At 40.3% G+C, this 57,671-nt stretch carries 49 protein-coding genes and 1 tRNA gene (2 of these 50 cut by a window edge); 22 read left to right on the forward strand and 28 right to left on the reverse strand.

Going from position 1 to position 57,671, the window contains the following annotated elements; translation table 11 throughout:
* Positions 1-835, reverse strand: the 5' portion of a protein-coding gene (gene tsaD, locus WH223_RS19215; RefSeq protein ID WP_340049490.1) for a tRNA (adenosine(37)-N6)-threonylcarbamoyltransferase complex transferase subunit TsaD. 167 nt of this gene lie to the left of the window's left edge; 835 of the gene's 1,002 nt are visible here — the first part of the coding sequence; it begins with the start codon at positions 833-835; its stop codon lies beyond the left edge, outside the window.
* Between the two features lie 41 nt (positions 836-876).
* Between tsaD and WH223_RS19220 the strand changes: the two genes are divergently transcribed.
* Positions 877-5,289 (forward strand): translocation/assembly module TamB domain-containing protein, encoded by a 4,413-nt coding sequence (locus WH223_RS19220; RefSeq protein WP_445265630.1) that lies wholly within the window; start codon positions 877-879, stop codon positions 5,287-5,289.
* 55 nt (positions 5,290-5,344) lie between these two features.
* Here WH223_RS19220 and WH223_RS19225 read toward each other — a convergent pair whose 3' ends face one another.
* Both WH223_RS19225 and WH223_RS19230 read right to left on the reverse strand, forming a co-directional pair.
* The gene (locus WH223_RS19225) at positions 5,345-7,564 is read right to left on the reverse strand and encodes a Tex family protein (RefSeq protein ID WP_340049492.1); all 2,220 of its coding nucleotides are present in this window, start codon (positions 7,562-7,564) and stop codon (positions 5,345-5,347) included.
* A 187-nt stretch (positions 7,565-7,751) separates the two neighbouring features.
* Entirely contained in the window at positions 7,752-8,252 is a 501-nt protein-coding gene (locus tag WH223_RS19230) for a Sec-independent protein translocase subunit TatA/TatB (RefSeq protein ID WP_340049493.1), read from the reverse strand.
* 192 nt (positions 8,253-8,444) lie between these two features.
* Between WH223_RS19230 and WH223_RS19235 the strand changes: the two genes are divergently transcribed.
* The gene (locus WH223_RS19235; protein ID WP_340049494.1) at positions 8,445-9,815 is read left to right on the forward strand and encodes an MATE family efflux transporter; all 1,371 of its coding nucleotides are present in this window, start codon (positions 8,445-8,447) and stop codon (positions 9,813-9,815) included.
* Between the two features lie 27 nt (positions 9,816-9,842).
* Here WH223_RS19235 and WH223_RS19240 read toward each other — a convergent pair whose 3' ends face one another.
* The 3 genes from WH223_RS19240 to WH223_RS19250 form a co-directional block, all read right to left on the reverse strand.
* The gene (locus tag WH223_RS19240) at positions 9,843-11,210 is read right to left on the reverse strand and encodes a dihydrolipoamide acetyltransferase family protein (RefSeq protein WP_340049495.1); all 1,368 of its coding nucleotides are present in this window, start codon (positions 11,208-11,210) and stop codon (positions 9,843-9,845) included.
* A gap of 99 nt (positions 11,211-11,309) precedes the next feature.
* Positions 11,310-12,575 (reverse strand): competence/damage-inducible protein A, encoded by a 1,266-nt coding sequence (locus WH223_RS19245; RefSeq protein ID WP_340049496.1) that lies wholly within the window; start codon positions 12,573-12,575, stop codon positions 11,310-11,312.
* A gap of 17 nt (positions 12,576-12,592) precedes the next feature.
* Positions 12,593-15,202 carry a putative LPS assembly protein LptD gene (locus WH223_RS19250; RefSeq protein ID WP_340049497.1) on the reverse strand — a complete coding sequence of 870 codons (2,610 nt, stop codon included), beginning with the start codon at positions 15,200-15,202 and terminating at the stop codon, positions 12,593-12,595.
* 205 nt (positions 15,203-15,407) lie between these two features.
* On the opposite strand from WH223_RS19250, the gene WH223_RS19255 reads away from it, so the two are divergent.
* Together WH223_RS19255 and WH223_RS19260 are read left to right on the forward strand one after the other, a co-directional pair.
* Positions 15,408-16,268, forward strand: coding sequence for an N-acetylmuramoyl-L-alanine amidase family protein (locus WH223_RS19255; protein WP_340049498.1), 861 nt, complete (start codon positions 15,408-15,410; stop codon positions 16,266-16,268).
* 60 nt (positions 16,269-16,328) lie between these two features.
* Positions 16,329-17,276 carry an MlaD family protein gene (locus WH223_RS19260; RefSeq protein WP_340049499.1) on the forward strand — a complete coding sequence of 316 codons (948 nt, stop codon included), beginning with the start codon at positions 16,329-16,331 and terminating at the stop codon, positions 17,274-17,276.
* Between the two features lie 311 nt (positions 17,277-17,587).
* On the opposite strand, the gene WH223_RS19265 is transcribed toward WH223_RS19260, so the two are convergent.
* Together WH223_RS19265 and WH223_RS19270 are read right to left on the reverse strand one after the other, a co-directional pair.
* The gene (locus WH223_RS19265; RefSeq protein ID WP_340049500.1) at positions 17,588-19,312 is read right to left on the reverse strand and encodes a M56 family metallopeptidase; all 1,725 of its coding nucleotides are present in this window, start codon (positions 19,310-19,312) and stop codon (positions 17,588-17,590) included.
* 4 nt (positions 19,313-19,316) lie between these two features.
* Positions 19,317-19,679 carry a BlaI/MecI/CopY family transcriptional regulator gene (locus tag WH223_RS19270; protein ID WP_340049501.1) on the reverse strand — a complete coding sequence of 121 codons (363 nt, stop codon included), beginning with the start codon at positions 19,677-19,679 and terminating at the stop codon, positions 19,317-19,319.
* Between the two features lie 284 nt (positions 19,680-19,963).
* On the opposite strand from WH223_RS19270, the gene WH223_RS19275 reads away from it, so the two are divergent.
* The 5 genes from WH223_RS19275 (at position 19,964) to WH223_RS19295 (ending at position 26,940) form a co-directional block, all read left to right on the forward strand.
* Entirely contained in the window at positions 19,964-21,250 is a 1,287-nt protein-coding gene (locus WH223_RS19275; protein ID WP_340049502.1) for a citrate synthase, read from the forward strand.
* A 157-nt stretch (positions 21,251-21,407) separates the two neighbouring features.
* On the forward strand, positions 21,408-22,991 hold the full coding sequence (locus WH223_RS19280; protein WP_340049503.1) for a hypothetical protein: 1,584 nt from the start codon (positions 21,408-21,410) through the stop codon (positions 22,989-22,991).
* A 409-nt stretch (positions 22,992-23,400) separates the two neighbouring features.
* Positions 23,401-25,278: a mechanosensitive ion channel family protein gene (locus WH223_RS19285; protein WP_340049504.1), complete on the forward strand. Its 1,878-nt coding sequence runs from the start codon at positions 23,401-23,403 to the stop codon at positions 25,276-25,278.
* 169 nt (positions 25,279-25,447) lie between these two features.
* Entirely contained in the window at positions 25,448-25,885 is a 438-nt protein-coding gene (locus WH223_RS19290; protein WP_340049505.1) for a MepB family protein, read from the forward strand.
* Between the two features lie 5 nt (positions 25,886-25,890).
* Entirely contained in the window at positions 25,891-26,940 is a 1,050-nt protein-coding gene (locus tag WH223_RS19295) for a linear amide C-N hydrolase (RefSeq protein WP_340049506.1), read from the forward strand.
* Between the two features lie 126 nt (positions 26,941-27,066).
* Here WH223_RS19295 and trxB read toward each other — a convergent pair whose 3' ends face one another.
* The 4 genes from trxB to pyrE form a co-directional block, all read right to left on the reverse strand.
* Entirely contained in the window at positions 27,067-28,029 is a 963-nt protein-coding gene (gene trxB, locus WH223_RS19300) for a thioredoxin-disulfide reductase (RefSeq protein WP_340049507.1), read from the reverse strand.
* Between the two features lie 13 nt (positions 28,030-28,042).
* Positions 28,043-28,975, reverse strand: coding sequence for an exonuclease domain-containing protein (locus tag WH223_RS19305; protein WP_340049508.1), 933 nt, complete (start codon positions 28,973-28,975; stop codon positions 28,043-28,045).
* Between the two features lie 238 nt (positions 28,976-29,213).
* Positions 29,214-29,612, reverse strand: coding sequence for an SRPBCC family protein (locus WH223_RS19310; RefSeq protein ID WP_340049509.1), 399 nt, complete (start codon positions 29,610-29,612; stop codon positions 29,214-29,216).
* 19 nt (positions 29,613-29,631) lie between these two features.
* Positions 29,632-30,276, reverse strand: a complete 645-nt coding sequence (gene pyrE, locus WH223_RS19315) for an orotate phosphoribosyltransferase (protein ID WP_340049510.1) — start codon at positions 30,274-30,276, stop codon at positions 29,632-29,634.
* Between the two features lie 22 nt (positions 30,277-30,298).
* On the opposite strand from pyrE, the gene WH223_RS19320 reads away from it, so the two are divergent.
* Complete coding sequence (locus WH223_RS19320; RefSeq protein ID WP_340049511.1) at positions 30,299-30,886, forward strand: NUDIX domain-containing protein; 588 nt, start codon at positions 30,299-30,301, stop codon at positions 30,884-30,886.
* A 49-nt stretch (positions 30,887-30,935) separates the two neighbouring features.
* On the opposite strand, the gene dctA is transcribed toward WH223_RS19320, so the two are convergent.
* The 3 genes from dctA to WH223_RS19335 all read right to left on the reverse strand — a co-directional run bounded on the left by dctA (position 30,936) and on the right by WH223_RS19335 (position 35,542).
* Positions 30,936-32,213 (reverse strand): C4-dicarboxylate transporter DctA, encoded by a 1,278-nt coding sequence (dctA, locus tag WH223_RS19325; RefSeq protein WP_340049512.1) that lies wholly within the window; start codon positions 32,211-32,213, stop codon positions 30,936-30,938.
* 91 nt (positions 32,214-32,304) lie between these two features.
* Positions 32,305-34,146 (reverse strand): carbon starvation CstA family protein, encoded by a 1,842-nt coding sequence (locus WH223_RS19330; protein WP_340049513.1) that lies wholly within the window; start codon positions 34,144-34,146, stop codon positions 32,305-32,307.
* Positions 34,147-34,567: 421 nt separating this feature from the next.
* The gene (locus WH223_RS19335; protein WP_340049514.1) at positions 34,568-35,542 is read right to left on the reverse strand and encodes a hypothetical protein; all 975 of its coding nucleotides are present in this window, start codon (positions 35,540-35,542) and stop codon (positions 34,568-34,570) included.
* Between the two features lie 171 nt (positions 35,543-35,713).
* On the opposite strand from WH223_RS19335, the gene WH223_RS19340 reads away from it, so the two are divergent.
* From WH223_RS19340 to aqpZ, 7 genes are all read left to right on the forward strand, one after another.
* A complete protein-coding gene (locus WH223_RS19340; protein WP_340049515.1) occupies positions 35,714-36,190 on the forward strand; it encodes a hypothetical protein in 477 nt (158 codons plus the stop codon).
* 215 nt (positions 36,191-36,405) lie between these two features.
* Positions 36,406-36,783, forward strand: coding sequence for a hypothetical protein (locus tag WH223_RS19345; protein WP_340049516.1), 378 nt, complete (start codon positions 36,406-36,408; stop codon positions 36,781-36,783).
* A 91-nt stretch (positions 36,784-36,874) separates the two neighbouring features.
* Complete coding sequence (locus WH223_RS19350) at positions 36,875-37,528, forward strand: SCO family protein (RefSeq protein WP_340049517.1); 654 nt, start codon at positions 36,875-36,877, stop codon at positions 37,526-37,528.
* Between the two features lie 88 nt (positions 37,529-37,616).
* Positions 37,617-38,444: a FixH family protein gene (locus WH223_RS19355; RefSeq protein WP_340049518.1), complete on the forward strand. Its 828-nt coding sequence runs from the start codon at positions 37,617-37,619 to the stop codon at positions 38,442-38,444.
* A 62-nt stretch (positions 38,445-38,506) separates the two neighbouring features.
* Entirely contained in the window at positions 38,507-39,028 is a 522-nt protein-coding gene (locus WH223_RS19360) for a c-type cytochrome (protein ID WP_340049519.1), read from the forward strand.
* 27 nt (positions 39,029-39,055) lie between these two features.
* On the forward strand, positions 39,056-39,772 hold the full coding sequence (locus WH223_RS19365; protein WP_340049520.1) for a superoxide dismutase: 717 nt from the start codon (positions 39,056-39,058) through the stop codon (positions 39,770-39,772).
* Positions 39,773-40,162: 390 nt separating this feature from the next.
* On the forward strand, positions 40,163-40,873 hold the full coding sequence (gene aqpZ, locus WH223_RS19370; protein WP_340049521.1) for an aquaporin Z: 711 nt from the start codon (positions 40,163-40,165) through the stop codon (positions 40,871-40,873).
* 237 nt (positions 40,874-41,110) lie between these two features.
* Here aqpZ and WH223_RS19375 read toward each other — a convergent pair.
* Positions 41,111-41,184, reverse strand: a tRNA-Met gene (locus tag WH223_RS19375).
* A 232-nt stretch (positions 41,185-41,416) separates the two neighbouring features.
* Here WH223_RS19375 and WH223_RS19380 point away from each other — a divergent pair.
* The 3 genes from WH223_RS19380 (at position 41,417) to WH223_RS19390 (ending at position 44,674) form a co-directional block, all read left to right on the forward strand.
* On the forward strand, positions 41,417-41,794 hold the full coding sequence (locus WH223_RS19380) for an START-like domain-containing protein (protein ID WP_340049667.1): 378 nt from the start codon (positions 41,417-41,419) through the stop codon (positions 41,792-41,794).
* Positions 41,795-41,918: 124 nt separating this feature from the next.
* Entirely contained in the window at positions 41,919-43,379 is a 1,461-nt protein-coding gene (locus WH223_RS19385) for an LptF/LptG family permease (protein WP_340049522.1), read from the forward strand.
* Between the two features lie 80 nt (positions 43,380-43,459).
* The gene (locus WH223_RS19390) at positions 43,460-44,674 is read left to right on the forward strand and encodes a bifunctional 3,4-dihydroxy-2-butanone-4-phosphate synthase/GTP cyclohydrolase II (RefSeq protein WP_340049523.1); all 1,215 of its coding nucleotides are present in this window, start codon (positions 43,460-43,462) and stop codon (positions 44,672-44,674) included.
* A 65-nt stretch (positions 44,675-44,739) separates the two neighbouring features.
* Here WH223_RS19390 and WH223_RS19395 read toward each other — a convergent pair whose 3' ends face one another.
* The 6 genes from WH223_RS19395 to WH223_RS19420 are packed head-to-tail and all read right to left on the reverse strand — an operon-like array spanning position 44,740 to position 49,030.
* Positions 44,740-45,276 (reverse strand): hypothetical protein, encoded by a 537-nt coding sequence (locus WH223_RS19395; protein ID WP_340049524.1) that lies wholly within the window; start codon positions 45,274-45,276, stop codon positions 44,740-44,742.
* Between the two features lie 10 nt (positions 45,277-45,286).
* Positions 45,287-45,838 carry a CopD family protein gene (locus WH223_RS19400; RefSeq protein ID WP_340049525.1) on the reverse strand — a complete coding sequence of 184 codons (552 nt, stop codon included), beginning with the start codon at positions 45,836-45,838 and terminating at the stop codon, positions 45,287-45,289.
* A 51-nt stretch (positions 45,839-45,889) separates the two neighbouring features.
* Positions 45,890-46,924 (reverse strand): uroporphyrinogen decarboxylase, encoded by a 1,035-nt coding sequence (gene hemE / locus WH223_RS19405; protein ID WP_340049526.1) that lies wholly within the window; start codon positions 46,922-46,924, stop codon positions 45,890-45,892.
* Positions 46,925-47,440: a hypothetical protein gene (locus WH223_RS19410; RefSeq protein ID WP_340049527.1), complete on the reverse strand. Its 516-nt coding sequence runs from the start codon at positions 47,438-47,440 to the stop codon at positions 46,925-46,927.
* Between the two features lie 8 nt (positions 47,441-47,448).
* Positions 47,449-48,162 carry a response regulator transcription factor gene (locus WH223_RS19415; protein ID WP_340049528.1) on the reverse strand — a complete coding sequence of 238 codons (714 nt, stop codon included), beginning with the start codon at positions 48,160-48,162 and terminating at the stop codon, positions 47,449-47,451.
* Complete coding sequence (locus tag WH223_RS19420; RefSeq protein ID WP_340049529.1) at positions 48,149-49,030, reverse strand: sensor histidine kinase; 882 nt, start codon at positions 49,028-49,030, stop codon at positions 48,149-48,151. Before WH223_RS19420 ends, WH223_RS19415 begins: the two co-directional genes overlap by 14 nt.
* A gap of 103 nt (positions 49,031-49,133) precedes the next feature.
* Between WH223_RS19420 and WH223_RS19425 the strand changes: the two genes are divergently transcribed.
* Positions 49,134-49,835: a YjjG family noncanonical pyrimidine nucleotidase gene (locus WH223_RS19425; protein ID WP_340049530.1), complete on the forward strand. Its 702-nt coding sequence runs from the start codon at positions 49,134-49,136 to the stop codon at positions 49,833-49,835.
* Between the two features lie 48 nt (positions 49,836-49,883).
* Here the strand turns inward: WH223_RS19425 and WH223_RS19430 are convergent, their stop codons facing one another.
* The 3 genes from WH223_RS19430 to WH223_RS19440 all read right to left on the reverse strand — a co-directional run bounded on the left by WH223_RS19430 (position 49,884) and on the right by WH223_RS19440 (position 53,564).
* The gene (locus WH223_RS19430) at positions 49,884-50,702 is read right to left on the reverse strand and encodes a 3-keto-disaccharide hydrolase (protein WP_340049531.1); all 819 of its coding nucleotides are present in this window, start codon (positions 50,700-50,702) and stop codon (positions 49,884-49,886) included.
* A 48-nt stretch (positions 50,703-50,750) separates the two neighbouring features.
* Entirely contained in the window at positions 50,751-53,201 is a 2,451-nt protein-coding gene (locus tag WH223_RS19435; RefSeq protein WP_340049532.1) for a TonB-dependent receptor domain-containing protein, read from the reverse strand.
* 81 nt (positions 53,202-53,282) lie between these two features.
* Complete coding sequence (locus tag WH223_RS19440; RefSeq protein ID WP_340049533.1) at positions 53,283-53,564, reverse strand: ATP-dependent Clp protease adaptor ClpS; 282 nt, start codon at positions 53,562-53,564, stop codon at positions 53,283-53,285.
* Between the two features lie 66 nt (positions 53,565-53,630).
* Between WH223_RS19440 and WH223_RS19445 the strand changes: the two genes are divergently transcribed.
* Positions 53,631-54,677, forward strand: a complete 1,047-nt coding sequence (locus WH223_RS19445; protein WP_340049534.1) for a 3-oxoacyl-ACP synthase III family protein — start codon at positions 53,631-53,633, stop codon at positions 54,675-54,677.
* A gap of 56 nt (positions 54,678-54,733) precedes the next feature.
* Here WH223_RS19445 and WH223_RS19450 read toward each other — a convergent pair whose 3' ends face one another.
* The 3 genes from WH223_RS19450 to WH223_RS19460 form a co-directional block, all read right to left on the reverse strand.
* Positions 54,734-55,360 (reverse strand): sterol desaturase family protein, encoded by a 627-nt coding sequence (locus WH223_RS19450; RefSeq protein ID WP_340049535.1) that lies wholly within the window; start codon positions 55,358-55,360, stop codon positions 54,734-54,736.
* Positions 55,361-55,463: 103 nt separating this feature from the next.
* Positions 55,464-57,362, reverse strand: coding sequence for a RecQ family ATP-dependent DNA helicase (locus tag WH223_RS19455; protein WP_340049536.1), 1,899 nt, complete (start codon positions 57,360-57,362; stop codon positions 55,464-55,466).
* A gap of 1 nt (position 57,363) precedes the next feature.
* Positions 57,364-57,671 carry the end of a ComEC/Rec2 family competence protein gene (locus WH223_RS19460; RefSeq protein ID WP_340049537.1) on the reverse strand. It continues 1,777 nt past the right edge of the window, so only the last 308 of its 2,085 coding nucleotides appear in the window; its start codon lies beyond the right edge, outside the window; it ends in the stop codon at positions 57,364-57,366.

Below are 57,671 nucleotides of genomic sequence, written 5' to 3' on the forward strand. Positions count from 1 at the left end.
TTCGCAAACCTGAATTTGCGGAAACACCACCAGCGATGGCAATATCTTTCACCCCTGTCAACTTCGCTGCTTTCTTAAGCTTATTCAATAATATAGAAACGATACGCTGCTGTACCGTGGCGCATACATCAGCCATACGCTCCTCTAAGAAATTAGGGTTCAATTTTTCTTCCCCTTGCACCATATAAAGAATCGCCGTTTTCAAACCCGAAAAACTAAAGTTTAAATCTGGTATCTGTGGTTCAGGAAGACGGAAAGCAAAAGGATTTCCCTCTTGAGCATACTTATCAACCAATGGGCCACCCGGATAAGGTAAGTTTAAAATTTTTGCTGTCTTATCAAAAGCCTCTCCGGCTGCATCGTCAAGCGTCTCCCCCAATACTTCCATTTCGAAGTAATCTGTTACCAAGACAATCTGCGTATGACCACCAGAAACTGTCAAACATAGAAAAGGAAATGCTGGTTTCGGTTCATCGATAAAGTGCGATAAAATATGCGCCTGCATGTGATTAACCTCAATTAATGGAATCCCTTTGGCTAAAGCGAATCCTTTAGCGAAGGATGTTCCCACCAAAAGAGAGCCTAAAAGACCAGGTCCACGCGTAAAAGCTACCGCATCTATATCATTTTTACTTATTTTTGCTTGCTGTATAGCTTGATCTACGGTCGGGATAATGTTTTGCTGATGCGCACGCGATGCTAGCTCAGGCACAACGCCTCCATATTTTGCATGGATTGCTTGTCCAGCAATAATATTTGACTTAATTTCACCGTCTATACAGATGGAAGCGGACGTATCATCACAGGATGACTCTATACCGAGTACAATTGCCATTTTTTAAGGGTTAAATAGAATACAAAAATATCAAAAAAATAATAAAAATAGCGCTACTATCCGTATTGAGCATCAGCTTACTGCTCTTTGCTATGGTATTATCGCTACAATATGCAGCTGTACAAACCTATGTGTCTAAGCGAGTAGCTAAATACCTGAGCACCGCCCTACAAACAGAAATCACCATAGATGCTGTCTATTTCAAGCCCTTCAACACGTTAGAATTAACAAATATCCAGATTAATGACCGTTCGGGAAAGAAGATGTTGTATGCCCACAGCATACAAGCGAATATCTCCTTCGTCAAGCTTTTTGACCAAAAAATTGAAGTCAAAGCACTACGCCTTCAAGCTCCCTATGTGAACTATGAGGTTTTCAAGGATAGCACCAATTTCACCTTCCTAATCGACTACTTTAAATCGGAACCTAAAAAGGATAAATCAAGCAATAAAGGTTTACAAATAGATCTTAGAAAATTGGAGGTGCAGCAGGCGCATCTAAAGTTCCTAGACCACCGTTACAAACGTCACCAACGCGGTATTGACTTTGGTGATATCGACCTTAGCGAGCTATCGGGTACTTTTGACGAAATTGAGTTTGAAGGGTCTGTATTTAAAAGTAAAATAAGCCAACTAACGTTTAAAGAGAAAACAGGCTTATATGTGCGTAATTTTAGTGCAAACACAAGCGTGTCAGGCAAAGAGATGGAGTTCTCCAATTTAATGCTCCAAACCAATCGTTCCTATTTGACCCATTATGTCGCCCTGCGGTATCCTAGCTTCGATGCCTTTGGGGATTTCATAAGTCGTGTAAAGGTCGAAGGACGATTAGAAAATAGTCTCATAGACTCTAAGGATATTGAATTCTTTGCTCCCGACATGAAGTTTGTACGCTTCAGCACAGAAGTGCTGAAAGCTGATTTAAATGGAACGGTAGAGCATATACGGGCTAAAAATGTACACCTCAAAACGGGGAATACCACCAGCCTACGTGCCGACTTCACTATCGATGGCCTTCCTGATATCCAGAAAACAATATTTAACTTTTCCGTTGATGAGCTGGCGACGAGTGCTAAGGACGTAGAGAAATTAGTGCCAGAGCTCGGCAATATGCAACAATTTTCGCTACCGGAGGAGTTACAATATTTCGAGCAGGTTCATTATGCGGGTAAACTAACGGGCTACTACTACGATTTCAAGGCTCTAGGAAACTTACAGACGGCGTTAGGCGCTATTAGTACAGAAAGTGCCATCAATATAGCCTCAAAAGTAACATTTTCGGGAACAGCGAATAGCGCACAGTTTGACCTCGGCAGCCTACTTAAATCTAAAGATTTGGGTACTACAGGCCTTACCGTTACCTTTAGTGGGAACACAAACAACACCAAATCTGTAGATCTCAAGGCTACAGGTGAGGCTAGCAATTTAAAATTTAAAGAATATACCTACGCGAAGATTGATTTTGATGGCGAAATATTAGAGAAAGTGCTACGCGCAAATGGCCAGTTTATAGACCCCAATGCACAGTTATTTTTCGATGGTGTTGCCGATTGGTCGACTACCGTCCCTCGTTATAAGCTATATGCTAATATCGAACAGCTATCGCTTAAAAAGACAAAATTATATCAGCAGGATAGTATCGTTATAAAAGAAACAGATGTAGAAGCCGATTTGAATGGAGAGTCGCTAAATAGCATCGCTGGGTATGTCAAAAGTGATAAGCTGACATTCAGCTCTAGCCGCGGTGAATTTACCGTTGGAAAACTAGCTTTTGAATCACGTGGCAGTGAGCAATACAAATCTTTACTATTAACATCTGATGTTGTACAGGCGAGCATGTCGGGACAGATACACCTCCAAACGATAGGTGCTTATTTCAAATCCTTAGCCATGCGTTATGCTCCGGCTATCAACATTCCGACGCAAGTATACGACCCACAAAACTTCGACTTGCAAGTCAAAGTCACTTCATTCGCACCCATCTCATCGCTATTCGACCCGAGCTTGAAGATGGATAATGGAGCGACCTTAAAGGCGCACTTCTCCTCACAGAACTATACGGCAAAGTTTGAGGCCTTCAGCCCTATCATGAGCTATAAAGGTATCACCGTAAAAAATTTAAGCCTTAAAGAAGATGCGGATAACAAAGCATTCGATTTACGCATATTAGCCGATCGTATTAGCTTATCCGACTCTGTATATATTGACCATATACGCATTAACAACACTTTAGCGAACGATAGTCTTCGATTTGCTATCCAGCTGTCGGATAGCAATCGCCCTAACCATCTGGCCTTAAGCGGAAATATCCACTTTGCCTATGAGCGACCTGCCTATATTAAATTTGACCAATCCAACTTGGTGCTCAATAACGAGCTGTGGACAATCAACCCTAATGCAGACCTCCGTGTTTCAAAAGGTAAATTCTATCTCAACAATCTCCTTTTTAAAAGGGATAAACAAGAGGTAGCCGTCAACGGTATCCTATCGGATGAAAATGACAAAGTAAACATTGCCTTTAAAGATTTTAATTTAGCCTCCTTTTCGGGGATTACCAAGCCTCTAGGCATCACCCTACAAGGACATTTAAATGGAGATATCATTGTGAACTCTCTCTTTAAAAACCCCAACCTATCGGCGCATATCAACACAAGCCCTATTGTCTACAACAATCTGCCTATTGGTACTTTAGTTGTCAATGCAGATTATGCACCACAAAAGGGAGTCGTCGAGTTGGTCGCAAAACTACTTAGCATCGATGGAAAAGGCGTAGAGATGTATGGTTACTACGACCTGAATGCGGAAGAGAACCCGCTTCTACTACAAGGTAAACTAAAAGATACCGACTTATTAATCGTACAGCCATTTTTAAAAGATCTGATAACGAACTTGTATGGTAAACTTAGTGGGGAAGTGGAGATTTCAGGCTCTTTAAATAAACCTATTTTCCACGGCCATGCAACAATTAGTGATGCTTCCTTCTTGGTAAACTACCTACAAACAAACTATAACATGCTGAATCAAGGCATCGTTATTGACAACAACAGACTTCTTTTAAACAATCTACGCTTTCAAGATAGCCGTAACGTCCCTGCTTTAGCCTCTGGCTTTGTCGATATGAATACCCTATCAGACCCTAACATCCAGTTGCAGGTAACGACAAACAATTTACATGTACTAAATACGACAAGAAAAGATAATGAGCTATTTTTTGGTACAGCCTTCGCTAGCGGGAAATTCAGCTTCAAGGGCCCCTCATCGGCTATAAACATCAGCATCGATGCGGAGTCGAAACCCAACACGTCTATCACTATTCCGTTCAACAGCTCTTTGACTGTGACGGAGAATGATTTCATCTACTTCACCACTGCTGACTCAAGCACAGCCGGAAATAAGAAAACAGAGCGCCTATTCAAGGGATTGACCATGAATATGGATTTGAATATATCACCAGAAACAGAGATTAACCTCGAAAACAACCTAGGCTCCCTTAAAGGGGCTGGCCGAGGCAACCTGAGCTTACGTATTTCGAGCTTAGGCGATTTCGAGATGTTTGGCGACTACCATGTTCTTTCGGGCAAATTCCACTTCACAGCGCAAGATTTCTTCAACAAATATTTCGACTTAAAAGAGGGAGGAACCATCCGCTGGGCGGGAAATCCTTCAGATGCATCCGTAAATCTTGGTGCTACTTACCAACAACGCACCTCCGTTGCTCCTTTGTATAATGCAGCAGGTAGGTCGGAAAATAACAGCCGGGTATTGGCTCAAGCCGACATGATATTGAAAGGAACGCTTTCACAGCCTGAGCTGTCCTTTGATTTAAACTTCCCGCAAGACCCCTACATCAAGGATGAGTTACAGAGTTATTTTATAGATGGTAATAATATCAATCAACAGGCTATAAGTTTAATTGTACGCCGAAGCTTCACGCCAGCATCTACACAGGAATTTGGTAAAGAGCTAAACAACACCTTGCTTTCGGCAGGTACAGAGATAGCCTTCAACCAATTGAATAGCATCATTTCACAATCGCTAAAAATGGATTTCTTCGATTTGAATATCCGTTCATTCAATGACGCCTCGGCCTCTTTAAAGTTTTTCGATGACCGACTAACCTTAACGGGGGGCGTAAGCGATCGTAGTAAAAATAGAGTAAACGATTTAACACCTTTCTCTGATCAAATAGCAACTGATGCAGAAGTTACCTTTAAGCTACGTAAGGATGGTAGTTTAGTCCTTAGGGCATACAACAGGTTAAACACGAAAAACTTCCTCTTTACGCCTTATAGCGATTATATATCCGCCGCAGGCTTAGTCTATAGACAAGAGTTTAATACGCTTCCAGAATTTTGGCGTAAGCTATGGTGGTGGTCCGACAAAAAGGATAAAAAAGATACGCTAAAGGTGGATAGCTTAACGATTCCAAATCCACCGCTCCTAAAAACGGACTAAAAAAAATAGGCTTCCCATTACGAGAAGCCTATTTTTATATAGGTTAGCCAGAAGCTTATTTAAACTTACTTGCAAGGTTAGCTAACTTAATAGCCATATCCGTTTCAGCATCTTTCGGTTTCGCTCCTTTATTTTTATGCTGTGCTGGGCGCTCTTCTGTTTTCATAGACAAACCAATACGATTTCTGCGCTCATCAATCTCCGTCACCGTAACCGTTACTTTTTGCTGTACCTTCACCACTTCGTGCGGATCAGCGACAAAACGGTTAGCTAGCTGGCTTAAATGCACGAGTCCATCCTGATGAACACCGATATCGACAAAGGCACCGAAATTCGTAATATTGGTAACGATACCTGGAAGCTTCATTCCTACTCTCAAATCAGCTACACTATTTACACCATCGGTAAACGAGAACTCCTCAAACTGCTCACGAGGGTCACGTCCTGGCTTAGCAAGCTCGGCAAGGATATCATTAAGCGTTGGTAAACCAACCTCATCTGTTACATACTTTTTAAGGTCTATCGCTTTACGCAAAGCATCGTTCGTTAATAAATCAGCAACTTGCGCTTGCACATCTTTAGCCATCTGCTCCACGAGCGCATAACGCTCCGGGTGAACAGCTGAGCCATCCAAAGGATGTTCTCCTTGGCGAATACGCAAGAATCCTGCTGCTTGTTCAAAAGCTTTATCGCCCAAACGAGGCACTTTCTTTAATTCTTTACGTGAACGAAATGGACCATTCGCCACGCGATAGTTAACAATCTGCTGTGCTAAAGAAGGACCTAACCCAGAGATATAAGACAAAATCTGCTTGGAAGCTGTATTCAACTCTACCCCTACTGCATTCACACAAGAAACAACCGTATCATCCAAGGATGTTTGTAATTTATTTTGATCTACATCATGTTGATATTGACCAACACCAATAGATTTAGGATCAAGCTTTACAAGCTCAGCTAAAGGATCCATTAATCGACGACCAATAGACACAGCACCTCTCACCGTTACGTCATACTCCGGAAATTCCTCACGTGCCACATCAGAAGCAGAATAGATAGAAGCACCAGACTCATTCACCATCACTAACGTCACCCCTTGTAATCCTAACTTACGTACAAAATCTTCTGTTTCACGACCTGCCGTTCCATTACCAACAGCTATAGCTTCTATTTTATGCTTTTCTACTAAATGCTCGATTGTTTTCTTAGCCTCTGCTAAGCCACCAGCCCCCGTGTGCGGGAAGATAGCCGTATTCTCAAGTAAGGTTCCTTGCGCATCAAGAACGACCGTCTTACAGCCTGTTCTGAAGCCTGGGTCGATGGCTAACAATCGCTTCTGTCCCAAAGGAGCAGCCAACAACAACTGTCTCACGTTATCCGCAAATACACGAATAGCTTCTTCATCTGCCTTTTGGCGGGTGATGACACGTACTTCTGTTTCCATGGAAGGCTTCAACAGGCGCTTATAGCTATCGCTCATCGCTAGGCGTACCTGCGCAGCAGCATCATTATGGCCTGTGATAAACTGTTTCTCCAACATCGGCAATACCGCCTGCTCTTCCACCTGAATATCTAAATAAAGCATCTCTTCCTTTTCGCCACGACGCATCGCTAATACACGGTGTGAAGGAGCATCTTTCAAAGACTCAGACCATTCATAATAATCTTTATATTTAATAGCGGCTTCCTCTTTACCTGCTACAACACGAGATACAAACTGTCCTTGATTTAAGAAAATTTTACGGGTATTGGAACGTACTTCTGCATCTTCAGCAATCTGCTCTGCAATAATATCGCGCGCGCCAGCCAATGCTTCGTCGACCGAAAGAACACCTTTCTCACTATCCACAAAGGTTTCCGCAAACTCAGCAACATCAAATCTATCTTGCTCCAAAATACGGTCGGCCAAACTCTGTAAACCTTTCTCGCGCGCCATCGACGCACGTGTTTTACGTTTAGGCTTATACGGCAAGTAGATATCTTCTAATGCCGCCATCGTGCTTACCTCTTTAATTTGTGTCTCTAAAGCTGGAGTAAGCTTCCCTTGTTCGCTAATCGATTTCAAGACTGCTTCGCGACGTTTATCCAAATCACGCAATTGCTGCACACGATCACGAATAGCCGTAATCTGCACCTCATCCAAACTTCCTGTCATCTCTTTCCGGTAGCGAGAGATAAAAGGTACTGTAGCGCCTTCATCCAACAAGCTTATTGTAGTTAATACTTGCTTGGTGGTGACACCTAACTCTTTCGAAATAATAATTTCGTATGCCATAAATAATAAAGTAAAAGAAGAGTTGCTAACATCTTATTCCTCTTACAGCGGAGCTACTTAACAAAAAATCAACAAATGCATCGATAAATACCGATGCATTTGTTGATTTTTTTTGTAACACGCAGATACGTTGCGTAAAAGGATTAAGACAACCTAACAGCCTCTTTGTATACGGTGTATAAAAATTTTAAGCGTGATTAATTGGATTGTCATTCGGGCCGTTTGTAACAGCCGTTTTGTTTTCTTCTGCATTATTTTGATCAGCAGCAGCAGTAGCTTCTTCTTGGTAACCATAGCTGTGCTCTTCTGTTCCAGGCTGTTGGCCAGGATTGTGCTGCACAAGGTTCTCAGGAGCTGAAAACTGAGGAAAAGGTTTCTTTTCTGTTGTCTCTTCAACTACAGCTGTTGTTTCTTCAATAGCTTCGGGCGTATGCTCCACATAGGATGGAGTTGTATTCGTTACCTCTGCAGGCTTATCCTCTACTGTTACGTCGAGGTCTTTTTCAAAATTGTTGATTTGATCAGAAATCTCACGTTTAATACCTTCAGAGGCATCTTTAAACTCACGGATACCTTTTCCTAACCCTCTTGCTAATTCAGGAAGCTTCTTACCACCAAACAATAACAGAATGATAATCACGATAAAAAACGTCTCTTGGGCGCCTATATTTAAAAAACCTAGTACCATTTTTCTCTTTTCTTATTATTAAAAATTACGAGGCTAAGGTAAGTGTAAATTTACTATTCATCAACCATTGACCTTAAAAAATTAGTAACATTTTTCAAGAAACACATTAGAATTTAGGTATGTTTTTCTAATCTCACGAAATTTCATAAAACGAATAACCCATAAATAATTGCCTACCTTTGGCAAATTACTATGCAAAATACATTTTATAAAAACAACAAACGCTTCTATTGGAGCACTTTTGCACTTGCTGGCCCTGTTATTATATCACAGCTAGGACAGACCCTTGTGCAAACCGCAGACACGGTTATCGTGGGTAAATTTGTGGGCACTATCCCTTTGGCGGCAGTTTCCTTAGTACACTCTGTATTTATTGTCGTTCTTGTACTCGGTTTAGGTATCGCTTACGGACTGACACCACTTATCGCGCAAGCTAACGGAAGAAGAGATAAAAAAGAAGCTGGCCGATTACTGTCCAATAGTCTTTGGCTTAATATTATTGCGGCAATTTTTCTATTCCTATTGGTAGATTATGGATCCATGTATGCCGTGGAACACCTAGACCAAGATCCTCGTGTGGTAGAAACAGCGAAACCGTATCTCTTTATATTGATGCTTTCCATTGTGCCATTGATGGTATTTAACACATTCAAGCAATTTGCGGAAGGCTTAGGCTTCACCAAGCAAGCGATGAACATCACCATTTGGGGAAATGTGCTTAACGTTATCTTAGCGATTATTTTTGTAAAGGGCTATTTTGGGATAGAGCCAATGGGCATCGTTGGTGTCGGTTACGCTACCTTAATAGATCGTATTTTGATGATGATTGCCATGTCGGCATATGTCCTTAAAGCGAAGCGCTTTAAAGAGTACATGCAATATTTCAAGATTTTCCATGTAGAATTAGCGACGGTAAAACGCATCTTCAAAATTGGGGCTCCAGTAGCGATGCAATATGTGTTTGAAGTTGGAGCTTTTGCTGTAGCCTCTATTATTGCCGGAAAAATCGGTGCTGTAGAACAAGCCAGCCATCAAGTGGCAATAACCCTGGCCTCCATGACATACATGATGGCGAGTGGTATTGCGTCGGCAGCGACAATAAAAACAGGCCATAGCTTCGGTAAAAATAATATGGAGCGGGTGCAAAAGTTTGCCAAAGTATCCTATCACCTGGTGCTTATCTTCATGGTGGTATGTGCACTTATATTCGCTATTTTCAACAAACAACTACCGCTATTCATCAGTGATGATACGGCAGTAATAGCCATCTCGGCACAGTTATTAATTATCGCTGGTTTATTTCAGCTATTTGATGGAACACAGGTGGTGGGCTTAGGCGTATTGAGAGGTATGGGTGATGTGAACACGCCGACCTTTATTACCTTCTTTGCATACTGGGTAGTAGGAATTCCTGTTGCTTATGTACTCGGCATTCACCTGAACATGGGCGTTCAAGGTATATGGTATGGTTTAACCTTAGGCTTACTTACCTCTTCGGTTCTATTATTCTTCCGTTATCGATACATCATTGGAAAGTATAACATAAAAAAAGGGAACGATTAGTTCCCTTTTTTTATGCTTTTATCTTTATTAAATGATGCGATTCACATCCCATTCTTCCAAATAATCCGCTACTCGTTTCAAGAACGTTCCGCCTAGAGCACCATCGATAATACGGTGATCATAAGAAAGCGATAGATACATCATCTGACGAATGGCAATAACATCACCATGTTCTGTTTCTAACACAGCAGGTTTTTTCTTTATTGCGCCTACGGCTAATATTGCCGCCTGCGGCTGATTGATAATCGGCACTCCCATAATGTTGCCAAAGGCACCAATATTAGTGAAGGTGAAAGTAGCTCCTTGAATATCGTCAGGCTTCAATTGGTTGGCACGTGCACGTCCTGCAAGGTCGTTCACCGATTTACTAATTCCTACCAAACTTAACTGATCAGCATTTTTAATAACAGGTACAATCAAATTGCCTGAAGGTAAAGCTGCTGCCATACCGATATTAATATGTTTCTTTTTAATGATGTTGTATCCATCTACGGAAACATTCACCATTGGAAAATCTTTTAATGCTTTACTAATTGCTTCGATAAAGATTGGTGTAAAGGTGATATTTTCGCCCTCACGTTTTTTGTACTCATCTTTAACTTTGTTTCTCCAGTTCACCAAATTGGTTACATCGGCTTCTACAAAAGATGAAACATGCGGTGATGTTTGCACACTATGCACCATGTGGTCAGCAATCAAACGACGCATTCGATCCATCTCTACAATCTCTTCTGCTGGTCCAGCGACAACTGTTTTTGCAGCTTCTTTGCTTGCCTGATTTGCTGTCGAATGTACACGAGATGGAGATGCTGTAGTATGGTTCCCATTAGCTGTTACGCTAATGTTGCCAGACTTACGGTCTTCGATATAAGCTAAAATATCCTGCTTTGTAACGCGACCGTCGGCTCCTGTGCCAGCAAGGCCATCAAGCTCCGTTTGACTTAACCCTTCCTCTTGTGCTATATTTTTCACTAAAGGAGAGTAAAATCTATTTGCTCCGTGAATAAACGTAGCTGCTTTGGTTTCTTCTTGCAACAGCTCTGTTCCAGGAATCGTCAATACCTCTTCGTCCAAAACGATAGGCGCTTCTACATCCGCGAGAGCGACCTTCTCTTCAATAACTGGAGTCGGCGTTTCGATTTCTACATCAGCACCATCTGTTGCAATATGTGCGATAACATCGCCAACTTGCACCACTTGGTTCTCTGTAAATAGTATTTCCACAATCTTCCCCTGTATCGGAGATGGCACATCAGAATCAACCTTATCGGTAGCAACCTCTACAATCGATTCATCTTCTGCAATCGTGTCTCCTACTTGTTTCAACCACTTCGTGATTGTTGCCTCCGAAACACTCTCTCCCATTTTAGGAAGTAGCAACTTATATATACCCATTTCTCTTAAGTTCGTTGAATGATTTACTAAGTTAGAAATTAATCTAACCAATACATAAAAACAAAATATAATATTTCAAATCACTGATAATGCAAAATATTACATCTTAACGTTTCCTTGCTCTTTTCGAAAGAGTTTCCACAGCATCGCTAAGGCCATAGCGCGTGATCTTTCAATATTAACGGCTCTATCACCGGCGAAATTAAAGGTTTTAACCAATTGTTCGTTCTTTCCCGCTACAGCAATACAAACCGTACCAACAGGCTTATCAGGCGTAGCACCACCGGGACCAGCAATACCACTTGTAGCAACGGCATAATCCGTGTTAAAGACACGCTGGGCACCAAAGGCCATCTCTAAAACCGTCTGCTCACTGACAGCACCAAAATCGACTAATGTCTGTGGTTGCACATCGAGCACCTGTATTTTACTTTCGTTAGCATAGCTTACCGCCCCACCATTAAACATGGCACTAGCTCCCGGAATGGCCGTAATAGAAGATGCAATAGCGCCTCCCGTACAGCTTTCTGCTGTAGCAAGAGTCTGCTTATGCTCCGTAAACTGGCGTACAATTACCTCTTCAAAAGAACCTTTATCTAAAGCTACCACATAATCACCTAAGCGCTCCACCAAGGCATCCACCAACTGCTGCGTTTCGGCAATCAATGCTTCTTCATCCTGCCCTAAAGCAGTAAGACGCAAGCGCACCAAACCGAAGCTGGGCAGATAAGCCAAATGAATATGTGCAGGCATTTGATCTTCGATATCGGCAATTTCACGCGCTAGATGCGACTCTCCAATACCTACAGTCAATAGGTAAGCATGGTGTACACGTTCTGTAGTCGGCAATGCTGCGAAGCGTGGTAACAGACGCTCCTTCACGATAAACTTCATCTCAAAAGGAACACCAGGCATAAACACATAGACGCACCCTTGATGGTTTACCCACATGCCTGGGGCTGTCCCGATATCGTTGAAAAGAACCTCAGCATTGGCCAATACATCAGCTTGCTGCTGATTGATAACCGGCATATCGGCAAAACCCCAACGTTTCTCAAAAAGATAACGTACATGCGCCAACACGGCCTCATCCCGTACTAGGGTCGTATCAAAATAAGAAGCAATGGTTTCTTTGGTTACATCATCTTTGGTAGGTCCTAAGCCTCCAGTTACCAACACAATGTTGGCCCGCTGCTGTGCATCGGCTAGGGCTTTTAAAATTGCTTCTCGCGTATCCGCGATAGAAGTAATTTGGACGACTTGAAAATGTAAAGGGATAAGTTGTTGCGCAATCCAAGGAGAATTGGTATCAACAACTTGTCCGTTTAAAAGCTCGTCGCCTATGGTTATGATTTCTACTTTCATAAGGCTGAAAGAATCTATTAGTATACGTAATGACTCTCGCGTTTGGTCAATTTCAAATCTTGTAAAATCGACGACTTCGCCCGAATCGTTATATTATAACTGCGGTACTGCCCGAAAGGCACCCAGCCCACCGACATGTCCCAACAGTGTAAATCGCGATAAATACTAAAGCGTGTTAAGGATAACGCTTGTTGTCTTAAATCGTATCCAGATGTAAATTGCACTTTCCACTGCGGCGTAAGGTTAACATCACCATTGACATTGACCGTTGCCGTTACGTCACTTCTCATGGTTTTTGAGTTGGCATCCCAACGCTTGCTGTAGTTCATACTGAAAGCCCCATTTAAGTTCCATGGAATATTAAAATCTACGAAAGCATTAGGGTCAGTACTAATACGTGCAAGAGCGTCTGCCTGTTCTTTAGTCATATTAGGCATTTGATTACGCAAAGAATCCACATTGTTATTACGAATCTTATTCGCACTTGGATTTAAGCTGTAGTCAAAAGATAAACCAAAGTTTGTCAAACGTGCTAACTTACCTTCTTTCAACGTGAATTTATCAATACGCACCCCTTCGCTATTCACGACATAAGGGTCAAACGTACCATTGAAGTTAATATTAATTTTTTGATTAAAGATAGAAGTACGTCCCGAGAAACTAATCGTCGACAACTTCAATGAGTCGGCCATAAAGTTATAGTTACCGCTAAACGTTAAACCTTGAATAATAGGAATCTTCTTGAATGCTTTTCCTGTAGTATCGTTACTGGTTTTCACTTTGGCTTCGATATTATTATCTACCGAGAAACCGATACCCATTGATTTACCTGCACTTGGTCCACCGAAAATACCGCCTTCAAAAACGGAATACTTCTGTAGGACACCTTTATCGTTTACAAACTCCTTATAGAATCCATAACGCGGATCAGAGAAATCAGGACGGTAGTTTAAGTTAATTGATGGTGTCACGACGTGTCGAATAGCTTCAATCTTACCTATCTTCGGGTATTGACCATAAATCTTTGTCGATAAACCCGTAGACATCGAGTAATCATAGGCACGGCGGAAACCTGGTACGGTATCTTTCACCTCTTTGAAACCGTTGATTTCATTCTCCAAGCCTTTGCGAATAGTTTGCAAGTACCATCTCTCGGTATAGTTCACCGATGTATTGAATTGGAAATATTTAAACGCATTTATGCTTAAACTAATCGGGATGTTGTGTTGAAATCCGTTGGTGAATTTAGATAGCGTTTCTTTCTTAAACAAAACGGAGTCTTTCGCGGAGATAGAGTTTCTTCCTTGCAAGCTATACCCTACCGTGATACGCTGATACCATTTTTGCTCGCCGACTCTATTTTTAGAATCAAAAGGATTGAAGGTCGCCACGTTCAAACTGAAAGAAGGCAATTCCAAATCTACCTGACCCGTTGTGATATCCTGACGGTGACTCATAGTGGTTGTTAAATTCACTTTACCATCACCAAAAACACGACCATAAGCAATGGAAGAAGACATGTTGTTACGAGCAACATCATTTACACTTTGGTGCTGGTTAAATCCGACACTTTTAGCGTAAGAGGAACTACCGAAGTTAACAGATGCCGAGAAAGAGGTACCTGGATTTGCCTCTTGGCGCTGGGTGTGATTCCAAGTCACATTAAACAACTTGTTCGTTCCATAGTTTTGCGTTCCTTCAACTCCACTTTTCAAAGCTGCATAACTAAGATTAAAGCCCCCGCTATATTTGTAGTTCACCATGTAATTGGTGCGTATATTCGTCTCCCAGGATCCTTTAGAATAAATACTAGCACGAATTTCGGAATCCCAATAATCGTTAAATGCTAAGTACCAACCAACATCACGAAGGGCGAATCCGCGTGTAGCATCTTCCCCAAAAGAAGGGAATAGGAATCCGGACGATCGTTTATTAGTCTTCGGGAAGAAGCCAAATGGAATGGCTAAGAATTTTATCGGAATATTTTCAACGACCAAGTATGATGGGCCAGCAATAATTTGATTCTTGGTCACAACTCCCTTAGAAATTTGAATACCAAAGTGTGTATGTGGATAAGGTAAATTACAGGTACTATACAAACCATGGTAAAGAGACATCTCATCGTATAAGTTTTTACGAATAATCTTCGCTTGTATAAAACCACCATCGACTTCCGTCATGATACCATAGGTGTTACCTTCCTTTTTCTTATAGTCATAGAGCAAGGAGTCTACCGACTTTGGGGTGTCATTTGGAAAAATAACAACCGGACGGCCTACATACTTGTTGTTATGATCATAAACACCAGAAGCAAAAAGTTCATTTGTATTTCTATCCAAGCGGATATAATCTGCAGCAAGCTCAAAGTCTTGATATTTTACTTTAGCTCCCTTATAGAGATGCAATACATTCTTACTTACCTGATTCCATGAGTAATCATTAGCAACAATCGTAACGACCGTCTCTAGTCCATCTTGACTTTTCATCACGACAGTATCACGTCCTTGTGTTTTCAACAAATGATTGTGCGTACTATCTGTGGCAGCCTTTGTGGTATCAGTCGCGGTGCGTGTTGGTGTATTTTTTTGCGGCGCTATAGCTTGTCCATAAGAAACTGCTACGTTCAAGAAAATGAACAAAAAACTACAGAAAAAACAAGTTAAAGCCTTCAAAGTGAATTATGAATGTTATTTTTGTGTGAATTTAAACTTCTTAGGGCAAAAATAGTCAAAAAACATATACAAAAGTGTTAAGAACGCACTTGATTAAATAATAATTTTGCACGGAAGGTTTTGTTATATTCAAACGAAAACATTTAAGATTCTATTACAAATGATTAAAAAAATTAATTTTTATAGCCTCAGCTTTATTTCCATTTTCATCCTTTCCATAAGCACCTCTGCTACAATACCCACTTCAAAATCACAGGCTTCTAGTGGTGTAAACCCAAAAGTAAGAACCATTGTTTTAGACCCTGGCCATGGTGGTAAAGACCACGGTGCTGTAGGTAGATCTGGAAGAGAAAAGGATGTGGTATTGGAAGTAGCGCTAAAACTAGGAAAGCGTATAGAAAAAGAAATGCCTGATGTTAAAGTGTTGTACACACGTAGCACAGATGTGTTTATCCCGCTATATGAGCGTCCTGCGCTAGCTAATAAAAATAACGCTGATTTATTTATATCTATCCATGCCAACTCGGCGGATGCGGATCAACGTGTTAAAGGTAGAAATGGCCGCTACACAACTTCAGTTGTTAGAAAGCCATCCGTAAGAGGAACAGAAACATTTGTTATGGGTTTTAACAAATTAGCCAATCAAGATGTAGCGATTCGTGAAAACGCGTCCATCTTAATGGAAGAAAACTACAAAGACAATTATGGTGGCTTCGACCCTAAAGACCCTTCATCGATGATTGTTTTCCAGCTACTAAAAAGTCAATTCCGAAGAGAGAGTATCCGCTTAGCATCCTATATGCAAGATGAGTATGTACGCGTCTCACGCCAGAATAGAGGGGTTCAAGAGCTGTCATTAGCAGTTTTACGCACGGCAGGTATGCCGGCTGTTTTAACAGAAATTGGCTTCATCAGTAACCCCGATGAGGAAGACTACATGATGTCGAATGCTGGGCAAGATGAGATCGTATCTAACCTATTCAATGCGATTAAAACTTACAAAACTGCTGCAGAACGCTAAACTTTTAGTACATTAGTGTGTTGAGTTAGTAAAGGATTATAGAATTTTAGATCACGTATTTTGAAGATATCGAACGAAACGAAAGTAGGCATTATTACTGTCCTTGCGCTAGCGCTATTGTTTATTGGTTACAACTTCCTAAAGGGTAACGATGTATTCACCAATGAAAATGAGTACTATACAGATTATGACAATGTAGATGGTTTGACGGTGTCCAAGCCTGTTGTTGTCAATGGCTACCAGATTGGAAGGGTATCCAAACTTACCTTACTCGATAATGGTAAGATCAGAACCAACTTCAAGATTAAAAAGGATTATAACATTCCTTCAAATACGGTAGCAACTATTGTTAGTGCCGATTTACTTGGCAGCAAGGCTATTGTTTTTGAGCTTGGTAATAGCAAGACAATGGCTAAAGATGGTGCTCCACTTCTTTCTGATGTTCAAGCGAACCTATTAGAGAAAGTAGAACCACTACAGAAGAAGATAGAAAACCTTGTTGTAAAGTTAGATTCGGTTCTATCTGCTGTAAACTCCGCTCTAGACACGGAATTTCAACGTGACTTCAAAAGCAGCTTACGTAGCATTTCCGTATCGCTGAAAAACATGGAGAAAATAACCACTGACGTGGAAGGCTTAATGGGTACGGAGAAAATCCGCTTAGCGCGTATTTTACAAAACTTAGAATCCATCACGCAAAACTTCAAAAACAACAATGAAAAGATCAACAGCATCTTAGCTAACTTAAATAATTTGTCATCCGATTTATCGTCTACAGAGATTAAAGCTACGATTGATAATGCCAATAAGGCGATGCAAGATGTTTTAGCTATTACCGATAAAATCAATAAAGGAGAGGGTTCTGTAGGATTACTTCTTCATGATGACAAACTGTACAACAACTTAAATAGTGCAACCTACGAATTTGATCAGTTAATCAAAGACGTAAAAGAAAGACCTGGTCGTTATATACGACTGAGCATCTTTGGTAAAAAGGATACAAAATAAAAAAAGAGCTTGTCATTAACGACAAGCTCTTTTTTTGGACAAAAACTAACACCGACAGCATAAACTTCCATAAGCATGATGCTCTCAATGACCTCGGATATCCCCCTGAGCGAAGCAATAGTGACTAAAGACAGCATGGTAAGTAGATGCCGCGAATTACACCTTACAGCAGCATTTAAATACCTAATAGAAAATATAGAAATACCCTATAAACGAAAGAAGAGCTTGTCAAGTTGACAAGCTCATTCTTTTTCTAAACAACAAACATTCTTTAGGCGTTGACGCTAGGCATTCCCGAGGGCAAACTCCCTTTAATTCGTTTTTCTACCCACAGCATTAATGATGATAACTTTATTATCATTATCAATAGCTTTAGCTTCAGAGCCATCCTGCTTACGCGCTTTTATTCTAATTTCTTGACCTTCAAACAAAGTCTTTTGTACTTGATCATCGGCATAATGAACCGTCACAACTTTTCCCGTAGCTTTCTCAACACCATGGGCTACAATAGAAACAACATCATCCTTTTGGGTTTGTGAAGACTGCTTTACACCTCTACCCGTAAAGAAAAGGAGATTACTTTCACGACCGGCAGGAACAGAGAAGCTTTCTAATGGTGCGCTTGCTCCTGTTTTTTCAAATTTTGGCTCTGTTTTTTCCTTATTATCCGATTCTGTCGTTGATTTATCTTTTTTCATTTTTATTTCTACAACCCCACTTATCCCTTCCTCACCATACTTCATTACCGCAGCAGCATCTTTAGAAACCTTAATGGATTCAATATCGTTTGGATTGATAGCGTTTAGCTCAAATCCGCCAACCATTTTCTTACCATCAACAAGAATCAAAGGCTCTTTTCCATTTATACTTTTTGTTATAAAACTTATTCTACCTACACTCGCCCCTGATGGGATAGCTGGGACGGCTCCGCTTCTACTTTTTAAGGAAGAATCCGAAGAAAGTACTATTACCCCCTCTCCTTTTTTCGTTGCCGAAATAACAATACCGCTTTGCTTTGCTAAACTATCGGTTACCACTGTCAGGCGATGTTGCGAAGTATCTTTAGTAGACTTCTCTTTCTTTAGTGTGTCAACGACAGGCGTTACCGGTTGAAAAGGAATCTCTGCTACGTAGGTGCGTTCCGTAAACTGTACAACTTCAGCAATCTTAGCATCAGCCTTTGTCACGGTGAAAGCCGCAGCGGAAAAAATAATGAGTGGTAGTAAAAATATATATTTACTAAGCTCAAAGGTTGAAGATCTTTTTTTGTTCATCATACTAATCCGTTTTTTTAACATTTTAAAATTAAACTGATTTGAAATCCCTATTTGCTCCCCCTGCTTCGTAACATGAATCAAAGAATATTGATAACTCTGCTTATCGGCCCCCGCATTTAATACTTCTTGATCCGTTAAAAACTCCAAATTCTGACGCATCGCTCTGCGCATTAACCAAACGCAAGGGTTATACCAGCAAAACATCATCAACAATTCATACAACAAAATATCAAAGCTGTGAAAACCTTTCACATGGGTGTATTCATGCTCAAAAATATCTTGCAATTCAACTTCTTGATGCTGCTTTCTGTTTATATATATCTTATTAAAAAAAGAAAAAGGCACAATGGGCAACCATACATTACGGTACAAATAGTTATGCCATGAATCGCGCTGTGAGTGTCGGTGAATACGTAACAAGCTTAACAGCTGAACACCAAACTTAACGACGAAAAACAAAGCTCCGACAGCAAAAATGGCTAGTACAATGCCTTGCAATGAAATGCTAGTACCTTTTGCTGTTTGCTCCTGCAACATTCCCGGTAGGTAGCTCACAAAATCCCCTACAGGCTCTATGGGCGTGCTAAATAAAGCAGGAACATTTACAAAAGGATAAACGAGCGAAAAAATTCCGCCCAACACAAAATAGTAACGGTTGAGCTGATAGAAGGTTAATCCGCGTAGCAGCACGTGGTATCCAAAATAGATAATTAACAACAATACGTTTACTTGGATACAATAGGTTAAGGTTGCTTCCATGAGGTTAAGATTTTTCGTTTTTAATCATATCCATAATCTCTGCCAATTCTTTTTTGGAGAGTTTTTCTTCCTTCACAAAAAAGGAAACCATCTCTTTATATGAATTCCGGAAATAATCGTCAACAAAGCCGTTCATAAACTTTGCCGTATACTCTTGTTCCGAAATAGTAGGCTCATAACGTTTCGCATTCGCATATTTAACGGACTTAACGAAGCCCTTACGTTCCAAATTTTTTATGGTAGACGCTAAGGTTGTATAGGGAGGCTTCTCTCCTTTAAGATTATCCAACACCTCTTTCACAAAACCACCTTGCAATTGCCATATGGATAACATAGCATCCTCTTCTTGTATCGTCAACTTTTCCATTATTAATGATTTAGTTTGTAACTCTTTACAATATTACGAATTTTTCGTAGACATCAAAAAACTTTTTACTTTTTTTAACTAAAAAAAAAGAAATACAATTTCTAGCGTGGTAAAAATCAAGCACTAAAGTTCCATTTACGAAAACGTTTTCCCTTTATTTTAGAGACAGACAAAGCACTAATTAACAATCCAATTATGACGATTTCATGTTTTTTTAATCTACTGAATACTGGCTTTTTATCGTGTTTTTTTATACATTTGTATAAATAAGTCAAGATTTAAGTATGTCGGATAAAGCAACAATAAACTTAGATGGTACTTCTTACGAATTTCCTGTCATTGTAGGAACCGAAAGTGAAAAAGCCATTGATATCTCTAAATTAAGAGATCAATCAGGATATATTACGTTGGACCCAGGTTTTAAAAACACGGGAGCCACGCAAAGTGCAATTACGTTTTTAGATGGTGAGCACGGTATTTTACACCACCGTGGTTATTCTATCGAAGAACTAGCTGAAAAGTCTACTTTTCTAGAAGTTGCCTATTTATTAATTTATGGTGACCTTCCTTCGAAAGACGTTTTAGAGAAATTCCGTACGGATATCAAGAAACAGATGATGATTCATGAGGATATGAAAAATTTCTTCACAGGTTTCCCATCTAAATCTCACCCTATGGGTCAACTTTCTTGTTTAGTAGGTGCATTATCTGCCTTCTATCCTGAGTCGTTAAACCCTAATCAAACAAAAGAAGAAGAAGACAAGACGATTACTAACATTTTAGGTAAAATGCCTACTATCGTTTCTTGGATTCAAAAGAAATCATTGGGTCACCCTATTGTTTATCCTAAAAACAACTTGGGTTACATCGAGAACTTCTTAACCATGATCTTCGGTGAAGTAACAGGCGAAACTACGCTTGATCCTGTGGTAGTTCGTGCTATGCACAAACTATTAATTCTTCACGCTGACCACGAACAAAACTGTTCTACTTCTACTGTTCGTATCGTAGGTTCATCAAATGCAAACTTATACGCTTCAATTTCAGCGGGTATCAACGCATTATGGGGTCCATTACATGGTGGTGCCAACCAAGCAGTTATCGAAATGTTAGAAGCCATCAAAAATGATGGTGGTGACGCGGAGAAATATTTAGCAAAAGCTAAAGACAAAAATGACCCTTTCCGTTTAATGGGATTTGGTCACCGTGTATACAAAAACTTCGATCCACGTGCTAAAATCATCAAAAAAGCATGTGATGACATCTTAGAAAGCTTAGGTGTTAATGATCCAGTTTTAGATATCGCTAAAAAATTAGAAGCAGCAGCTTTGAGTGATCAATATTTCATCGACCGTAAATTGTACCCTAACGTAGATTTTTACTCAGGTATCATCTACCGTGCATTAGGATTCGATTCGGATATGTTTACCGTTCTTTTCGCGTTAGGCCGTCTTCCAGGATGGATTGCGCAATGGAAAGAAATGCGTGATAACAAAGAGCCGATTGGTCGTCCAAGACAAGTATACATTGGCGCTCCAACGCGTCCATATGTAGACATCGACAAAAGATAATAAGCGGTACACGCTTAGCACATCCCCGAAGTGATTACTTCGGGGATTTTTTTTTGCTTACATTTTCACAAAATGACATCAATCATTTTTTTTCACCTACTCCCCTTACTTAATAATCACCTAATTATCACGTATTTCGTAACGTACAAACAACATTATGAAACACGCTTTCCACATCCCCGTTTTAGGACTCGCATTTTCCATCGACTCACCGCTTAAAGTAGCCCAATTTGGTATATCTTCTGTATTGTCGGTGGTGGATGATGAATTGATTGAACGTGTTCGCCATTACTATGCGCAAGCCCATCAAATTCCTTATTTAGCCATAGGGAAGCACGATGAAGATGCACGTGCTAATCGTATCACCGCCTATCTAAATCTTGTCCATGACCTTGTAGGTCAACAAATTCAACGATTAAAAAATGAAACGTTCAACCTAAGCACCGATTTAACGAAATATTTCGAACTGCTGGCGGATAAAAACCCTTTAAAGTTAGCTTATCAGCGGATGCTTCAAACGACCGACCAAAGCAACAAGCAGCAACTAGAACAGGAGCTACGCGAGGCTGTAGAAGCTGGATCTATCGACATTAATATCATGTCGAAAGTAGACAAGCTAAACGTAGATAAAGAAGGAAATATGCGCCCGGAGACATTCTCCGATGCCTTGGCTGCCTTACGTGGCTTTGCGCAATCAAAATTATCTTCTTCCCTGGTGCTATCGGCAGGAATGAACCCTCGTCTATATCAATACCTAAGCACCTTTGATTGTTTCTTTCCTGATGCTACGGGGAAAACACAAAAGAATATTATCCTTAAAGTTTCCGATTACCGATCAGCAGCTATCCAAGCAAAATACCTAGCAAAAAAAGGAATCTGGGTAACTGAGTTTCGCGTGGAATCGGGGTTAAACTGTGGAGGGCATGCTTTTGCAACCGAAGGGCTCTTGCTAGGACCGATACTTGAGGAGTTCAAGCACAAAAAGAACGATTTATACCAAGAGCTATTTAAGCTCTACCTTGACGCTTTACGTGAAGCGGGAAAAACGGTACCACAAGCGATGTCATTACGATTTACGGTCCAAGGAGGCATTGGCACTGCCGATGAACAAGAGTTTCTATGTGATCATTATGAATTTGATGGCACAGGCTGGGGCTCTCCTTTCTTGCTGGTACCTGAAGCAACAACGGTAGACACCGAAACATTAAAAGCACTTACAAACGCTAAGCAGGACGACTTCTACCTGAGTGGATCATCGCCGCTAGGCATACCTTTTAATAATTTCCTCCAGAGTAGCGCCGAACAAAAACGATTGGAGCGTATTGAGAAGGGACGTCCTGGCAGCCCATGCGACAAAAAATATTTAGTCTCCAATACTGAATTTGGGGAGGAACCCCTTTGTACCGCTTCGCGCGTTTATCAGCACCTTAAACTAAAAGAACTGGACGCTAAAAACCTACCCAAACATGAACATGCGCAGCAATATGCTAAAATAGTCGAAAAAACATGCTTATGCCAAGGTTTGGCGACATCTGCCTACTTGCAGTATGGTATCCAGAAAAGCCGAGAGAATCTTGCCGTATCCATATGCCCAGGTCCAAATCTAGCCTATTTTGATAAGGTATACTCTTTAAAGGAAATGGTAGACCATATCTATGGGCGCAAGCAGATTACGCTAAGAAATAACCGTGAAAATATATTTATCAACGAATTGAAACTTTACGTAGACTACTTAAAGTAATATATAGAAACGGCAGTAGATACAGCGAAGAGCCATAAATATATCAAACAATTTAAAACAGAACTCGGACAGGGCATCGGATATTACCGGTCTTTGGCAGATGCTTTAGCTAAGAATAGTAGTTTCAACAAGCAAAGCTTCCTTAGGGCATTATCGAGCGAAGAAATACGCTTAAAACAATTAGATTCCCCTGCTTAAAATTATTTAGGAGTGCTAACTTTAGCACTCCTAATTTATTATCCCTCTTAGGTTCCCCCTCGTTCCTCGGGAATAAATTAGCCCCATCATATTTTACGTATAGACTATTTCCATTCGACAACGACCGTTGTTACAGATAAAAAAACTAAGGGTACTAAATGAGTAAAAAAACAGGTATATTCAGCCATCTTTTAACCAGAAAATAAGCATTATGACAAAAGATCAATTTGCATTAAGAACAAAGAAATATAAATACGTAAAAGTCCTATTTATAGTTTCTTTTCTTTGCTTTTCATCTTTACTCTTTGCGCAAGAAAAGCCCGTAATCAGCGATACAGTACAGACAAAAAGTGATGAGCTAACGAACTTGTTGGAAAAAACTCAACAAAATAAGTTGTTAGATTCCCTAAAGAAAGCGGAGCTTGAAGAGCAGCTCAGCCAGGTTAAGGAAAATGAAAAAATAAAAAGAGACAAACTCCTTCAGCAACTAAAAGGCATTGAAGAAGCACAGCTTACCGCAAAAAATAAGTCTAGAGCAACCATCGAAAAGATGAAACTCACCGAAAAAGGCTATCCGGTGATATTATTGCAAGACACCCTCTTCACCATTTATACTAAAGTAGGTGCCCTAAAAGCAAAAGGCCGCGCTAATGCCATAGCAGAAAAGATAACGAAACTCTACGAAGACGATTTCTACAAACCCGATTCTATCAAAATTGTGAGCTGGGAGAACTCCTTAGATATCAGCTACGATGAAATGATTTTAATGAGTGTCAATGATATGGATGCTTTATGGTTTGATAAAAGTAAGGAAGAGCTTGCAGACAACTATGTTAAAATCATTAAGGACCGTATTGATTATCATCGACAAGAAAACAGCTTGAGCAAGCTTCTTGTCCGAATAGGTCTAGTCCTTTTGGTTGTTTCCATCATCTGTTTCCTCATTTGGTCGATCCACAAGCTATCGCAGAAAGCTAAACTAAAAGTAACACAGCAGCGAAACCGACTGAACAAGTTCATGTATCGCGAATACGTCATTCTGAGCAGCAAGCAGGTTTTAGGCTTAATTTATACGGCTATAAAAGGGCTTAAATGGCTCTTTATTTTAATTCTGCTGTACCTACTATTGCCTTTGGTATTTAGCATCTTCCCTTTTACACAAGACTGGGCTACCCGCTTATTTGAGCTTATTTGGTCACCCTTCAAGTCTATTTTCAAATCTATCTGGGACTTTCTACCGAACCTATTTACCCTTATCGTCATCTTCATTGTGATGCGCTACTTTATACGTTTCGTAAAATACATCTTTCGCGAGATTGAAATGGGTAAATTAGTTGTTACGGGATTCCATACCGATTGGTCTATTCCAACCTTCAATCTGGTCAAGCTGCTTCTTTACGCCTTTATGTTCATTTTGATGTTCCCCTATCTACCGGGTTCCGACTCTAGCGTATTTAAAGGAGTGTCAGTGTTCATTGGTTTGATATTCTCGTTTGGTTCTTCCAATGCGATTTCGAATATGGTATCTGGACTAGTTATCACCTATATGCGCCCATTCCAAATTGGTGACCAAATTAGAATTGGAGATTTAGTAGGTGTTGTAACGGAAAAGACAATGCTTGTGACACGCTTGAAAACCGTAAAAAATGAAGAAATAACAATCCCTAATTCTACTGTACTATCAGGAAATACGACAAACTATTCGCGCTATAGCCAAGAAGAAGGTCTTATTATCTATACCACTGCAGATGTGGGCTATGAAGTATCTTGGAAAGATGCAGAATCAGCACTACTAGAGGCTGCGCGACGCACAAAATTAGTCCTGAAGCAGCCGCAGCCATTTATCTTCCAACAAAATCTAGCAGATTTCTACGCCACATATGAAATCAATATCTACATCGCAAATGTTGTTAAGAAGGCTGGTATATTGGCCGATTTACGCAACCATATTCAAGATGTATTCCACGAGCGAGGCATTGAGTTAATGTCGCCACATTTCAGAACAATCCTCCCGCCAGACGAAGTATTGCAAAAGGAAAAAAAAACGCCTCCACCATCGACAGCGGAGGATAAAGATATTCAACAATAAACAACCAACCTTGGTTTTTCACGACCTCATGTGGAAAACCAAGGCTAGATGGTTTAAAGAACCATAATCTATTTCACTATATTGCCCGTAAGAGAAATAAAGTATGAACCCCCATCTGAATCAGCAAACCGCATTATTTTTTGATAAGCTAGGTTTAAAAATTATAACAATGGAACCGGATTCGCTCGCTAGCGATTATGACGGTTTAACTATTAAACTCGAGCATGGTATCCTAAAATACCGTAAGGCTAAGGTAACGCCTAAGAAGAATGGCCTATTTGTAACACTCTGGAAAAGAAATTTAGCAGGAATTTCCATCCCCTATCACACAAATGATGACTTTGATTGTTGCATCATTGAAGTGGAGTTTGAGAAACAGGTAGGTTTCTTTTTCTTCTCAAAAAATCTATTAGTCGAGCAAGCAATTGTCAGTACACATACTAAAGAAGGAAAACGTGGCTTCCGTGTTTATCCGGATTGGGATATACCACAGAGCTTGCAGGCAAAGAAAACACAAACATGGCAATGCGGTTACTTCATAACAGTAGCCCATACAAATGAAACGAATCTTTTAAAAATAAGTCAATTATTAGCACCGTTAAATTAACAAACATGAAAAAACTAGGTTTATTTGCAACACTAACCCTACTATTCGCGAGCTATAGCAATAGCATTTCGAACGCTTGTACACGCGTTGTTTACAAAGGTCCAAACAACACCATCATCACCGCCCGATCTATGGACTGGAAAGATGAGATTGCGGCCAACATTTGGGTTTTACCCCGTGGCATTGAACGTAATGGGGAAGTAGGCAGTACGTCTATCAAGTGGAAAGCGAAGTATGGCAGTGTTGTAGCTACAGCTTGGGATATTGCAACGGCCGACGGCTTGAATGAAAAAGGATTAGTAAGCAACGTGTTGTGGCTTGCCGAATCTACCTACCCTAAATTTGTGAAAAATGGTAGCAAGGCAGGTCTTTCTATTGCACTATGGGCTCAGTATGTATTAGACAACTTTGCAACGGTACAAGAGGCTGTTGACCAATTAAAGAAGGAAGAATTTGCTATTGTATCTAGTGAAATTCCAGGCACGGATAAATTCACGACGTTACACTTGTCCTTATCAGATGCTACTGGTGACAATGCTATCTTCGAATATATCGATGGTAAACTCGTGATCCACCACGCCCCTACTTATACAGTAATGACGAATTCACCGGTATTCGATCAGCAGCTTGCTATTAGTAAATATTGGGAAAGCATTCCTGGCACTATTATGCTTCCAGGCACGAACCGTGCGGCAGATCGCTTTGCACGTGCGTCCTACTACATTCAGGCAATCCCACAAACGGATAATGCACGTGAAGCTATAGCGAGTGTGTTCAGTGTTATACGTAATGCTTCTGTTCCTTTTGGTATCTCTTCGGAGACAGAGCCTAATATTTCATCGACGAGATGGCGCTCTGTATCGGATCATAAAAACCTAACATACTTTTTTGAGACCGTGTTGACACCTAATACTTTTTGGGTAGACTTGAAGAAGTTTGATTTATCAAATCCAAGCAACATCTACAAGCTAGATTTAGGCAACTTTAAAACCTATAATGGGGAGACTTCTTCTCAATTTGTGAAAACAAAAGCTTTTGCATTTTTAGGTCTTTAATTCATCCAGAAAAGTCCACTTGCCTGAATTTATTCTCCGAAGGAGCGGTAAATTCAGGCTATAAAAAAAGCTAGCTCGATATGCAATCGAGCTAGCTTTTCTATTTTAATAGTATCTATAGCGTGATTATTCTCCGCTTTCTTTTGCTGCTAAGTAGCGTTCAGCTTCAAGCGCCGCCATACATCCTGTACCTGCCGCTGTAATTGCTTGGCGGTAGATATGGTCTTGTACGTCGCCACATGCAAATACCCCAGGGATATTCGTAGCTGTACTGTCTGATTTAGTAATCAAATAGCCTGTTTCATCCATATCCAATACATTTTGGAACAATTCTGTGTTTGGCTTATGGCCGATAGCAACGAAGAAACCTGTTACATCAAGTGTACGTGTTTCTTTCGTTTGGCTATTCAAAACGCGCACAGCATTTACGCCTTGCTCATTACCTAAAATCTCTTCCGTTTCTGTATTAAATAAAACCTCGATGTTAGCCGTATTTTGAACACGGTGTACCATTGCTTTAGAAGCTCTAAACTCGTCCTTACGCACAAGCATATATACTTTCTTACATAGCTTTGCTAAGTAAGTAGCCTCTTCTGCTGCCGTATCTCCAGCACCAACGATAGCTACATCTTGCCCTTTGAAGAAAAATCCATCACATACCGCACATGCTGATACGCCAAATCCGTTATATTTCTCTTCTGAAGGTAGACCCAACCATTTCGCGGTAGCTCCTGTTGCGATGATCACTGTTTCAGCGCTCACCCATTTCTTACCGTCGATTTCTACTTTATGCACGCCACCATCAGTAGCAAACTCTACTTTTGTAGCATAACCAAAACGCACATCGGTACCAAAACGTTCCGCTTGCGTTTTAAGATCTTCCATCATAATAGGACCCGTAATTCCTTGCGGGTAGCCAGGGAAGTTATCTACTTCGGTAGTTTGTGTCAACTGACCGCCGGGAACAATACCTGTATATACAACAGGTTTCAAATCTGCACGTGCCGCATAAATTGCCGCAGTATATCCTGCAGGTCCCGAACCAATAATAAGGCACTGTAAGTGCTCCATTTCTGTTTGATTACTCATTTCTTTATCCGTATTATTTTCCAAATTTACCTTGTAGGCCTTTCAACATATCTGTTGTGATTGGCTTTGAAGGGGCTTTTGGTTTAGTATCTTGTTGAGGCTTAACAGCCGCTTTTCGTTCTTGTTGTTGACTTTCTTTCTTTTTCGCTCGATGCGCTGTCCACAGGGTTTCCAATACTCTTTTTGTGTACAAAGGGAAATCACCGTTCTGCATCCACGCATAATAACTTGGCTCTACATCAAATACCTCTGTAACTTTACGTCCCTTATGTTTACCAAAATTAATAGTAGGATCGCCATCAGCATCAAATACCAAGCGACCTGCAAAATCTACAGGATTACTTAAGTTGGTAAACTTATGTAGGGCTTCTACGTCATTCACAACGGGCTTACTCACATTGCCATGTTTATCTTCGTAGGCTACATCATCATATTTCGAAAGCTGCGCTTTCAAAACGTAGTACGTAGCACGTACATCAGCCTCTGCAGTATGTGCATTTTCTAAACTCTCGTTACAATAGAATTTGTAAGCTGCTTTTAACGTACGTTGCTCCATTTGGTGGAAAATATTCTGTACATCGACAAAAGAACGTCCCTCCAAGGAGAAACTGTTACCTGCACGAATAAATTCTTCCATCAACATTGGAATATCGAATTTATTAGAGTTGTATCCTGCCAAATCAGCGTCTCCAATAAAATCAGCTACTTCTTGCGCTCTTTGTTTGAAAGTTTCTACATCTTTGATATCCTCGTCATAAATGCCGTGAAACATAGATGATTCAACAGGAATCGGTCTTTCAGGGTTTATGCGCATTGTCAAGACTTGTTCTTCCCCGCTTGGTAATACTTTTAGTATAGCTATCTCTACAATACGATCTGTAGAAATATTTACTCCTGTAGTTTCCAAATCAAAGAAAGCCAAAGGACGTTTTAAGTGTAATTCCATGTGATAATTCAGTTGTTTAAAACTTGTCGAACAAAAGTACAAAACTCTTTCCGTCTTCTCGTCTCTCGCGTAAATAATTGACACTATTCCTAGGATAATAGTCTATCTAGACATCATCATGACCTTTCTACAATAAAATATAAGTTAGGAAAAAATAGGCTGGTTAAATTAACCGACATCCACGGAGAGAGATATCAATAAAAAAGGGTTCTTCATCAGAACCCTTTTGTTATAAAAATTAAGCTAATTTCTCTTTTAATGTGTTGAGTTGGTGGTCGACCTGTTTTTGTAAAGGTCCAGAAGCCAACATCTTCATCATCATATTGAGCTCTGCATCAATTATGAACGTTGCTTTTGTTTGTCCTGCTTCAGGCTCTTCAACTTTCCACCGTAAGGTGACAGCAAAAGGTGCTTCCTCTGCGGGAATACAAACGATTTCTTCATTTTCTATGCGCTGACTCACTTTAAGTGCCAACTTAGCCATATTCTGAATGGTGAAGCGAGCCTCATCCGCAGTAGATGTCCAGTTATAAATATTATCCGGCATTAACTGCTCATGATTATTTAAATCCGCTAAGAAAGCATAAACCTCCGCTAGGGGTTTATGAAGCGTTACACTATTTTGAAATACTGCCATATAACGAAGATAATGATTTTTATTTACCTGTCCAATTACTTGGATCTTTGCGCCATTGCTCTAATAAATCTACCTCAGACTCTAGAATATAGCTATTGCTTACCGCAACTTTGATTAAAGCATCGTAAGAACAAAGACTATGGAAGCTACATTTAGCATCTGCAAAGTTCTTAACAGCCTCATCAAAACCATAGGTAAAGATGGAAACTAAACCAACTACATTACAACCTGCTTCACGCAATGCCTCAACGGCCTGTAAGCTGCTTTTTCCCGTAGATACTAAGTCTTCAATAACAACGACACGCTGTCCGCTATTAATTTCGCCTTCAATCAGGTTTTGACGACCATGACCTTTCGCACTGCTACGTACATAAGTGAAAGGAACGCCTAAATCTTGAGCGACCAATACACCTTGAGGTATCCCTGCTGTAGCCACGCCTGAGATCATCTCAACCGATCCATAGACTTCTTGAATCATTTGAGCAAGCTGTTGACGAATGTAGGTTCGAATAGCAGGATGCGACAAAGTAATACGATTATCACAATAGATTGGAGACTTCCAACCAGACGCCCATGTAAAAGGGTTTTTAGGTTGTAATTTTATTGCTTTAATTTGCAATAAAGATTCAGCAATTTTTTGTTCAACCTCATTTAAATTATTCATGGCGCAAATTTATAAAATTTATATGAACGAATCTCAGCTAATTTTAGCTGATTTTGTTCCAAAAAAAACCAAAAACACACAAACAATTGGTTTACAAGATATTGAAATAGAAAAACTTTTCCAAGCGTCTACGAACAAAAGTAGCGTACCCACGACCTATTTGTACGTAGGGCCACAAATTGAAGAACGCTTCAGGGAATTGTTACAAAAGGTAAACATTATTAAAGCTGCTGGTGGTCTTGTAAAAAATGGAGATGGCCATTATCTTTTCATCCATCGACTTGGAAAATGGGATCTTCCAAAGGGTAAAGTGGAGGAAAATGAAAAAATGAAAGAAGCTGCAGTGCGTGAAGTGGAGGAAGAATGTGGCATCAAGATAAACTACCTAGGTCCAAAGTTAGTTTCTACCTACCACACCTACCTTATGCGCGGTAAGCTTGTTATCAAACAAACGAACTGGTATGACATGGGGGTAAATAAGGTGCCTAAACTTATTCCACAGCTGGAAGAAGATATTACCGAAGCACGTTGGATAGACAAAAATGAGCTTGCGCCAATTCAGGAAAATACATACCCATTGATTGCTGATATCTTAAAGCATATCAAATAAAGATAAAATGCCCTCACCTTTTTATACTGGTGAGGGCATTTTATGTATACTACTCGCGTAATTTTTTTAAGCCGTTTCCAGCAAGTTGCGCTTCCAGCATATCCGTGTCTAAAGCACCTTCATATTTAGCAACCACGAGCGTAGCCGTTGTATTTCCAATAATATTGGTCAAGGCACGCGCCTCCGACATAAACCGATCTATCCCTAGCACCAAAGCCACAGCTTCCACAGGCACATGCCCCACCACAGGCAAAGTAGCTGCCAGCGTGATAAAACCACTACCCGTAACCCCTGCTGCACCCTTGGAGGTTAACAACAGCACCAAGAGCAATACCACTTCCTGCTGCAAAGTAAGATGCATATCTAAGGCCTGTGAAATAAATACGGCGGCCATGGTAAGGTAAATGCAAGTACCATCTAGGTTAAAAGAATAGCCCGTAGGGATGACCAAGCCGACGACAGGCTTTGAGCAGCCTAACGTCTCAAGCTTGCGCATAATTCCGGGCAAGGCAGACTCTGACGAGGAAGTACCTAACACGATGAGCAGTTCTTCTTTTATGTAGCCTAGTAGTTTAAAGACATTCACACGAACATAAAAATGTAAAACGGCACCCAATACAAAAAGGATGAAGAAGATACAGGTTAAGTAAAAACTAAGCATCAGGAGTCCTAATGACGACAACGTTTCGACACCATACTTACCAATGGTGAAGCCCATGGCGCCCATCGCACCGATAGGTGCCAAATACATAATCATCTTGATAACGGCAAAAATGCCATTTAGGAAACTCTGTAATACATTGATGACCGGTTCAGAGGCTTTAACACCAATTTTTGTAAGTCCAATTCCAAAAAGTACTGCGAATACTAAAACCTGGAGTAGATTGTCTGATGCAACGGCAGCAATCACATTCTCCGGAATTATTCCCAATATAAAATCCACCGTATTGGTATGCGCCGCTTCTTTGACATAGTGCTGCACCGCAGCGCCGTCCAGGGTTGCCGGATCAATATGCATACCTGTACCTGGAGCAATCCAATTGATAAACACAAGCCCTATAACGAGTGCTATGGTGGTCATTATTTCAAAGTAGATAATAGCCGTAGCTCCAATTCTACCTACTTTTTTCACATCTTGCATCCCCGCAATACCGATTACAATAGAACTGAAAATCAGCGGTGCGATAACCATCTTTATGAGTTTTATAAAGCCATCACCTAGCGGCTTTAGCTTAATCGCAAAATCCGGATAGTAGACACCTAAGAACACCCCGAGCAGAATCCCTACAATGACTTGAAAATAGAGGCTTTTGAAAATAGATTTCATAGTATTAGGTTAAATTAAAATTAGCATCAATAGCCAAGCGGCTATTGATGCTTCATATAGAAATTAGCTATAAATTGAAGAAATTTTGTGCTTAGCGTTCCACGATTTCTTTTACGGTTTCGCCATAAAAGTCCGTATGCGTGGCTTTCATGTGCAGCAGCTGATACCATTTTCGAAAAGCTCCAACGAAAACAATAAGCATAAGCACCATTGCCAGCATGGCTAAAGAAGCCAGTAAATATTGCTTTTGTGGCAGGTACATATCGACCACCTGCACATAGCCAGCCCAGAAGGTTATAATAGCCATAAAAACACCAGGAATTGCCGCACATAAAGCATACTTACCACGATTCAAACGTATCAGCATGGTCGTACACACAATGAGGCCACAGGCGGCAAGCAGCTGATTACTAATCCCAAACAAAGGCCATATACTGCTTACATTGCCTGTATAAACCAAATACCCCCAAGAAAAGGTAAAAAGAAAACTAGCAATCAAAACGCCTGGCAACCAATTTTTGTTGCGGAAAGCGGGTATAACACCACCTAACATTTCTTGTAGGAAAAAACGACCTACACGTGTCCCTGCATCAATTGCCGTCAAAATAAAAACAGCCTCAAACATGATTGCAAAATTGTACCAATAGGCCATTACATCATCCATAAAAGGAATCTTATCAAAAATATGCGCCATCCCTACGGCTAAGGAAACAGCACCGCCAGTACGTCCATGTAAATCAACACCGATACGATCAATAAAATGTTGCAGATCGACAGTATGCAGGTGTGGATTTGCCGCAATAAAACTTTCATAAGCTGCTACAGGGGTGTTAATAGCGAAATAATCACCCGGCATCAAGGTGCAGGCAGCAATAAGAGCCATCAAGGCTACAAAACCTTCGACTAGCATCGCTCCATAGCCTACAAACAATATTTCCTTTTCGTTGGCTAGCATCTTTGGTGTCGTTCCAGTTGCAATCACGGCGTGAAAACCAGAAATAGCACCACAAGCAATTACAATAAAGATAAAAGGCAATACAGGCCCACCAATCACGGGGCCACCACCATGAATGAACGGCGTTAGTGCAGGCATCTCTAGCGTAGGGTGTACAAAGACAATACCCACGGCAAGCATTAGAATAGTACCTATTTTTAAATACGTAGATAAGTAATCTCTAGGCACCAACAATAACCATATTGGCAATACGGACGCTAAGAAACCATATACCGCAATGGCAATAGAAATGGTTTCTACTTTCCAGTGGAAAAGGTTATTCAGGTATTCATACTGCATAAGGTTATGCCCACCAATGATACCTGCAATTAGCAACACACCTCCTAAAAGGCTCGCCAAGGTTACCGAGTTTTTGCGATAACGCATAATTAAGCCCATGATAATAGCAATTGGCATCGTGATAATCACCGTAAACAAGGACCAAGAAGCCTCATGCATCGCACTTATACAAGCTAAGGATAATCCGGCTAAGGTTAATATAAGAATGAACAGCACAGCGATACCGGCAATAGCTCCTGTAGTAGGCCCAATTTCTTTACTTGCTATACTGGCTAGGCTTTCTCCTTTATGGCGCACAGATGCAAAAAGAACAACCATATCGTGTACGCCTCCTGCCAAAACACAACCTATTAAAATCCACAAAGTTCCCGGTAAATACCCGAACTGTGCCGCAAGCACAGGCCCTACCAATGGTCCTGCAGCAGCAATAGCGGCAAAATGGTGCCCAAACAGAACGCCTTTATTTGTAGGTACATAATCATGGCCGTCAGCAAATTCTACAGCCGGCGTTTTATGTGCAGCATTCAGCCGCAGCACTTTACTCGCCATAAAGATGCCATATATCCGATAGGCAATTGCAAAAAGTAACAAGGCCACAAAGACCAATGTTAACGCATTAATTCCGTTCAAAAATTCCATATCTATCAATGTTAAATGATGGTTTAAGGGCGATTATCAGTACTTAGTCGGTTCTAAAAACCATATTTAGGTTATAATGCGAGCAAATTAATAAAAAATATTAATAAATAAATCCTTAATAGAAAAATAAATTAAAATAACAGTTTGCAATTACTCCTATAAGACGATTAACTATCTACAATGACTCCTATGCAACTATTCGCGCATTAATCGTAAATACGATGGTCTCAACAGTGTTATCTATGTTTAAATATGGTTATCTAATATACTATTCAAAACACCAACATCCAAACAACTGTCTTTCAATAGGTTTAATCACATCAGCATTTAGCACATAATTTAGATTATACAGCTAGCTTAAAAGGTATATATGGGGTATGTATACAAATACGGCTACTTTTTCAAGTAGCCGTATTTAGTTTTATTTCTTTTCGCAGACGAGTATGCTCGACTGCCCTAATCGTTGCGAACCGCGTGATGCGGGTACCGCCACCTCTCCTACAGGTTGGAAATCGATAGCTCCAATCTCTTTCGGTACATATATCTCTACCGTAGTGCTGGCATAACCGCTAGGTAGGTATTTAATATAATAGCCTTTTGGATGACGACTCCATACGCCACGTGGGAAGTTGTCGTTGATAGGTGCAAAACCAGCCAACATCGCTAAACTCTCGACATCTTTATAGCTAATGTTTGCGCTCGTCATCACGCCACGAATTTTGTTTTCCAACTCTACTACAGACTTTGCTGGTTCGGGTAAATTGGCTGTAATGGACTCTAAAGCTTCACCGCTTAGGTAATCGACAATGGAGCTACTCAAACTACTAAGATCTTTTGTACTCAGCAGAACGGCAGCAGTAGCTTGCAGCTCTCTAGACATTTTTGAGAAATTTGTCTTTGCCAAAATTGCCCATATCAACATTTGCACGTCACGCTGCTCAATCTCAGGATGATTTGCCCAATTGGCTATCATCGTTTTCACGGTCTTCTCTTTAGGTCCTAAAAGTGGAGCAAATAGATAAGCATCACCTTTAGAAGGGCCATATGTTCCTGCTTGCAAGCAAAAACTTTTGAAAGTACCGCTATAGAATCCCGCTTGAAGTTTAAATCCGGTTGTCGACACATATGCCAACTTTATATCGCAAAGCTGTTTACGCACAGAATCTTTACCGAAATCCATCGGAAGGATATTTTTCTGATCACAGTCGTCGAAGTTGGTGGTGATTGGTGTACTTTTAAGCATCTTGAGTTGTGAGCTATTGAGCACCTTACCGACATTTTGGTTTACAAGGTCTCCAAGTTTGCCGAACTGAGCATGTGCTTGAAAGCTATAAAAACTAATGCATAGAAAAAAAACAAGCACCTTTATTGGCGAATTTTTCGGGCTACCTTTCATATTGTTAATGTTTTGATTAGTAATCAAAAGTAACAAAAAAACAAAACGTCTAAATATTAACTTTATATTAATGCTTAAGGGCTTTATGCTGCTCAAGCGCTCAGCAAAGACATTGCGCTGACGAAGATTATAATTATATATCGTAATTTAGTATGCTATAATATGACGACTATGAAGAAACTTTTTATCACTATTGTTTGCCTTGGCATGGGGCTTGGTGCCTTTGCACAAGAGTCAACTGTTGAACCACAAAAAGGTAGTTCATGGATATGGGGTCCTTCTATTGGTTATCAATACCAAAAAGGAAGCTTTGTTAAAGCATCGGGCTGGGGACTCTTCGCTCCTAATGACCATCAATACGTAAAGATTGATGCCGGAGCCAACTTCACTTGGATGAAAAAGGGAACTACTGTTATTCCTGAGGTAGGCGTTACATACTACCTTTCTAATGCGGGTATTTGGCCTTTTGTAAAAGCAGAAATCACACCTTATACCGTTACGCCTAAAGTAGGTATCAGCTTAATGTCTATGTTGGATATAGGATTAGGCTACGGAATAAATATCAACGAGAAATCTAACTTCAAGAAGATAGACGGTTTTACGGGATCTATTAACATCAATTTGCCCTTGAACTTCTTCATCCGTTAGTCTTTTTTATTAAAGAATAATCTTCTTGTGCCGCGCTTTAGTTCTCGGCACAAGAAGATTTAAAAAATATCTCCCACGCTAGGCAGCCTTCCCTCCTGTTGCTAGTTCAAAAAGCTAAATAAACAGCCCCTTTATTGAAATCGATACACTTAAAAAACAAATAACTTTGTTGTAGTCAGTAGGAGTTATAAAACCTCCTAATTGCTCTTTTAACAATGAAAGCGTTTACTGTTTATATACTAGCCTTATGCCTACTCAGCCAAAGTTTTGGTGCTGCTTGGGTATTGGCTAGTTTTTACAAAAACCGTAATTATCTGGCTAAAAATCTATGTATCCTGCGCTATGAAAAAGTCAATACCTGCAAGGGTGAGTGTATCTTGGTGAAGCAGTTAAGAACGCTTAAAGAAACGGACACAGAGAAAACATCCCTAAAAATAAACGAATATTCTTTTCTAAGCCTTCCACAGGAAAACCTTCATCTGGCGCTTCACTGGATGGCAGAAAGCGATATCCTTCTCTTCCCTACTCCTGCCAAGCAGCAAGCCTGCTGTGACGGCTTTACCACGACTCTTTTCCAGCCCCCCATTGCTTAGCTATCCTTTTGCTTACGGGAATAAAAACCCGAATTAACAAGTTTACAATTCACATTTTCACAAATCTATTTTGTGGATAGCTAAGATATTTATGAATCTTCAAAGACTAAAACAGGGCTTCGGCTACTGTTTACTACTATTATTTATAGCGGCTTGCCAGCCTAATAAAGAAAAAGCAACGCTTCCTATTCTCGGAGATAGAGATACCAAAATGATGCTAAAAGATGGTGAATCAGTTATCGACACGATATATCATACCATTCCGCCGTTCAAATTTATGGATCAAGACAGCCTGTGGATAAGCCAAGCAGAGGTGAAAGGCAAAATCTATTTAGCAGATTTCTTCTTTACGCGTTGTCCGACAATATGTCCTATTTTATCAAAAAATATGCTCGCTATTGCGCAAGAGTTTGAACAAGAACCCCAAGTACTCATTTTATCACACACCATTGATGAAAAGTATGACAGCCCAGCTGTTCTTCATGAATATGCAGAAAAATTAGGTGCACCGAGCAACTGGCGTTTCTTACATGGCCCACAAGAGGCCATTTATCATATTGCAGGTAAAGCGGGGTACTTCTCTTATGCCCAAGTTAACAATGATGTTCCTGGCGGATTTGATCATAGCGGAGCCTTTACACTCGTCGATAAACAAGGACGCGTGCGTGGCGTTTATGATGGCACAAAAGCGGAAGATGCCCTACAAGCTATTCAAGACATACGCAAACTACTCACCGAAGACTAGCATCCACAATAGATAGATATAACGTTAGCGCAGCACACCCTATTAAAACAGCTTTTTCGATTAGAAAACGAGCTACAACAAAATAACTATGAAATACATACAACAACCGATCCTCTTCGGATTACAACTTTTTCTATTTTCTTTTCTTGTCGTTAATTTCGGCGGCTGCCAGCAGCCCTCTTCTACGACGACCAATGCAGATGACGCTCCAGACTTAAAGAATCTTATCCTACTTAAAGACACCCTGTCAGGGCCTTATCAGATTAATATCTTAGCACAAGACAGCTTGCTTGATAAAAATGAGACGCTTTATATACAGATCAAAGACTCTACAGGCAAACCACTCGAAAACAAAGAGTTATCCTACAGCATGCGGATGGATATGGGCATGATGTCTCACGGTGGTCCTTACGCGCCTATCGTTAAGTTAGGTAATGGACTATTTAAGGCAGAGGTCGTTTTTATCATGGCTAATATGGAAGGTATGGGCAAAGGCTGGTTATTCGAGGGCGTAATCAACAAAAAAGATAGTATTAGTATACCGCTTCAAGTACATAAAGCACCTAACCTGCGCACAACAGCTGTTAACAGCTTGGAGGATGGACGCTTCTTTGTGAGCTGTATATTACCGCAAAAGACTACAGCAGGCATACAGAAGGTAGACTTCACGCTTCATAAAATTGAACAACACAATTTCCCACCGCTTGACGGCTACAGTTTAGAAGTCGAGCCTTTCATGCCTGATATGGGACATGGGTCATCAAACAATGAGCCTGCCCAAGGTCGTGGAGAAGGTCATTATCAAGGCACCATCAACCTGAGCATGCCTGGCTTGTGGCAGATTAAGGTGCGTCTCTTCAAAAATGGGAATAAAGCCGTAGAGGAGGAACTTATTTTCCCAATACAGGTCATTTAAAACAAAAGCTCACTAATTGTCGAAAAAGAGGTACACTTATTTTAAAACCAAAAATAAACTCCATGAGCCTCCTCAAACAAACAGGGACTCATTTTAAAAAAAATAACGTCATGAAAAATATGCTATTGATAAGTATATGCTTATTATTACTAATTGCCTGTGGAAATCCTGAACCAAAAGAAAAAAAATCCATATCTTTCCATAAAAAAGAGGAGCCTGAGCAAATAGAGAAGCCACAAGCACCTACAAATGGTAATAAAGGAATTGGGCCTATCAAAAATTTTGTAGCACCCGCCTTTGACCAAGCACAAGCAGACCGGGGGAACAAGCTATTTATAGTAAAGTGTTCTATGTGTCATGAACTAAAAGAAGAAAAATTAGGCCCTGCATTACAGGGAGTGACTACACGAAGAACATCAGAATGGATCTTAAACATGATCCTAAATAGTGCCGAGATGCTCGAAAAAGATAAAGATGCCATCGCCTTAAAAGCTCAATACGAAAACACTATGGTGAGTATGGGCTTATCTGAAGACGAGGCTAAAGCTGTCTTAGCCTACTTAAAACAGGAGGACAGCAAATAAACAATAGTCAACAAAACGAAAACTACAATGAAAAACTCAAGTAGAAGAACATTTGTCAAAAACAGCCTAGGCATTACGGCTGGAGCCTTATTCTTTAGTCAGGCTAAAGCAATGGATTTTTTAACTACAGAATCCGCGGCGGCGTTGAATTTCGACTTTGTTAAGTTACCTTACGCATTCAATGCGTTGGAGCCATCCATCGATGCAGAAACCATGCAAATACACTATGAACGTCATTATAGTGCTTACGTGAAAAATGCAAATGAAGCTATCCAAGAAGAAGGTATCAAAGCCGCAAATCCGAAAGCATTATTTGCTGAGATTTCTAAATACTCTAAGAAAATCCGTAACAACGGTGGTGGTGCTTATAATCACGAAATGTTTTGGTCAATCTTACAAAAACCGACAGCCAACAATGCGCCTAAAGGTAAATTGCTAGCTGCCATCACGAAGGATTTCGGTTCTTTGGATGCTTTTAAAGACCAGTTTGGCAAAGCAGCAACAGGACAGTTTGGTTCTGGATGGGCTTGGTTGGTAGCTGATGGTGGAAAACTAAAAATTGGTAGCACGCCTAACCAAGACAATCCACTAATGGATGTATCAACGTTTAAAGGAACGCCTTTGTTATGCCTTGATGTATGGGAACATGCTTACTACCTAAAATACCAGAATAAAAGAGCTGACTACATCAAAAGTTGGTGGGATATCGTTAACTGGGATCAAGTAAGTGCACGATTCGTCTAACTAGCACAAGATAGTTAAAAACGAGATTCCAAAAAATAGCATATAGGCCCCAAAAAGTTAGTAACTTTTTGGGGCCTTCTTATGAGCTATCATTTTTTTTAATAGAGTCTATGCGGACCCTTACCCCCATAGATTCAACAGGTTACTGTCGTCAAAAAATAACAACAGCATCCATTTTTAGGACGGCCCATATCCCCAAATCATAAAGAAAAAAACCTAATATGTAATTTATTTTCACAGGATTATATACACCTAGAAATCATAAACAACTGAAAAACAATAAAATAAAAACAAACGACACGTAAGTACACAAAAAAAACACCACCTAGCCCACTGAAAACTAATTAATTAGCACATTTTTTGAGGGAGGAAATCAACTAATTTAATTTTATGAAAAGATATTTCGCAGAGTTCTTCGGAACCTTTTGGCTAGTTTTTGGCGGATGTGGTAGTGCTGTGTTTGCAGCTGGCGTACCTGACATCGGAATAGGCCTTCTCGGCGTAGCCCTTGCTTTTGGTTTAACGGTTTTAACGATGGCTTATGCGGTAGGGCATATTTCAGGCGGACATTTTAACCCTGCCGTCTCATTCGGTCTATTCGCTGGCGGTCGTTTTTCAGCCAAAGAGCTACTTCCCTACATCATTTCTCAGGTGCTAGGTGCTATTGCTGCTGCTGCAATTTTGTACAGTATCCTCAATGGTGCTGATGCTTTTTCGAGAGAAGGGGCCGGCGCCTTTGCCACCAATTTCTACGATATGCCGGGCTACCATGGTCGTAGCTACAGCCTATTTGCAGCCTTCTTAGCAGAGTTTGTCCTCACAGCATTTTTCCTTATTGTTATCCTCGGTGCAACGGATAAATATGCTAATGGCAAGTTTGCGGGAATAGCTATAGGTCTAGCATTAACATTAATTCACCTGATATCGATACCGATTACAAATACGTCGGTAAACCCTGCACGCTCTACCTCGCAAGCTTTATTTGTTGGTGGACAGGCCTTATCACAGTTATGGCTTTTTTGGGTAGCACCGATTCTAGGCGCTATTGTAGGTGGTATTATTTATAAATACCTCCTGCAAAAGGATAGCCAAGAGGCATAATTCTACAAATAACAAAGCGTCGGTCTTTATCTAGAAAATAAAGATCGACGCTTTTATTTATACAAAAAAAATAAAAAAGATCACAGAACGGTCTAACAACGGCGAGTATCACCCGATACCTCACGAATTACAATGCTGAAGCCGCGCCTAAATAAACCTGAAATATAGGGTAATTATAGCCTTTACAGACCTTTAAAGGCATAAAAAAAGCCTCAAGAAATCTTGAAGCTTTTGTAGTAGCGGGGAGCAGGATCGAACTGCCGACCTCAGGGTTATGAATCCTGCGCTCTAACCATCTGAGCTACCCCGCCGTTTTGATGATGCAAATATAGCAAGAAACTGTTACATGCCAAGAAAAAAAATAACTTTTCGTCTTCCCTAGGGGTAAAAAAACGGCAATCTATTCATTTTTAAGGCGATAAATTTCAAAAAAAATAGCGTAAAAATATTTATATGCAATATACACTTAATAACAAAATAAAAGTGTATACTTACAGAAATCAAGAGTTCTGTGTATTAATTATTAACCAAGTAAAAAGTTCTATGGAAGAAAAAGTTAAAATACATTTAGAATACATTATCAACTCCTCTCCTAGGATTTTGTATCCCTTTATTCAGGAACCCAATGCTTTATCACAATGGTTTGCCGATGACGTGAATTATAGAGAAGGCGTTTATGAATTCATCTGGGATGATGAAGCTAACCGAGCGAAGTTGGTTGCGCAGAAGGAAAATAAGTCCGTTCGTTTCAAATGGCTAGATGATGAGCCTTACTATTTCGAAATTGAGATTATCCAAGACGAGTTAACTAATGACGTAGCTTTATCGATTACGGATTATGTTAAGCCGGACAATTTGGAAGATCGCAAAAAGATTTGGGACAACTCCGTTGGTTATTTGCAAAGTGTAATTGGCGCTTAGGCGCCCTTTTCAACACCTTTTTTAACGGTTCTTTATCACTTTCCAAATCCGCACTTACAGAAAAATATAGTATCTTTGCGACACAAATTTTAGGAGGATATTCCTCAGGGAGTCAGGAATTCGTATGAAAAAGATACACTTATTAATTCTACAAGCATTTATAAGGCCTTTCGTGGTATGTTTCTGTATCGTGATGTTTGTCCTTTTAATGCTTTTTTTATTTAAGTATATCGATGATTTAATCGGTAAGGGCTTTGATGCTTACATGATATTGGAACTTGTAGGCTATCAGTGTGCTGTTCAGCTATCTATGGCTTTACCCCTTTCAATGTTGCTATCATCGATCATGACTTTCGGAAACCTAGGCGAAAGTTATGAGCTCGTCGCTATTAAGGCGGCAGGTTATTCCTTACGTAAAGCGATGATGCCTTTAGTGGTGTTGGTTGCAATATTTGCGGGAGGTTCCTTTTTATTCTCCGATTATATCCTTCCGGTAGTTAACCTAAAGATGGGTTCCTTACTATGGGATGTACGCAACAAAAAAGCAGACTTCTTAATCAAGGCTGGTATTTTCAACAATACGATACCTGGTTATTCCATCCGTGCGAAATCAAAAAGTAAGGACGGCACCAAGCTATACGATTTAATGATTTATGATCACCGTTCGGGAAGCTCGGCGAATAATGTGTTATTAGCAAAAGAGGGTTTCATCCATAATTCGGCTGACAACAACTACATGATTCTACGCTTGAACGATGGCGTTCGTTATGAAGAGTCACGCGTTCGCAATGCGAAGCGTTACGACCCTAGACAGCAATTTACCCGTTTCCGTTTTAAAGAAACGGAGCAAAAGTTTGATATGGCAGCCTTCCAGATGAAGCGTACCGACGAGAATGCTTTCCGTTCTCACCATGCCATGCTGAACTTACGCCAGCTGAAGCTCTACACAGACTCCAACAGGGTGATACAAGATAGTGTTGGTCGCTCCATCGCCATGGAGACCAAAAACTACATTTATTTCTTGGCTCCATATTACCACGTCGACAGCGTTAAATCTGTTAAGACGAAGCCATTTACGGATTTCTTAGCGGACTATGTACCCAAAGACCAACAACGTAATACCGTAAGTAACGCGCTAGGACAAATTCAACAATTAAATAGTATCTACGCTACAAAAGAACCCGAATACCAGGCCTATGTAGAAAAGGATATCCGTTATAATATCGAGTTTCACCGTAAGTTTACGTTAGCGGTTTCCTGTTTATTACTATTTGCCATTGGTGCACCATTGGGGGCTATCATCCGAAAAGGAGGATTGGGCTTACCTGTTGTGGTTGCCATCATCTTTTTCTTAATTTACCACATCATCTCTACGATGGCCGAGAAAGCGGCCAAAGACGGCAGTTTAGACCCTGTGTTAGGGATGTGGATGGCTATTATTGTATTGAGCCCATTGGCAGCCTTTTTGACGTATAAGTCTACGACGGACTCTTCTTTATTTGATATTGATCAGTACAAAATAAAACTAGAAGCTTTGTGGAAAAAGTTGAGTAGTCGATTCCCAAAGAAGAAACTACAGAGCTAATAACGAAGCAATTTGACAAGCGAATTATATTAAAAAAGGAAGTTAACCTTACCTTTGTTCACAAGAAATATTTATCAGAAATGGATATCAAATTAAACACGATCGAAGAAGCAATCGAAGATATAAAAGCAGGTAAAGTTATTATCGTTGTTGATGATGAAGATCGTGAAAACGAAGGTGACTTTGTGACTGCGGCGCGTAATGCGACACCAGAAGTGATAAACTTCATGGCTACACATGGTCGCGGATTAGTTTGTGCTCCGCTTACACAAGAGCGTTGCAACGAGCTAAACTTAGGGCTGATGGTTGGTCAAAACACGGCTGTATATGAAACAAACTTCACTGTTTCTGTAGATTTACAAGGCTACGGATGTACAACAGGTATTTCTGCATCTGACCGTTCGAAGACGATCAAAGCATTAATTGACCCTAACATTAAACCTGAAGAGCTTGGCCGTCCTGGACACATCTTCCCGTTAATCGCGAAAGATGGTGGTGTATTGAGACGTACTGGCCATACAGAAGCTACGGTAGACCTAGCACGTTTGGCAGGCTTTGAGCCAGCAGGTGTGTTGGTAGAGATATTAAAAGAAGATGGTGAGATGGCACGTATGCCTGACTTAATGGAAGTAGCGAAACGCTTCGACTTAAAAATCATCAGTATTGAAGACCTAATTGAGTACCGTTTGAAACACGACTCCCTTATCGAAGAGGAAGAGACCGTAGAAATGCCTACACAATGGGGTAACTTCAAGCTTAAAGCTTTCACGCAAAAAAATACAGGCGAGCAACATTTAGCTCTTTACAAAGGAGAGTGGAATGAAGACGAGCCTATATTGGTACGTGTACATAGCTCTTGTATCACAGGTGATATCTTTGGCTCTTGCCGTTGTGACTGCGGTCCACAATTGCACAAGGCTATGGAAATTATCGAAGCTGAAGGTAAAGGTGTTATTGTATACATGAACCAAGAAGGTCGTGGCATTGGCTTATTGAACAAATTGCGTGCTTACAAATTGCAAGAGCAAGGTTTAGATACAGTAGATGCTAACGTACAGTTAGGCTTTAAAGCTGATTTACGTGACTATGGTGTTGGTGCACAAATCTTAAGACAAATCGGTGTAACAAAAATGCGCTTGATTTCTAACAACCCAACAAAAAGAGCAGGCCTTGTAGGTTATGGCCTAGAGGTTGTAGAAAACGTAGGTATTGAGATTCAACCGAACCAATACAACGAAGCTTACTTAAAGACAAAACGTGATCGTATGGGACATGATATCCTAAACAATCAATAATAAGAAATACATAAACATAAAAAAGGGAGCTTATCGCTCCCTTTTTTATGTTTATGTCATTTAGCCTACCAAAGGTGGTAGCGCACACCGAACTGTAAAAAGTTTGGATTAAACTCTTCAGATTTCGTATTGTATTTTACTTTGTAGCCTGCAAAAACGGATAGCTGCACCTCCGGAAAGTAATAGCTTGCCCCTACTTGTCCATTCAGCTGTGTGAAATTATCACGTTTATCAAGGATTATGTTTTCCTCTTTTTTGTTTCCCTCTTTTACTTTTTCATCATCTTTCCAGTTTTCATTATAGCGATAAAAATCTTGGCTTACACCAACGCCTAAGAAAACATTAAAGTTGCTTTTTGTTTTATCTAAAACAGAAAACAAATAGTCGGCACCAACAGATACAAAGCCGGTACGTCCATTGACGAGCGCCTGCACAGAAGAACGATTATCAAGGTCATATTTCCCCTGCACACCAAAGGAACCCACATTACTTGATGATTTCAGTTGTACATCACCATAAAAGCCGAAGGCCCATTTATAATCTTGAGCTGCCACATGGTTCACAAAACCAAGGACAAGAAAGAAGCATAGTAGTTTTTTCATAAAAGATTGTTTAGTCGATTTTTTCGCCTTTTGACTTGCGATATTTTTTGTAAAGCTTAATTAACACCATCAGTAAGATGGCTAATCCAAGTAAGCTCAGCACCCCAAATATCCAGTTTAAAGCCGATTTAAAGATAACCAAAAAGACAATAGCAAAAAGGATTATTGTAGCTATTTCATTCCATAAGCGTAGCTGAGAGGAAGTCCAGGTAGAGGTCTCTTCACGCAGCTTATACATGATTTGTTGTGTTTTGAAATGGTAAAAAACAAGCCCCACAACGAAAGCTAGTTTAATATGCATCCAGCCTTGGGACAAAAAGCCTGGCGTTATATAGAGCATCACCAGCGCAGAAAGTACGGTGATATACATCGCTGGCGTGGTGATGACCCACCACAGTCGACTCTGCATCAGCACAAACTGTTCATGCAAAACTTTGTACTGCTCGATAGGCTTCTGTTTGGCTTCCGTATGGTAGATGAATAACCTCGGCATGTAGAAAAGCCCAGCCATCCAGCAGACCATAAAAATAATGTGTATTGATTTTGCGTATAGAAAAATCATATAAATAGGCCTAAATAATAAGGGCAAAATACTTTGCCCTTATTATCTTAATTAATATCTAAACTCTTTAATAACCTCTACCGCGTACTTCACGTTGTCGAAAGGAATATCAGGCATAATACCATGTCCTAAGTTGAAGATAAAGCCTTCTTCGCCACGCATACGCTCAAAAAGCTGAAGGATTTTATCTTTAATCACTTTCTTATCCGCATAAAGAACGAAAGGATCTAAGTTACCTTGTACGGCAATACCTCCTGGAAGCGATTGTTTGATGTTCTTAAGATCTGCATTCCAATCTACAGAGATAACATCAGGCTTCGCCTCTACCATGATAGGTGCGAAAACAGATGAACCTTTACAGAAAGAAATAACAGGCACTGTACGCTTGATATTAGCTAAGATATAGCTGTTATAACGGTGAGAGAACTCTTGGTAATCATTCCATGATAATGCTAAAGCCCAGCTATCAAACAACTGCAATGCATTAACACCAGCATCGATTTGCATATTCAAATAAGCGATGGTTACATCGGCAATTTTTTGCAAAATAGAATGTGCTAAAGCTGGTTCATTGTTCAACATCAACTTCGTTTTTTTGAAGTCTTTAGAAGAACCACCTTCTACTAAGTAGCTTAAGATGGTAAAAGGAGCACCAGCAAAACCGATCAAAGGAATACGTCCCGCTAGGCGTTCTTGAATAACTTTGATGGCATCTGCCACATACTGCAATTTATCTAAGCAGTCTACTGCTAATTTATCCGCGTCAGCGGCATTACCTACAGGATTGCTGAAACGAGGACCAACACCTTGCTCGAAAGAAAGGTCTCCCCCCATTGCTTCTGCCGTCACCAAAATATCCGAAAACAAGATTGCGGCATCGATGCCTAACAAGTCTACTGGAAGCATGGTCACATCGGCAGCAATCTCCGGTGTTTTGCACATTTCTAAGAAACTATATTTGTTCTTAATTTCCCAATATTCAGGCATAAAACGGCCTGCTTGACGCATCATCCACACGGGTGGTCTTTCGGTCTGCTGCGACAGGGCAGCTCTGATAAATAAATCGTTTTGTAAATTTGTACTCACTTAACTCCTTGTATTTAATTCTACTTCAATTTTTTCAATAATAGTTTGCTGACGTGCTGTAAGCTTCAACTTTTTAGCTAAATCTAAATAAGCTGTAGCACGGTCATACGTCTTTTTACGCAAGGCGATATTTGCGAGGTTAATAAGGACGAAACCTTTTTCCGTATCGCGTTTCCACGGTAATCGTGAAGCGAGCTGAAAATGATACTCTGCTTCATCAATACGTTCCTCTTTCAGCGCTAGGTTACCACGCATAAATTCGTAGTAGCCACGGCGTCCTTTGCGCAGCTGATCGGGGTTATTGATTTCATCAAGCAATCTTTTTGTTTTTTCATAATCTTGCTTATGAAATGCTTGCGTCGCCAAAAATACCGTTCCTTCTCGAAAGTAACTCCACACGAGGTAGCCAATTCCGCCGAGAATATAAACGGCAATATTATAATGCTGCGCATAAACAGCATATAGAAGAAATGCCACCGCAATAGCGATGACAGTTATGCGAAATGTTTTATTCATTCGTATGCTTAAGCGCTTGGCGTATCGGTAAACTTATAACCTACCCCACGAATAGAATGAAAATAAACAGGATGCTTTTGATCTGGCTCAAAATACTTTCTAAAGGTCAAGATAAAGTTGTCAATGGTACGTGTTGATGGATACACATCATAATTCCATACCGTTTCCAAAATTTGCTCACGCGATACCGCTTCATTCTTACGCTCAATAAGCAACTTAAGTAGCATCGTCTCCTTCTTGGTTAAAGAAGTTACCGACCCATCAGCTTGGTGTAGCTCGAAAGAGTTGAAATAAATGGTTTTATCACCGATTGTATAGGAATTAAACTCTTTTAAGTCATCAGGCTTCAAACCGCGGCGGATTAAGTTTCCTACACGCAGAATTAGCTCCTCTAAATTAAAAGGCTTAACTAAATAGTCGTCAGCTCCTTTTTTCAAACCTGTAATACGGTCTTCACTGCTATTTTTAGCCGTTAAGAACATAATAGGTACTTCAGTATTCTGCAAACGGATGGTTTCCGCCACTTGGAATCCATCAATCTCTGGGATCATAACATCTAAAATAATTAAGTTGAAGCGCTCTTCTTTAAAAATTTTAAGGGCTTTTTTCCCATCGGTAGCCGTCGTTACGCGGTAGCCTTCCAGCTCCAAATTTAACTTGATGGCTTCTAAAAGATGCTCTTCATCTTCAACTAATAAAATACGTTGTTTAGCTTGCTGCATAATTTTCAAATGTTACTTCAAAAATGCTCCCTTGAGGAGTGTTATCTTTAACTTTAATCGTGGCATTATGTTTTTGCAATACGGTTTTCACAATATACAAGCCTAAGCCAGTACCTTTTGTCTTGCGCGTTGCTTCATTACCCACGCGGTAAAATTTACTAAATATATACTTTTTTTCTTCACCAGGAATACCCGGGCCATGATCCGATACAGAAAATATAATGCGACCATCATCGCTTTCTTTCAAATCGACCATAACAGAGGCACATGGTGGCGAATATTTAATGGCATTTTCAACAAGATTGTTCACCACATTGGTGATCGCAAACTTATCGCCATGGATGATGACATGCTCATCTAAGCTAGGTTTTAACACCTGCGTACGACAAGCATTTTTCTGCAACCTATCTACGACATTGAAGACAACAGCCGTCAAGTCAAAATCTTCTTTAGGCAGATTGAAACTACGGTTCTCCAGCTTCGTCGTTAGCAATACGTTTTCCACCAAATCATCCAAGCGCTCAATATCTTTCAACGAATTGGCTAAGAAAGTCTTCTGCTGCTCGCGTTCTAACTCTCTTTTGAGTATCGTTTGAATATATAGCTTTACAGAGGCTAAAGGCGATTTAAGCTCATGCGTAACCGCCAGTAGGAAGTTTTGCTGTTGCTGTTGTTGCTTGTGCTCACGCGAAAAGAGCTTCTTCAAGCGCGTGGCTCCCCACATAAAAATAAAGAGAAAGAAAAGACCTTCTCCGATAATCATACCTTTCCTTTGAGGCTCGTATTGCACCAATAGATACCCCCACCAGAACAGCTGCGTGATGGCATAAAAAACCAAAAAATAAAATAAGACTAGCGCTTTTTTCATCGAATAAAAATCAATCTACACAAAAGTAACTATTTGAACAACTGAAAGAGAATAATAGGCCGATTTTGACACTAATAGGAAGAATCCTTTCTTATATTTGTACATGTTTTTTGATAAAAAAGATATTTTCTTCGATCTTGATCACACCATCTGGGATTTCGATCGCAATGCAGAAGAGACTCTGCAAGAGCTATACTACCGCTACGACTTCGATAAGTTGCTAAATGATGCCAACTCAGCAGGCTTTATAAGCGCTTACACGCGCAACAATCATCGCCTATGGCATCTTTACCACCACGGCAAGATTGATAAAGCTACGCTTCGCAAAAGCCGCTTTGCGGACACCTTCTCCGACTTAGGCCTAGACCCCGAGATTTTCCCTACAGACTTTGAGGAAGAATATATAACTATCTGCCCGACGAAAACGAACTTGTTTCCAAATGCGCACGAAACGTTAAGCTACCTTCAAGCAAAGTACAACCTGCATTTAATCTCCAATGGTTTTAAGGAGGCCTGCGAAATGAAGCTCGAAAAGAGTAATTTGTTGCCTTACTTTCAGACGATTGTTATTTCGGAAAATGTAGGTATCAACAAGCCTGATCCGGCTATATTTGATTATGCGGTATCGCAGAGTAAAACCAAAGCTTCGGCCTCGATTATGATTGGCGACAATCTAGATGCCGATGTGCGTGGCGCACAGAATTATGGTATGGATGCCATCTTCTTCAACAGCATCGATGCGGAGAAACCGAATGATGTGCCCCATATGATTAAAGACTTAAAAGAACTACAAAAAGTATTCTAATAAAAAAGGGAGGTTTAAAAACCTCCCTTTTTTATTATTTAGTCGTGCCTATAAAACTTTTACCGTCACGTTTTTCAACCATACATCATCGCCGTGATCTTGAAATCCGATTACACCAGATTTCGTTTGTCCACCAACGTTGTTCAACAATTCGAAAGCTAAAGGCCATTTCGCTTGACTGAACTTACTGTTTTGAAGTAAGGCTGTCCATTCTGGTGTCCACAACGTATATTCAACCACTTTCACTCCATTTTGGTAGTGGCTAACTTTACCGTTATTAACAACGATTTTTGCTTTATTCCATGATCCTGCAGGGTTTCCATTTTGCGGCTTCGCCGGAATCATATCATATAAAGATCCTGATTTTCTGTTGCCATCTACGCCTTGTTTAGCATCTGGATGATTTTCATTATCCAACAATTGATACTCAGGGCTAGAAATATAAATCGCTTGTCCTTTCACCTCTTTTGCTAAGAAGAAAACACCAGAATTTCCTGCATGTGAAATTTTCCAGTCGAACTCCAGCTCGAAATTTTTAAAATCATGTGCGAAGATAAGATCTCCACCTTCTATTTTCTCTGCATTAGGATCTTGCTTAGAGAACTTCAATGAGCCATCTTCAATAGACCATCGTGCTGGCACATGATCTTTATTGTATCCACGCCAACCGTTTAAAGAAGTACCATCAAATAGAATATAAGCTCCATTAGCATTCTTTTTGAAAGAACTTAAGTCTGCCTTCGGCAAAGTCGTTACGAGTTCATAATCGGGTGCTTTTTGTACGAAACTACCTTTGCCTTGCGCATTGCAAGTAAATGCAGCCAACATCATTGCGGCCCCTATGCCGTATACAAATTTATTTTTCATGCTTTTCTGGGTTTAGTACGGTTAAATATAGACAAATTCTGTATCATTTTAAAAATTCCCCTGCATATCATCCATACCGCCGCCTTCATTCTGCTGGCGTTTTTTGCTGGCCTCTTGACGGCCGAATCGGTAGGAGAATGACAGGTTGAAACTACGCTTCATCCAACGGTAATCGAAGCTTGAATTTACCTGCGGTGTCATGGTGTTAGCACCAAAGCGGCGTGTATCAAATAGGTCACGCACGTTGAAAGCTAAACTAGCACGTTTATCAAATAGCTCTTGCTTTAAAGCAACATCGACACCAGTCATAGATTTACTTTTTCCTTGAGCCATCACACGTGGAGCATAGTAGTCGCCACGTATCTGCATCGCTAAGTTACCCGTGAACTTCACATTTGTGTTTACATTCGAATTCCATGTGAAACCATCTTGCTCTTGGATATTATAGGCACTATTTCCGTTAAATTTGTTGTACAAGAAATTACCATTCCAAGTCAAATCCCACCATTTCGTTAAGTTAACTTTACTGATAAGCTCTAAACCGGCTACTTGGGTGCTGCTTAAGTTTTCCCAACGGCTATAGGTAACACCGCTATCATCGACCTTGTAAATATAAGGTTGAATAACGTCGTTGACCTTACGGTAATACACAGAGCTTACAATATTCCACCCTTCAAAGAATTTAGCAAAGCTCAATTCCATAGAGTGTACATCCTCAGGCAACAAATTGGCATTTCCCTCGCGACGGTTTAATTCGTCCGCTACACTAGGGAATGGATTTACCTGCCATCCTCTAGGGCGCTGCACACGACGTGTATAGCTCAACTGAATCTTATCGCCTGCTTTACCAATGTCATACGTCAAAAACAAACTCGGATATAGACGGAAGTAATCTAAACCGCCTTTAGTTTCTACATCCCCCGGAGCTGTCGCCGGATCTTTAGAGAAATAAGTGGTATTAAGCTTACTATCTTCGGCGCGCAAGCCAATTTGGTATCCTAATTTAGAGGTTAACTTATTTTGATAATTCGCATATAACGCATGAATTGTATTCGTCAAATCGAAATCATTACTTACGCTATAATCTGGGTAATACTGTTGATTATTAACATTTAACAACTCAGAAAACTGCGTATCGAAAGATTTCGTTATCTGCGTACGGTATCCAGCTTCAAATTTGCTCTTATCATTCAAAGGCAACACATAATCCAATTGCGCATTGAATACCTTACCATCCTGGCTCGTTGTGTTGGTACGTCCATCATTAGGTCTAGCCACAGAATAGGACTGTACAAAATCATTGACACCATCCTCCGCACTTTGTCCATAACGAACATTAGCTGTTAATTCCGAACCTTCACGATTAAACTTACGTGTAAAATCAAAATTTAAATCATAACCCCACTCATCACCTGTTTGGTGAGATAAACGTGTGCTTGTTCCTGAAAGTGTTGGGTGGTTGGTATAGCGATAGAACATATCAGCGTTACGCTCGTTATCACGAATATTTACGTTACCTGATAATCCGATAGTCGTTTTATCATTCAGGTAGTAGTCTGTTCCTAATTTAAAAGTATGTCCTAGACTCTTACGGTTGTTCTCCTCGTCTTGATCAACATGGCTATCGTTGTTTAGATAGTGGTTATAACGGGATCCAGAGCCGACATTATTACGTCTGCCGAAATTATAGGTTCCAAAATAATTGAATTTACGGTCTCTGTAGTTTAAGGCTACACCCGCTTGGTAATTGTGGTAAGAACCACCGGAAACATTCACATTACCATTTAATCCTGTTCTAATATTTTTCTTAAGGACGATATTAATGATTCCTGATTGTCCTTCAGCATCATACTTAGAGGAGGGATTAGTGATGATTTCTACCTTTTCAATGGCGTTAGCAGGTAACGATTGCAGTAAAGAAGTAATATTACCACCTGCTAAAGCAGACTCTTTACCATCAATTAAAATACGAACGGAACTTGAGCCACGTAAAGAAACGGTACCATCCATGTCTACCTGCAGTGTAGGCACGTTGGCTAACAAATCGGATGCTGTTCCACCTACGCTTACTAAACTTTGAGATACATCAAACACCTTACGATCTATGCCGAGGGTCAATTCTGGCGTACGACCTTTTACAACAACAGCCTCAAGCATGGTACCATCAGCTGTCAGACCAATTTGTCCTAAATTTACAGCTGCATTATTTTGGATGACAATGCCTTCACGTAAAAAATCTTGCATCCCTACATAGGTAATACGAATTAGGTAATTACCATTAGCTACAGTTTCAAAAAACAAACGTCCTTCCAAATCCGTCTGCGCTCCTTTTACATAGGTATTTGTTCCAGCCTGCAACAAAGCAGCACTAGCGCCAATAATCGGTTCATGCGTTTTGGCATCTACGATAGTGGCTTGAATTTTTCCTTGTTGCGCAAAAAGAAAAAGGGGAATTAAAAAAGAAAAGAGGAGAAACGTCGTTTTTTTATTGAGTAGCATGTTACAAATGTTGATTTGCACAAAAAAACAAAATAAAAACAGCCCCCTCCCTATCGTAACTAGATTATTACTGTACGAAAATTATTCTACTGAGACTTTTAATCCTTCGGCTTTTAGGATTTTACGATAGACTTCCATCTCGGTATAAGTGCCCTCCAAAACGGTACATTTCCCTTCTGAATGCACCTTCCACGCAATCTGCTCGGATTGTTTTTCCGAATACTGTAAGTGTTTCATCAAGCAATGAATCACATGATCAAAGGTATTAACCTCATCATTCCAAAGGATTAAACTATTGGATGATTTAACAGCTGCTAAAATTTCATCTAGTGTAAAGGTTTCTTGTTCGGTCTGTACGCTCATATTACAAAATTACATATTTTTTAAAAATTATGTAGTTTTGCCGATCAATCAAAAAGAAGTCGACTTATGTTTCAATCGAAAATTGCTGGTATAGGCTATTACGTACCTAAAAATGTGTATACGAACCAAGATTTGGAGCGCTTTATGGATACAAGCGACGCTTGGATACAGGAGCGTACAGGCATCAAGGAGCGTCGTTATGCAGACCGCTTAACGGAAACAACGACAACAATGGCTGTCGAGGCGGCAAAAGTTGCGATAGAACGTGCTAAAACAACGGCCGATGCTATTGATTTTGTCATTTTTGCAACCTTAACGCCAGACTACTATTTCCCTGGCTGCGCGGTACTTTTACAACGCGAGATGAAAATGAACGAAGTAGGCTGTCTAGACATTCGCAACCAATGTTCAGGTTTTGTATATGCCTTATCGATAGCTGACCAATTTATAAAAACAGGTATGTATAAAAATATCCTCGTGGTAGGTTCTGAGAAGCAATCATTTGCCATGGACTTCTCCACAAGAGGACGTAACGTTTCGGTTATTTTTGGCGACGGAGCTGGCGCTGCTGTGCTACAGCCCACTACAGAACCAGGCAAAGGGATATTAAGCACGCACTTGCATGCCGACGGAAACTATGCGGAGCAATTAGCAATGCACTACCCTGGTGCTTCTGCTGGATACTGGCTGGAGAACAAACCAAACTGGCCTGATAAAGAACTCGGTGACCTGCTTATTACGAAGGAAATGCTGGAAGATGGCAGCTTGTTTCCATACATGGACGGGCAGACGGTTTTCAAAAAAGCAGTGGTTAAATTTCCGGAGGTTATCCAAGAGGCGCTGACAAAAAATGGATTAGCGACAACGGATATCGATTTATTAGTACCGCATCAAGCGAATCTGCGCATATCACAATATATCCAAAAAACACTAGGACTAAAAGATGAGCAGGTGGTTAATAATATCCAAAAATATGGTAATACAACGGCTGCTTCTGTACCAATTGCTTTAGCAGAAGCGTGGGAAGAAGGTCGTATTAAGGATGGTGATTTAATCTGTTTAGCGGCTTTTGGCGCTGGATTCACGTGGGGGTCAGCATTAATACGTTGGTAAACGATACCGCATAAAAAAAAGAGGCTTTACTTTTTGGAGAGCCTCTTTTTTTTATGTTATTTCTTTTTCTTAAAACCTGAATCAAAAATCACATCCCAGATGTATGAACTTACGCCAAACCCTTTCTCTGGATCGGAATAGTGGTGCAACATATGATGATCTTTTATACGTTTGAATAAACCCGATTTGAAATTCGCATGGTGCATGGCATAATGACATTCATCATAAATCAAATATCCAAAAAGGAAACCTCCGAAGAAAGATGCTAACTCAAACTCAGGAATCAAAATATAAAACAATAAATAGATAATCGATGCCATAGGTATACTCGCAGAAAGCGGCATTACCAAGCGCATACGGTCCTTTGGATAATCATGGTGTACACCGTGAAAAATAAAATGTATACGCTGTCCGAAGGCAGATTTAGGATGGAAATGGAAAACCCAACGGTGTAAAACATACTCCGCAAAGGTCCAAAAGGCCAAGCCTATCACAAAATACATAAAAATAGCACCCCCAGACATACCTCCATCGACATACGATTTACGAAGAAAATAGATGATAACGGGAATCCAAAATATTAAAGGCACGGTAAAATGTACCTTTGTTAAAGACTCCAAAAAGTTACTTTTGAACATTCTTGAAGACTCTGTAGAGTTAGAAACATAGAGTTTTTTTGCCATAGTAAAGATCACACTTCTTGAACAGACAAATTTAAAAAGTGTTTGTCGATAAAAAAAATTTTACCTTTTGAACTTTTTCACTTTTGTGTCAAAAAATCGAATTTTATACTTTTCCCCAGTGATACTGACCATTTTGCACGATCACTTTTTCTGTATCGACGAGTTTACGTAACAAAGCTAGGCGTGTTTCATCATTTCCTAAGGACAAAGCATCAACCAAACTCTTCACATCCATGGTCTTCTCCGTAAGCAAGTTTTGGATCTCTACGATAAGCTTAGCTTCTATATTTTGTGCCTGCTGGCGCAACAGACATAAATCACAAGCACCGCATGGCTCTTTATCTTCTTCACCAAAATAGCTTTGTAAAGCAATACTGCGACAGAAATCAGTATCGAGATAGTTATCTATAGCTAATAGCTGTGATCTTTTAAGAACCTTTCGACTTTCTATGAACTGATGGTCTATATACAAGTTTTTATAATCTACACGTGCTTGTAAGAGCTCCAATTGGGCGGCATCGGTTTTCTCGATATAACTTATAATCTCCAACTTTTGTAGGCTCCGTAAGCGCTCAATGACCTCTGCATAGGGTAATCCAAGCTTTTTAGCGAAATCCATCTCGCTAATAGGGATATAAAAATCAAAGGCTCCGCCGTAGTTTCGTAGGATTAACTTAATCAAACGATCATGCTTGCTGGACTGCACTTGAAACTTATATAACTCTTGATAGTCTACTTCAAACTTTATTCGAGCAGGAATAAATGCAGGCTCCGACAGGGCAATCCATCCATCACGCTCCAAAAATTTAAGAGCGCTTAGGGTTGGTAAAATCTCGAGCTGATATTTTTTCGCGAAAACGACCACATCAAAATCAAAAACAAGCCCCTTCCCTGCTCCATAGGCTACTTGAACGAAATTGCATAAATAATGATAGGTCTGCTGGATAAATTTAACCGTCGGAAAGCTTCCTTCAAACTGTTCCCACAAGCGATCACGATCATGCTGCTGATACATCAACACAGGAAATGCCTTTTTACCATCTCTTCCTCCACGTCCTGCTTCCTGATAATAGGCCTCTAAGGAATCAGGAATATCCAAATGCAGCACGAAGCGTACATCAGCCTTATCGATTCCCATCCCGAAGGCATTCGTAGCAACAATAACACGAACGCGTTGCTGAATCCAGCTATCTTGCTTTTGAGACCTTGAAAACATATCGAGTCCTGCATGGTAATAGTCTGCAGACACACCGTGGTTTACTAAATATTGAGCTACTTCTTGTGTTTCGCGCCTATTGCGGACATAAACAACGCCACTGCCACCAATCTTTTGAAGCATACGCAACATCCGTCCCATTTTATCTTCCTCGGGCAGCACCATATAGGCTAGGTTTTCACGCTTGAAGCTTTTTTGAAAAACATTAGCCTTCGGAAAAGCCAGCTTTTCTTGAATATCAACAACGACATCTGGCGTTGCTGTTGCTGTAAGGGCTAAAAATGGCACTTGCGGATGTAGCTTACGCAGCTGTGCTAGCTCCAAATAGGAAGGACGAAAATCATATCCCCATTGGGAAATACAATGTGCTTCATCTATGGCAAACAGGTTAACCTTCATATAGCGTATACGCTCACGCACCAAATCGCTATACAAACGCTCAGGAGCTAAATACAGGAATTTTATCTTTCCATAAACGCAATTATCGAGGGTAATATCAACCTCACGCTTCGACATCCCCGAAAAAATAGCCACCGCTTCTATTCCTCTTTTACGTAAATTTTCTACTTGGTCTTTCATCAAGGCAATCAAAGGACTGATGACGATACATATACCTTCAGAAAGTAGTGCCGGGACTTGAAAACAAATGGATTTCCCTCCGCCCGTAGGCAGCAGGGCTAAGGTATCTCTCCCTTGCACAACGGAATCAATAATTTCCGACTGTAGCGGGCGAAACTGATCATATCCCCAGTATGTTTTTAATATGGATAAGCTGTTATTTTCCATCTCATTTAGCTTCCCAAACATAAGCAAAATTATCGTTTAATGTGTAAAAACGCTGTTTTATACGTGCTGCCTCCATTTCTATGACTTGGGCTTCTGTCGCATCATAGAGGTTAACGAAACAGATCAGGCGGTTACGCCAAGCTAGCGGAAAGGCTGCTACATCGGGTCTCTTCCATAGACGCCAAATCAGTACTTCAAAATCAGGTAGGGTTTCTAAATCCTGTTCTTTTTCCAGAAGTAGCCATCGTTGTCCTAAGGCATGCAGCAAGCGGTTTTCTTTCTTTGGCTGCTTCAGCGGCAGAAAAACAA

Origin of the sequence: Sphingobacterium sp. MYb382, assembly GCF_037572665.1 — a bacterium.
Taxonomy (GTDB): Bacteria; Bacteroidota; Bacteroidia; order Sphingobacteriales; family Sphingobacteriaceae; genus Sphingobacterium.

What these genes read in the sequence shown, in the direction of transcription:
- WH223_RS19235 (WP_340049494.1), top strand. Translation starts at nt 8,445, where the DNA reads ATGCAAAATACATTTTATAAAAACAACAAACGCTTCTATTGGAGCACT.
- WH223_RS19305 (WP_340049508.1), bottom strand. Translation starts at nt 28,975, where the DNA reads ATGGAATTACACTTAAAACGTCCTTTGGCTTTCTTTGATTTGGAAACT.
- WH223_RS19380 (WP_340049667.1), top strand. Translation starts at nt 41,417, where the DNA reads ATGGAAGAAAAAGTTAAAATACATTTAGAATACATTATCAACTCCTCT.
- WH223_RS19330 (WP_340049513.1), bottom strand. Translation starts at nt 34,146, where the DNA reads ATGGAATTTTTGAACGGAATTAATGCGTTAACATTGGTCTTTGTGGCC.
- WH223_RS19275 (WP_340049502.1), top strand. Translation starts at nt 19,964, where the DNA reads ATGTCGGATAAAGCAACAATAAACTTAGATGGTACTTCTTACGAATTT.
- WH223_RS19455 (WP_340049536.1), bottom strand. Translation starts at nt 57,362, where the DNA reads ATGGAAAATAACAGCTTATCCATATTAAAAACATACTGGGGATATGAT.
- WH223_RS19420 (WP_340049529.1), bottom strand. Translation starts at nt 49,030, where the DNA reads ATGAAAAAAGCGCTAGTCTTATTTTATTTTTTGGTTTTTTATGCCATC.
- WH223_RS19320 (WP_340049511.1), top strand. Translation starts at nt 30,299, where the DNA reads ATGAACGAATCTCAGCTAATTTTAGCTGATTTTGTTCCAAAAAAAACC.
- WH223_RS19450 (WP_340049535.1), bottom strand. Translation starts at nt 55,360, where the DNA reads ATGGCAAAAAAACTCTATGTTTCTAACTCTACAGAGTCTTCAAGAATG.
- aqpZ (WP_340049521.1), top strand. Translation starts at nt 40,163, where the DNA reads ATGAAAAGATATTTCGCAGAGTTCTTCGGAACCTTTTGGCTAGTTTTT.
- WH223_RS19360 (WP_340049519.1), top strand. Translation starts at nt 38,507, where the DNA reads ATGAGCCTCCTCAAACAAACAGGGACTCATTTTAAAAAAAATAACGTC.
- WH223_RS19430 (WP_340049531.1), bottom strand. Translation starts at nt 50,702, where the DNA reads ATGAAAAATAAATTTGTATACGGCATAGGGGCCGCAATGATGTTGGCT.
- WH223_RS19410 (WP_340049527.1), bottom strand. Translation starts at nt 47,440, where the DNA reads ATGAATAAAACATTTCGCATAACTGTCATCGCTATTGCGGTGGCATTT.
- WH223_RS19395 (WP_340049524.1), bottom strand. Translation starts at nt 45,276, where the DNA reads ATGAAAAAACTACTATGCTTCTTTCTTGTCCTTGGTTTTGTGAACCAT.
- trxB (WP_340049507.1), bottom strand. Translation starts at nt 28,029, where the DNA reads ATGAGTAATCAAACAGAAATGGAGCACTTACAGTGCCTTATTATTGGT.
- WH223_RS19445 (WP_340049534.1), top strand. Translation starts at nt 53,631, where the DNA reads ATGTTTCAATCGAAAATTGCTGGTATAGGCTATTACGTACCTAAAAAT.
- WH223_RS19440 (WP_340049533.1), bottom strand. Translation starts at nt 53,564, where the DNA reads ATGAGCGTACAGACCGAACAAGAAACCTTTACACTAGATGAAATTTTA.
- WH223_RS19345 (WP_340049516.1), top strand. Translation starts at nt 36,406, where the DNA reads ATGAAAGCGTTTACTGTTTATATACTAGCCTTATGCCTACTCAGCCAA.
- WH223_RS19340 (WP_340049515.1), top strand. Translation starts at nt 35,714, where the DNA reads ATGAAGAAACTTTTTATCACTATTGTTTGCCTTGGCATGGGGCTTGGT.
- WH223_RS19240 (WP_340049495.1), bottom strand. Translation starts at nt 11,210, where the DNA reads ATGGGTATATATAAGTTGCTACTTCCTAAAATGGGAGAGAGTGTTTCG.
- WH223_RS19400 (WP_340049525.1), bottom strand. Translation starts at nt 45,838, where the DNA reads ATGATTTTTCTATACGCAAAATCAATACACATTATTTTTATGGTCTGC.
- WH223_RS19290 (WP_340049505.1), top strand. Translation starts at nt 25,448, where the DNA reads ATGGAACCGGATTCGCTCGCTAGCGATTATGACGGTTTAACTATTAAA.
- WH223_RS19285 (WP_340049504.1), top strand. Translation starts at nt 23,401, where the DNA reads ATGACAAAAGATCAATTTGCATTAAGAACAAAGAAATATAAATACGTA.
- pyrE (WP_340049510.1), bottom strand. Translation starts at nt 30,276, where the DNA reads ATGAATAATTTAAATGAGGTTGAACAAAAAATTGCTGAATCTTTATTG.
- WH223_RS19225 (WP_340049492.1), bottom strand. Translation starts at nt 7,564, where the DNA reads ATGGCATACGAAATTATTATTTCGAAAGAGTTAGGTGTCACCACCAAG.
- WH223_RS19270 (WP_340049501.1), bottom strand. Translation starts at nt 19,679, where the DNA reads ATGGAAAAGTTGACGATACAAGAAGAGGATGCTATGTTATCCATATGG.
- WH223_RS19245 (WP_340049496.1), bottom strand. Translation starts at nt 12,575, where the DNA reads ATGAAAGTAGAAATCATAACCATAGGCGACGAGCTTTTAAACGGACAA.
- WH223_RS19385 (WP_340049522.1), top strand. Translation starts at nt 41,919, where the DNA reads ATGAAAAAGATACACTTATTAATTCTACAAGCATTTATAAGGCCTTTC.
- WH223_RS19255 (WP_340049498.1), top strand. Translation starts at nt 15,408, where the DNA reads ATGATTAAAAAAATTAATTTTTATAGCCTCAGCTTTATTTCCATTTTC.
- WH223_RS19350 (WP_340049517.1), top strand. Translation starts at nt 36,875, where the DNA reads ATGAATCTTCAAAGACTAAAACAGGGCTTCGGCTACTGTTTACTACTA.
- dctA (WP_340049512.1), bottom strand. Translation starts at nt 32,213, where the DNA reads ATGAAATCTATTTTCAAAAGCCTCTATTTTCAAGTCATTGTAGGGATT.
- WH223_RS19355 (WP_340049518.1), top strand. Translation starts at nt 37,617, where the DNA reads ATGAAATACATACAACAACCGATCCTCTTCGGATTACAACTTTTTCTA.
- WH223_RS19265 (WP_340049500.1), bottom strand. Translation starts at nt 19,312, where the DNA reads ATGGAAGCAACCTTAACCTATTGTATCCAAGTAAACGTATTGTTGTTA.
- WH223_RS19280 (WP_340049503.1), top strand. Translation starts at nt 21,408, where the DNA reads ATGAAACACGCTTTCCACATCCCCGTTTTAGGACTCGCATTTTCCATC.
- WH223_RS19335 (WP_340049514.1), bottom strand. Translation starts at nt 35,542, where the DNA reads ATGAAAGGTAGCCCGAAAAATTCGCCAATAAAGGTGCTTGTTTTTTTT.
- WH223_RS19295 (WP_340049506.1), top strand. Translation starts at nt 25,891, where the DNA reads ATGAAAAAACTAGGTTTATTTGCAACACTAACCCTACTATTCGCGAGC.
- WH223_RS19415 (WP_340049528.1), bottom strand. Translation starts at nt 48,162, where the DNA reads ATGCAGCAAGCTAAACAACGTATTTTATTAGTTGAAGATGAAGAGCAT.
- WH223_RS19365 (WP_340049520.1), top strand. Translation starts at nt 39,056, where the DNA reads ATGAAAAACTCAAGTAGAAGAACATTTGTCAAAAACAGCCTAGGCATT.
- WH223_RS19425 (WP_340049530.1), top strand. Translation starts at nt 49,134, where the DNA reads ATGTTTTTTGATAAAAAAGATATTTTCTTCGATCTTGATCACACCATC.
- WH223_RS19310 (WP_340049509.1), bottom strand. Translation starts at nt 29,612, where the DNA reads ATGGCAGTATTTCAAAATAGTGTAACGCTTCATAAACCCCTAGCGGAG.
- WH223_RS19230 (WP_340049493.1), bottom strand. Translation starts at nt 8,252, where the DNA reads ATGGTACTAGGTTTTTTAAATATAGGCGCCCAAGAGACGTTTTTTATC.
- WH223_RS19435 (WP_340049532.1), bottom strand. Translation starts at nt 53,201, where the DNA reads ATGCTACTCAATAAAAAAACGACGTTTCTCCTCTTTTCTTTTTTAATT.
- WH223_RS19390 (WP_340049523.1), top strand. Translation starts at nt 43,460, where the DNA reads ATGGATATCAAATTAAACACGATCGAAGAAGCAATCGAAGATATAAAA.